Here is a 57671-nt window from a genome sequence, read left to right as displayed (position 1 = left end):
TGGGCGCCTACATGCTCAATGCAGCGCTCGGCAAGGCCGGGCTGCGTTCCGGCGACATCACCGTGGTGCCCCTGCCGCTGGACGAACACCTGGCCGCATGGCGCGAGGGCCATGTCGATGCACTGGTGACCTTCGACCCGGTGCTGCAGGGGCTGCGCGGCCGCGGGGCACAGGTGCTGTTCGACAGCAGCGACATCCCCGGCGAAATCGTGGACGTGCTGGTGGCCCGCCAGGAGGCGCTGGACTGCTGCGCGCCGCGCATCGCGCAGCTGCTGGACGCACACCAGCGCGCGCTGGGTCACCTGCACACCGCACGGGCCGACGCACTGCAGCGCATGGCCCCGCGCCTGGGCCTGACGGCTGCCGAGATGGACGCTGCACTGAACGGCATCGACCTGCCCGACGCTGCGGCCAACCGCGTACTGCTCAGCGGCCCCCAGGCACCGCTGGCGACCTCGGCCCAGCGCATGGCCCACACCATGTTCGACCAGGGCTTGCTGCAACGGCCCGTGGGCGTGGCCACGCTCATTGACGACCGCTTCGTGCGCGGCAACAAGCCATGACGACAGCCCCGCCCCGCCACGCGCGCCCCGTGCGGGTGTTCAGCCTGCGGCTGTGGCTGCCGCTGTCGCTGGTGCTGGCCAGCGGGGTGATGTTCCTGATCGTGCTGGCGGCCCAGCAGCAGCACTACCAGCGCGAACTGCAGCAGTTTGCCGACACCACGGCGCATGCCGAGCTGCTGGAGACGCGGCGCGCGCTGGAAACCGTGCTGCGGCGCGGCGACGGTAGCGGCACCGACAGCGTGGTGTCGCAGCTGGGCCTGGAGCCTGCCATCGCCCATGCAGCGCTCATCGGGCCCGATGGCAAGGTGATTGCCGCCACCCGGTTTGCCTGGCGCGGGCACAGCGCCACCACCAGCATTCCGGGCTTTACTGACGAAGCCGTACAGCAAGTACGCCAGGCACAGCGCGAGTTTTTGCACCTGGACCTGGCGCAGCTGCGGCTGACCGCGCTGGCGCCCGTCACCATGGGCCTGCAGCCTGGGGAGATGCGCGCCACCCGCCAGGGGCTGCTGTGGATTGACTACGACCTGCGCCCCGTGGCAGCGCAGACCTGGGCGCAGCTCAGGCAGTTGGGCCTGATGCTGGCGGCTGCAGTGGCGCTGGCCGTGCTCGGGCTGCTGTTTCTGGCACGCCGGGGCATCCTGCGGCCGGTGGCAGCACTGCGGGCGGGCATGCAACGCATTGGCGCTGGCGACTTCCAGCACCTGCCCCAGTGGCGCGGCAGCGGCGAGTTCCGTGACCTCGGCATCGCGCTGGAACACATGGCCGGGCAGTTGCAGGCGCGCAGCACTGCGCTGGCCGAGAGCGAGGCACGGTTCCGCCAGCTGTCCGACGCGGCTTTTGAAGCCATCCTCCTGCACGAGAACGGGCACGTGACCGACGCCAACGCGGCCGCAGATCGCCTCTTCGGGACACCTCCGGGTGGTCTGGTGGGCACGCCTATCCTGTCGTGGGTAGCGCCTTCGCTGCTGGACAACACGATGCAGCGGATTGCCCACGGCGCGGAAGGCGTCTGGGAGGTCGACATGATCGACACGCACGGGCAGGTCATCCCCTGCGAATGCAGTGTCCGCAAGCGCCAGCTGGGCCACCGCCATGTGCGCGTGGTCGCCCTGCGCGACATCCGCACCCGCCTGGCGGCCGAGGCCGAAATCCGCCAGCTGGCCCACTTCGACGCCCTGACCGGACTGAGCAATCGCCGCTTCCTGCTGGAGCAGGTGACGCAGGAGCTGGCTACGGCCGACGCCCAGCCGCGGCGCGCCGCGCTGGCCACCATCAACATCAACGCCTTCCAGTCGGTCAACGACTCGATGGGCATGGGCGTAGGCGATACGGTGCTGCGCATCATGTCGCGGCGGCTCAGCGCGCTGCAGCAGCAGGGCCAGACGCTGGCGCGGGTAGACGGAGACACGTTTGCATTGCTGATGCCAGACCTGCAGGGCGACCTGGGCGCTGCATCGGCCGCCGCGGCACGCAGCGTGGAGATGCTGCTGGCCGCCATTGCCGAACCGCTGGAGGTGCAGGGCCAGGTGCTGCACCTCTCGGCCGGTGCGGGCCTGGTGATGATCCCCAACGACAGCAACGATGCACCGGAGCTGCTGCGCGAAGCTGAAACCGCCATGCACCGTGCCAAGGACGCAGGCGACGACCACGTGCACTTTTTTGCCCACGCCCTGCAGGAAGCCGCCAGCGAGCGCCTGGCACTGCGCAGCGACCTGCGCCGCGCGTTGCAGACCAGCCCCTGCCCCCTGGTGCTGCACTACCAGCCGCAGATGGGCAGCAACGGCCGCCTGGCGGGCGTGGAAGCGCTGGTGCGCTGGCAGGACCCGCGCCGCGGGCTGGTGTCACCGGCGCAATTCATCCCCGAGGCCGAAGCCAGCGGTCTCATCGTGCCGCTGGGCAACTGGGTGCTGCAGGAGGCCGCCGCCACGCTGCACCGCTGGCAAAGCGACCCGGCCTGCAGCGCCTGGGCCGGGCCGCTGACGATGGCCGTGAACGTGAGCGCGCGCCAGTTCCGCGAGGCAGACTTCACCCACCGTATCGAGGACCTGATCGCCCGGGTGGGCATCCAGGCTTTTGCACTGGAGCTGGAGCTGACCGAGAGCGTACTGGTCGAAGACCTGGAGGCCACGCTGGAGAAGATGGCCCAGCTGCGCCGCCATGGCGTGCGGTTTGCGCTCGACGACTTCGGCACCGGATATTCCAGCCTGGCCTACCTCAAGCGCCTGCCGATTGACGTGCTCAAGATCGACCGGTCCTTCATCATGGACATCGATGCGCCAGGGCACAGCGGCCAGGGCAAGCGCCCGGCCGTTCTGATCGACGCCATCGTGGCCATGGCGCACCAGCTGGATTTGAAGGTGCTGGCCGAAGGCGTGGAGACCGAGGCGCAGCACACCAGCCTGCTGCAATCAGGCTGCGACCTGTTCCAGGGCTACCGCTTCGCGCGGCCGCTGCCCGAGGCCGAGCTGCGCGCCTGGGCTTCGCAGCTTGAGGCAGCGCGTTAGGCCACACGTTAGGCCGCGCGTTATCTAGCGTCTCAGGCAGCGCGTCAGCCGCGCAGTGCCTCGTCCAGTACCTCTACCCAGTGGCGCACCGGCGTGCCGGTACCGCTTTGCAGGTGGGTGATACAGCCGATGTTGGCCGACAGGATCATGTCGGGCGGCTGCTCGCCAAAGGCCTCGGCCAGCACGCCCAGCTTGCGGTCGCGCAGCTGGTAGGAAAGATCGGGGTTAAGCACCGAATACGTGCCTGCTGAGCCGCAGCACAGATGCGCATCGTTGCGCGCGGTGCGCAGCTTGAAGCCCAGCTGGTTCAGGTGCGTCTCGACCCCGCCGCGCAGCTTTTGCCCGTGCTGCAGGGTGCAGGGCGGGTGATAGGCGTACAGGGTGTCGGGCTGGTTCACACGGCCCTGCAGCTTGGCGGCCAGCTCGGGCAGCATGTCGGGCAACAGCTCCGACAGATCGCGTGTGAGCGCGCTGATGCGCTCGGCCCGGGCGGCGTACTGCGCATCGTCCTTCAGGATGTGGCCGTATTCCTTGACGGTGACGCCGCAGCCGGATGCGTTCATCACGATGGCCTCCACCCCGCCGCGTTCCACCAGCGGCCACCAGGCGTCGATGTTGGCGCGCATCTCGGCCTTCCCGCCTTCGTGGTCGTTCAGGTGGAACTTCACCGCGCCGCAGCACCCCGCCTTGGGCGCAATCACCGACTGCACGCCCACCGCGTCGAACACGCGGGCGGTGGCGGTGTTGATGTTGGGCATCATGGCCGGCTGCACGCACCCGGCCAGCATGAGCACCTTGCGCGCGTGCTGGCGCGTGGGCCAGGCACCCGCATCCTGCGGCGCGGGCACCTTGGCTTTGAGCGCTGCGGGCAGCAGGCCGCGCACCATCTGCCCGGCTTTCATGGCGGGGGCAAACAGGGGCGAAGGCAGGCCCTCCTTCAGCGCCCAGCGCAGCGCCTTTTCACCCATGGGGCGGGGTACTTTTTCATCGACGATCTTGCGGCCGATGTCCACCAGGTGCCCGTACTGCACGCCGCTGGGGCAGGTGGTCTCGCAGTTGCGGCAGGTCAGGCAGCGGTCCAGGTGCATCTGCGTGGAGCGCGTGGGGGTTTCGCCCTCCAGTACCTGCTTGATGAGGTAGATGCGGCCACGCGGACCGTCCAACTCGTCGCCCAGCAGCTGGTACGTGGGGCAGGTGGCGGTACAAAAGCCGCAGTGCACGCATTTGCGCAGGATGGCTTCGGCCTCGCGGCCATCGGCGCGGTCTGCGTATTCAGGAGAGAGTTGGGTTTGCATCGTGCATGCCTGGACGGGGAGGGAGAGGATCAGGAAAAGGCTGAAAGGGGGACAGTGCGCAGGCGTCAGGGGCTGGACGTGGCATCTGAAGGTGCGGCACCCGGTGTCACGCGTCGCAGTGGATGGCGCAGTCGGGCGCGGTCCGCCCACAGCGGCGGCAGCGCCAGCACCAGCAGCACCAGCGCCAGCGGCACCACAAAGACGAAGCCCACATGCTTGAACCCGGCCGCGCCTGCGATGCCGCCCACCAGGAACATCGCCAGCAGGCTGGCAAACAGCCGAAGCCGCACCTGGTTGGCCCGCACCTGCGCATCCGGCGCCGTGCCGGTGCGGTTCCAGTACAGCATCTTGCCCAGCTCGATGCCCAGGTCGGTCACCACGCCCGTCATGTGGGTGGTGCGGATCTGCGAGGCTGACATCTTGGTCACCGTGGCGTTCTGCACGCCCATCATGAAAGACAGCAGCAACACCGTGGCGGGCACCGCAAAGGGCGTGCTCCAGTACAGCGTCACGGCGCCCACCAGGCCAAACACCAGCATGAGCACGGCCACCAGCAGCAGTGGCAGCGCATAGCTGCTGTGCAGCCGTCGCTGGCGCGCCCAGTTGACCATGATGGCCGTGGTGGCCGCGCCGCTGGTAAAAGCCAGCAAGGCGCCCAGGGCGCCCAGCACCAGGGCCATGTTCCCCAGCACCAGGCTGTCGGCCAGCATCGACAGGAATCCGGTCATGTGCGAGGTGTACAGGTGCAGCACCAGGAACCCGCCTGCGTTCACCGCCCCCGCATTGAAGGCCAGCAGCTGGCCCAGCACGCGGTTGCTGGCCACCGTGCGGTGGTGACCGGTGAGGTGGCGCAGGCGGCGCATGGGCGGTGCCTACCAGTGCGGCGACAGCCGCCCGCGGTTGAAGATGCCCGCAGGGTCGAAGCTCTGCTTGATGCGGGCGTGGATTTGCTCCAGTGGCTTTGACTCAAGGTCAAACTGGCCGGTAGCGCTTGATTCATCTGCCTGAGGCGCTACGAATAACATAGCAGAACCGCCAGCAGCACGGGCGGCGGCACGCAGCGCGTCCCCGGCCGAGAGCGGCGCCTGCACCCAGCGCAGTGCGCCGTGCCATTCCACCAGCGGCTGCGCTGCAGCGGGCAAGGCAAGCACCGGGGCGGTGGCGGGTACCGACAGGCGCCACAGGCCGTGGTCGGCCGGGCGCGCAGCAAACCAGGGCAAGGTCTGCTCGCGGCAGGCGGCCCAGTCTGCGGCCACCACGGCGTTGTCCATGCGCTCGCCGCCCATCGACTTGCAAGCGGCCTCCACCGCAGCCATGGCGCCCCGCAGGCGCACGTACAGCGTGCCCACGCCAGCATCCTGCACCCAGCAGCTGGCGTTCAGCGGCAGCGGCTGGCCGCCCCAGGCATGCAGCTTGCGCAGCGCGTCGGCCTGGTTGCACTCGAAGCGCAGCGTGGCTTCGCCGGGGGCTACAGGCAGCACCTTCAGGCTCACTTCGGTGAGCAGGCCCAGCGTGCCCCACGAGCCCGCCATCAGGCGCGAAATGTCGTAGCCTGCCACGTTCTTCATCACCTGGCCGCCAAACACCAGCAGTTCGGCTCGGCCGTTGAGAACCTGGGTACCAAGGATGAAATCGCGCACGGCGCCCACGCTGGCGCGGGCCGGGCCCGACAGCCCGGCAGCCACCATGCCGCCCACCGTGGCGCCATCCGCCCCGGTCCGCTGGAAATGCGGGGGCTCGAACGGAAGGTACTGACCCTGCGCCGCCAGCGCAGCCTCCAGCTCTGCCAACGGAGTACCGGCACGGGCCGTCACCACCAGCTCGCTGGGCTCGTAGCTCACGATGCCGTGGAATGCCCGGGTGTCGAGCACGTCCCCCTGCAACGACCGGCCGTGAAAGTCCTTCGTGCCTCCGCCGCGTATCCGCAAGGGAGTGTGTTCGGCGGCAGCGGCGCGAACGCGGTCGGTGATCTGGGCAAGGGCGAGGTCCATGCGGCCAATCGTAGCGGCTGGTGCCTGCGGCAGGGGCACGGTCTGCCGTGAATTTTTTGAACGAAAGGCGTGCAATTGGGCGCGCGCGGGGCGGGCGGTACACGATTTGGCGGCTTCCCTGCCTACCGGTTTGGCCGCTTGCACGGAGCAGTCCCGGCAGGGCCCGGCACGGCTGCCCGTGCCTCTGTCGCTGGATGCGAGGGCCCTGGTGGCGGCCCTCCAGCCAAAAAAAGAGCCCGCCAGTACGGCGGGCTCATCACCAGAAAGTAACTCGCTTTGTTCTTGTTGCCACGCTGCGGTGCCACCAGACACCGCAGCGCGTCGGGGCAGGCGGTCAGCGGCTGTACGCTGTCTCGCCGTGCGAAGTGATGTCCAGGCCTTCGCGTTCGTCTTCTTCCGTGACGCGCAGACCGATGGTCAGGTCCACGATCTTGTAGGCCACGAAGGAAACCACGCCAGACCACACGATGGTGAGCAGCACGGCCTTGGCCTGCGTCCACACCTGGGCAGCGATGGAGTAGTCGGCAGCAGTGACCATGGATGCGGTGACCCAGTCAGCCACATAGCCGGGGCCACCCAGGGCCGGCGAGTTGAAGACACCGGTCAGCAGGGCACCTACGATGCCACCGATACCGTGCACGCCGAACACGTCGAGCGAGTCGTCGGCACCCAGCATCTTCTTGAGACCGTTGACACCCCACAGGCAGGCAAAGCCGGCCACCAGACCGATCACCAGCGCGCCGCCGATGCCGACGTTGCCAGCAGCAGGCGTCACGGCCACCAGGCCGGCCACTGCACCCGACGCTGCACCCAGCATCGAAGCCTTGCCGCGCATCAGCGCTTCACCCATGCACCATGCCAGCACGGCAGCAGCAGTAGCCACCAGCGTGTTGATGAAGGCCAGAGCTGCGAAACCGTTGGCTTCCAGGGCGGAGCCGGCGTTGAAGCCGAACCAGCCCACCCACAGCAGCGAGGCACCCACCATGGTCAGCGTCAGGCTGTGCGGGGCCATGGCTTCGCGGCCATAACCGATGCGCTTGCCCACCATGTAAGCACCCACCAGGCCGGCGACGGCTGCGTTGATGTGCACCACGGTACCGCCGGCGAAGTCCAGCGCGCCCCACTGCCAGATCTGGCCGGCCTTGCTGGTCATGGCGTCGACCACTTCCTTGGACGTGTAGGCGTCAGGACCCATCCAGAACCACACCATGTGGGCGATGGGCAGGTAGCTGAAGGTGAACCACAGCACCATGAACATCATGACGGCGCTGAACTTGATGCGCTCTGCGAATGCACCGACGATCAGGGCACAGGTGATGCCGGCGAACGTGGCCTGGAAGGCGGCAAAGACCACTTCCGGAATCACGACACCCTTGCTGAACGTGGCCGCGTTGGCAAACGTGCCCGCAGCGTTGTCCCAGATGCCCTTCATGAACAGCCGGTCGAACCCGCCGATGAAGGCACTGCCTTCGGTGAAGGCGAGGCTGTAGCCGTAGATGAACCACAGCACGACGATCATCGAGAACGTGACCATCACCTGCATCAGCACCGACAGCATGTTCTTGCTGCGCACGAGGCCGCCGTAGAACAGCGCCAGGCCGGGCAGGACCATCAGGATCACGAGGATGGTGGAGGTCATCATCCAGGCGGTGTCGCCCTTGTTGGGCACGGGGGCAGGTGCCTCGGCAGCGGCAGCCGGTGCAGCTGCTGCTGCTGCTGCGGCTGGTGCAGCTGCAGCCGCAGGGGCAGGGGCAGCTGCGTCGGCGGCAGGGGCTGCAGCAGCGGGCGCGGTGGCCGACGCTTCAGCCGTGGCAGGCGCCTGGGCCAGCGCGAGGTTGCCCATCGTCAGCAGACCGAGCCCCAGGATGAGGGAAGCAAACAGTTTTTTCATGGCGTTTCTCTTGTGTCTGATGCGGCCGGCCCTTACAGGGCTTCCTTGCCGGTTTCGCCGGTGCGGATGCGCACCACCTGCTCCAGGTGGGTCACAAAAATCTTGCCGTCGCCGATCTTGCCGGTGCGGGCTGCGGTCTCGATGGACTCGATCACGCGGTCCACCAGGTCGTCGGCCACAGCCGCTTCGATCTTGACCTTGGGAAGAAAGTCGACCACGTACTCGGCGCCGCGGTACAGCTCGGTGTGGCCCTTCTGGCGCCCGAAGCCCTTGACCTCGGTCACTGTGATGCCCTGCACGCCGATGTCGGAGAGCGCTTCGCGCACTTCGTCGAGCTTGAAGGGCTTGATGATGGCTGTCACCATTTTCATTTTTGGATCCTCAGGTGAAGGGCGCCGGGGCGCCCGCTGCGATTGCTTACAGGGTTTTGGTGAGCGAGACGATCACGCGCGACTTGTTGGCAGGGCCGAAGAAGTCCTTCTTGGTGGCACCGACCACGGCTGCGCCGAGTGACAGGCCGCTACCGAAGTCATACGCACCGCCCAGGCTGTAGTCCATGTAATTGGGGGCAGCGATGTCGCTGGCAAAACGCGTGAAGCCGACCGAAGCCTTCAGCGTGATGCTGGGAGCCACTTCCTGGGCGAACGCCAGATTCAAGTAGCCCGTGTTGCGGCCGCTCTTGCCAGGGCCGGCGTAGGCGAAGTAGTCCTTGGACAGGGTGTGCGAGTACTTGGCGGTGATGGGACCGAAAGTGGCTGCGCCGTACAGCTCGGTGGTGTTGCCGTTGCTGTTGCCGGGGTAGATGTAGGTGAGCGCGCCCACGTCCAGATCCACGCCGCCAGCCTTGAACTTGTAACCGCCGTACAGGTCGGCTTCCAGCGAGTTGCCCGACAGCCAGTCCACGCTGGAGTTCCAGTTGCCGACATACCAGCCGGTTTCGCCGAAGGCGTAGTCAAAGCCGCCTTGCAGCGCGGGCTTGACTGCCTTGTTCTTGCTGAGGTCCTGGTCCTGGCCGCGGAACTTGTAGTTGGTGGTCAGGCTGACATTGGCGGTGAGCTGTGCGCTGGCGAGCACAGGCAGGGTTGCAATCAGGGCAACGCCCAGAGTCTTGAGGATGGCGTGGGTCATGGGTTTCTCCGGTGGGACAAAGTAGGGACAAACCCTTTCAAGCACAGACCGTGCCACGCCAAGGGGATTGCTGTGCGTTAGGGTTGCGATGCGTTACAGCCGGGGCGCCTTACAGTCAGGCGCAGCTTTGGGGCCTGCTGCACGGTATTGGTGCACAAGCGTGCCCAATCCACAAGAACAAGCGCCTCGCGCACCCAACTGGGGAGAAACCGTTTCATGAGTCTTGCATTGGTGCAGAGCCGCGCCCTTCTGGGGCTGCAGGCGCCTGCTGTCACCGTGGAGGTGCACCTGGCCAACGGCCTGCCCAGCTTCACGCTGGTGGGCCTGGCCGAGGTCGAGGTCAAGGAAGCGCGCGAGCGCGTTCGTTCGGCTCTGCAGAACGCCGGGCTGGAGTTCCCGCACAACAAGCGCATTACCGTGAACCTGGCCCCGGCAGACCTGCCCAAGGACTCGGGCCGGTTCGACCTGCCGATTGCCCTGGGCATTCTGGCGGCCAGCGGGCAGGTGGACGCGGCGCGCCTGGCCGGGTTTGAATTTGCGGGCGAGCTGTCGCTGTCGGGCGAGCTGCGGCCCGTGCGCGGCGCGCTGGCCACCAGCCTGGCGCTGCAGACGCAACAGGTCACGTCGTGCCTGGTGCTGCCGCCGGGCAGTGCCGAAGAAGCTGCGCTGGTGCCCGACGCCCGCGTGGTGCGCGCCACGCACCTGCTGGACGTAGTGCGCGCGTTTTTGCCACCGGGCAGCTCCCAGGGCGGCGACGCGGACGTAGCCAACGACGGGTGGACACCGCTGCGTGCAACCCCGATGGCGGCGCATCACGGCGGCCCCGACATGGCGGACGTCAAAGGCCAGGCGTCGGCCAAGCGCGCACTGGAGATCGCCGCCGCGGGAGGCCACAGCGTGCTGATGGCAGGCCCACCGGGTTCGGGCAAGTCGATGCTGGCCCACCGCTTTGCCGGCCTGCTGCCCGCCATGACGGTGCAGGAGGCGCTGGAAAGCGCGGCCATCGCCAGCCTGGCGGGGCGGTTTGACCCCGCTGCCTGGGGCCAGCGCCCCACGGGCTCGCCGCACCACACCGCCAGCGCCGTGGCCCTGGTGGGCGGTGGCTCGCCGCCCCGGCCGGGCGAGATCTCGCTGGCGCACAACGGCGTGCTGTTTCTCGACGAGCTGCCCGAGTTCCCGCGCGCCGCGCTCGAAGCCCTGCGCGAGCCGCTGGAAACAGGCCACATCACCATCGCGCGGGCGGCCCAGCGGGCTGATTACCCGGCCCGTTTTCAGCTGATCGCTGCCATGAACCCGTGCCCCTGCGGTTTTCTGGGCTCGCCCTTGCGGGCCTGCCGCTGCACGCCCGACCAGGTCAGCCGCTACCAGGCCAAGCTCAGCGGGCCGCTGCTGGACCGCATCGACCTGCATTTCGAGGTGCCCGCGCTGCCCGCCGAGCAGCTGGTCAAGGCCCCGGCGGGCGAAGGCTCGGCCAGTATCCGGGCGCGGGTCGAAACCGCGCGGGCGCATGCCGTGGCCCGCCAGGGCAAGCCCAACCAGGCGCTGCAGGGCCAGGAGATCGATGCGCATGTGCTGCTGGCCGACACGGCTGCCGCCTTCCTGGCCACCGCCGCCGCGCGCCTGGGGTGGTCTGCACGCAGCACCCACCGTGCGCTGAAGGTGGCGCGCACGGTGGCCGATCTGGCCGGCAGCGAAGCGACCGAAGTCAGCCATGTGGCCGAGGCCGTGCAGTACCGCCGGGTGCTGCGCGCGCCGGCATGATGCACGGCCAGGCCCTTGGGGGACGGCGCCACACCTGCCCCGTTACATAGAATCACCGGGCTGTTGGCGTTGCCTTGCAAGGCAATGCAACGCCGACGTTCTGCACTGCCCCACCAGCGGCGAGTGCCCGGACCACCCTCGCCCAGCACCGATCCATTTTTCATCTGCCATGGCCCGCCGCACCCGCACCCTGCCCGACCCCTCGCCCGTTGCTCCGGCCGTACCCGACAGTGGCAGCGAGCCCTCTGTGGAGGCGGTGGACACGCGCTTTTTGCGCACCCTGGTGGGCTACAACACGCGGCGTGCCTCGCTGTCCATCATTGGCGTGTTCATGGAACGCATGGCCGTGTACGACCTGAAGGTGGTGGATTTTTCGGTGTTGTCGCTGGTGGCGCACAACCCCGGCATCACCTCGCGCCAGCTGTGCGCCACGCTCAATGTGCTGCCCCCCAACCTGGTGGGCCTGATCGCCGCGCTGGAGCGGCGTGGCCTGATCGAACGGCGCCCGCACCCCAGCGATGGCCGTGCCATGGGGGTGCACCTGACGCCTGCGGGCGTTGAGCTGACCGGGCAGGCCGAGCAGACCGCCGCGCAGCTGGAGCAGGACGCCACCGCGCGCCTGACCGCCGCCGAACGCAAGACGCTCATCCGGCTGCTACAGAAGGTCTACGACTGATCAGCCCGCGATAGCCGCAGGGGCGGGCTTTGGCTTGTCCAGCCCCAGCAACCGCACCGCATTGCCCTTGAGGATGCCGGGCATCACTTCGGGTTTGAAGCCCGCTTCCTGGAAGTCTTTCATCCAGCGCTCGGGCGTGATCAGCGGGTAGTCGCTGCCGAACAGCACGCGGTCCTTCAGCAGCGTGTTGGCGTACTGCACCAGCTGCTTCGGAAAATACTTGGGGCTCCAGCCCGACAGGTCGATCCACACGTTGGGCTTGTGCGTGGCCACGCTCAATGCCTCGTCCTGCCACGGGAAGCTCGGGTGCGCCATCACGATCTGCATGTCGGGGAAGTCGATGGCCACGTCATCGAGGTGCATGGGGTTGCTGTATTCCAGCCGCAGGCCGCCGCCGCAGCGCATGCCGCTGCCAATGCCGCTGTGTCCGGTGTGAAAGATCGCGGGCATGCCGTACTCGGCAATCACCTCGTAGATGGGCCAGGCCATCTTGTCGTAGGGGTGGTAGGCCTGCACCGTAGGGTGGAACTTGAAGCCCCGCACACCCTCCTCTTCGATCAGGCGGCGCGCCTCGCGGGCGCCCATCTTGCCCTTGTGCGGGTCGATGCTTGCAAAGGCAATCATCATGTCGCTGTTGGCCTTGGCCGCCGCGGCGATCTCCTCGTTGGGAATGCGGCGCCGGCCCATCTTGGACTCTGCGTCCACAGTAAACATCACCAGCCCGATCTTCTGCTCGCGGTAGTACGCCACCGTTTCGGCAATGGTGGGGCGCCTGCCGTTCTTGAAGTACTTGTCGGCCGCGCGGTCGTACTCCTCCCCATAGTTATCAAACGGGTTCCAGCAGCTCACTTCGGCGTGCGTGTGGATGTCGATGGCGAGCAGGTTTTCGTGGTCCATGGTTGTCTCCGGTAGGCGTTGTCGTTGTGCCGTGTACGCCCCGGGATTGCAACAGGGGCGTGACACAGATCAAGGGTAAGTACTGATAAAAAACCGGCTTCCCTTGCTTGAATTGATTATTAACTATAACCACAATCCGTTCAACCAGAAAGCCACCATGACCAACCCAGACATCCATTTCGAGCTGCGCGGCGACCAACAGGAAGTGGCCGTGATCCGCCTCGTGCGCGGTGCCAAGCGCAATGCCCTCAACGACGGCCTGATCCTGGCGCTGCGCGACCTGTTCGAGACCATGCCCGCCAGCGTGCGCGCCGCCGTGATCGACGGCGAAGGCCCGCACTTTTGCGCCGGCCTTGATTTGTCGGAACTCAAGGAGCGCGATGCCGGCCAGGGCCTGCACCACTCGCGCATGTGGCACGCTGCGCTGGAGCGCGTGCAGTACGGCCCGGTGCCCGTGATTGCCGCGCTGCATGGCGCGGTGGTGGGCGGCGGGCTGGAGCTGGCCAGCGCCTGCCATATCCGCGTGGCCGACGAATCCACCTTTTACGCGCTGCCCGAGGGCTCTCGCGGCATCTTCGTGGGCGGCGGCGGCGCGGTGCGCATCCCCAAGCTCATCGGCGCGGCCCGCATGACCGACATGATGCTCACGGGCCGCGTGTACAACGCACAAGACGGCGAGCGGGTGGGCTTTGCCCAGTACCTGGTGCCCGAAGGCCAGGCATTTGACAAGGCACTGGAGCTGGCCGTGCGCGTGGCGCAAAACGCGCCACTGACCAACTACGCCCTCATGCACGCTCTGCCCCGCATTGCCGAGCAGCCGGCAGACCAGGGGTTCTTCACCGAAGCCATGATGGCCGCGATTGCCCAGAGCGCCCCCGAAGCCAAGGCCCGCCTCGCCGACTTCCTGGAAGGCCGCGCCGCCAAGGTCCGCAAGGACTGAGCCCGCCCCCCAGTCACCCCTTGCCCCTGCCGGAACCCCAATGAGCGACCTCTCCACCCCCACCGCCACCGCCCGCTACCGCCCCGTGAACTTCGGCGTCACCCGCGTGAGCCTGCGCGAAGGCGCGCCGGGTGTGCGCTACCTGCAGGCCGATCTGCCGCTGGGCGCCTACGCCCGCCGCGTGACGGACTATCTGGTGCACTGGGCCGAGGCCACGCCCGAGCACAGCTTTCTGGCGCGCCGCGAACAGCTCGGCGGTGGCAAGACCGGTGACTGGCAGCACGTGACGTATGCGCAAGCGCTGGACGCCGCGCGCAGCATTGGCCAGGCGCTGCTCGACCGCGGCCTGAGCGCCGAGCGCCCGGTGGTGGTGCTGAGCGAGAACACCGTCGAGCACGCGCTGCTGGCGCTGGGCTGCATCTACGCCGGTGTGCCCTATTGCCCCGTGTCGCCGGCGTATGCCACCGTGAGCCAGGACTACGACAAGCTGCGCCACGTCATCGACACCCTCACGCCCGGTCTCGTGTTCGCTGCCGATGGCGCACGCTACGGCAAGGCCATTGCAGCCACCGTGGCAGGCGATGTGGAAGTGATCCTGGCCCAAGGCGCCATCGAAGGCCGCGGCACCCACCCGTTTGACAGCCTGCGCAGCACCACCGCCACACCCGCCGTGGATGCCGCCATGCACGCCACTGGCCCCGGCACCATCGTGAAGTTTCTGTTCACCAGCGGCTCCACCAAGATGCCCAAGCCGGTCATCAACACGCAGCGCATGTGGTGTGCCAACCTGCAGCAGATCTCGCTGTCGCTGCCGGTGCTGGCCGAGGCGCCCCCCGTGCTGGTCGACTGGCTGCCCTGGAACCACACCTTTGGCAGCAACCACAACTTCGGCCTCACGCTGCAGCACGGCGGCACGCTGTACATCGACGACGGCAAGCCCACTGCAGCACTCATCGGCGAGACCCTGCGCAACCTGCGCGAGATCGCGCCCACGGTGTACTTCAACGTGCCCACCGGCTTTGAAATGATTGCCGAGGCCATGAAGACCGACGCGCAGCTGCGCAGCAACCTGCTGTCGCGCGTGCGCATGTTCTTCTATTCGGGCGCGGGCCTGGCCCAGCCCGTGTGGGACAGCCTGCACGCCACGCAAGAAGCCGCCATTGGCGAGCGCATCGTGATGTGCACGGGCCTCGGCATGACCGAATCCGCCCCGTCGGCCATGTTCTGCAACAGCCCCGACGTGCGCTCGGGCCACATCGGCGCGCCGGTGCCAGGCATGGTGCTCAAGCTGGTGGAGGTGGACGGCAAGACCGAGGTGCGCTACCGCGGCCCCAACGTCACGCCGGGCTACTGGCGCTCTGACGCCGCCACGCGTGATGCGTTTGATGACGAAGGCTACCTGTGCACCGGCGACGCGGTGAAGTGGATCGACGAGCACAACATCCACCGCGGCCTGGCGTTTGACGGACGCATTGCCGAAGACTTCAAGCTCTCGACCGGCACCTTTGTCAGCGTGGGCCCCATGCGCGCCAAGATCATCGTGGCGGGCGCGCCCTACATCCAGGACGTGGTGCTGACCGGCCTGAACATGAAGGAAGTGGGCGCGCTGCTATTCCCGTCGCCCGCCTGCCGCGCCGTGGCAGAAGGCGCGGGCCTGGGCCCCGACGCACCGCTGGCCGACGTGGTGGCCCACCCGGCCGTGCGCCAGCGCATCGAAGCCGTGCTGGACGGGCTGGCCCGCGAATCCACCGGCAGCGCCAGCCGCGTGGCCCGCGCGTTGCTGATGGCCGAGCCACCTTCCATCGACAAGGGCGAGATCACCGACAAGGGCTCGGTCAACCAGCGCGCCGTGCTCAAGCACCGCGATGCGCTGGTGCAGGCCCTGCACGACGGCACCGCGCCGCACATCCTGAAGCCCGGCGCCTGAAGAGCCTGAGAGCCTGAAAGCCCGTTCAAGCGTTACCCCGATTTCACCGGAGACCACACCATGCAGATTCAAGGACAAGCAGCCCTCGTCACCGGCGGCGCATCGGGCCTGGGCGAAGCCACCGCTCGCGAACTGGCGCGCCTGGGCGCCCGGGTGGGGGTGCTCGACCGCAATGCCGAGCTGGCCGACAAAGTGGCCGCCGACATCAACGCCACCCATGGCAGCGGCCGCGCCGTGGCCTGTGCCTGCGACATCACCGATGCCGCCAGCGTGACCGCCGCCATCGACCAGGCCGCAGCCGCCCACGGCCCCGCGCGCATCCTCATGAACGTGGCGGGCATCGGCAGCGCCAAGCGCGTGGTGCAGCGCGACGGCAGCGCAGCGCCGCTGGACGACTTTGTGCGCGTGATCAACATCAACCTGATCGGCACCTACAACGTGAGCCGCCTGTTTGCCGCCGCGTGCAGCAAGCTGCCCGTGCTGGACAACGGCGAGCGCGGCGTGATGATGTTCACCGCATCGGTGGCGGCCTTTGACGGCCAGGTGGGCCAGCAGGCCTACAGCGCATCCAAGGCCGGGCTGGCCGGCATGACGCTTCCCATGGCGCGCGACTTGGCGCAACATGCCATTCGCGTGTGCACCGTGGCACCCGGGCTGTTCGCCACGCCGCTGATGAAAGAGCTGCCCGAGGCCGTGCAGCAGTCGCTGGCAGCCAGCATTCCGTTTCCGCCGCGCCTGGGCAAGCCCGAGGAATTTGCCGAGCTGGCTTGCCACATCGTGACCAACGGGCACCTGAACGGCGAAGTCATTCGCCTCGACGGTGCCCTGCGCATGGCCCCGCGCTGATTGCGCCCGCATCTTGTTTTTCACCCGTCATCGACACCGCAAAACCATCAGGAGACAACCATGACGACACGCCGCCAATTTGTACAAGCTTTCGGGTCTGCCGCCGCGCTCGGTGCGTTCTACCCGCTGTCTGCCTCGGCCCAGCCGATCGAGCAGGTCAAGGTGCTGTTCGGCTTTCCAGCCGGCAGCTCGGGCGACACCGTAGCCCGCCGCGTGGCCGAAAAATTCGGCGGAACGGCCTATTCCAAGAACGCGGGCGTGGTGGAAAACAAGCCCGGCGCCGGCGGCCGCATTGCGCTGGAAACGCTCAAGGGTGCGCCCGCTGATGGCTCGGTGCTGGCCCTGGCGCAGGTGTCGGCCCTGGCCAACTACCCGCACATCTACAGCAAGATGAATTACAGCGACAAGGACTTTGCGCCCGTGTCGATCGGCGCCATCATGCACCACGGCCTGGCCGTGGGGCCCATGGTGCCAGCCAGCGTGAAGACGGTGAAGGACTTCCTGGCCTGGGCCAAGGCCAACCCCAAGGATGCGAGCTACGGCTCCCCCGGCGCAGGCTCCACGCCCCACTTTCTGGGTGCGCTGCTGGGCATCAACAGCGGCGTGGATCTGCGCCATGTGCCCTACCGCGGCTCCATCCCCGGCGTGACCGATGTGGTGGGTGGCCAGGTGGCCGCCATGGTCACGCCGCACGGTGACTTCATTGCTAACTACAAGGCCGGCAAGCTGCGCATCCTGGCCACGTCGGGCCCCAAGCGCTCGCAGTACGTGCCCGATGTGCCGACGTTTGCCGAGCAGGGATTCCCCGAGCTGACCACCGAAGAATGGTTTGGCTTCTACGCCCCTGCCGCTACGCCCAAGCCGGTGATCGCCGCCGCCAACGCAGCCATCAACGCCGCGCTGAAGGAAAAGTCGGTCATCGACAGCCTGGCCATCGTGGGCCTGATGCCCCACGGCACGACGCCTGAAGAACAGGCGCGCTGGCAGAAAGCCGAGTTCGACGCATGGGGCCCGCTGATCAAGAAGATCGGGTTCACGGCAGAGTCCTAGAGAGCACCCCCCGGGGGCGCTTCGCGCCTTCACCCCCTCTCTCACGCTGGCGCGTGGGAGGGGGGACGCCGCCAGCGCCCGGGAGCGAAGCGCCGCTTACGCCGCTTGACGGCCCTTGCGCGGCAGCCCTCGCCTGGGGCATGCCGCCCACCCCCGATCCGTTCGGGCTGAGCTTGTCGAAGCCTCGCGCAGTGCAACTGCTTCGACCAGCCCAGCGTGCGCGGCTCCATGGGGTCGGTTTCGAACGTCTAAATGGCCATTTTCAAGCCAAATCGGCCCCTAGCGCTTGATTCATAAGCACCAATAGCTATCAAAACAAGAGCAAACCATGCCTGCACGCCAGTCCCTTGCCGATATCCAGTTTCTGCTGACCGAGGTGCTGCGCGCCCCGGCGCAGTGGCAGGCACTGGCCCCGTTTGCCGACACCGACGGTGACCTGGCGGCCCAGGTGCTGGACGAAGCCGCCAAGTTTGTCGACACCGCCGTGGCCCCGCTGCAGCGCGTGGGCGACGAGGTGGGCTGCCGGTTCAGCGCAGGCACCGTCACCACACCACCGGGCTTTCGTGATGCGTACCAGGCCTTCTGGCAAGGCGGCTGGCCCGCCCTCGCCTGCGCACCCGAAGACGGCGGCCAGGGCCTGCCGACGGTGCTGGAATGCGTGCTGTACGAATGGCTGGCCGGTGCCAACCACGGCTGGACCATGGCGCCCGGCCTGCTGCACGGCGCGTACGAATGCATCAGGCACCACGCCAGCGATGCGCTGAAGGCGCAGTACCTTGAGAAGGTGGCCACTGGCGAATGGCTGGCCACCATGTGCCTGACTGAAGCCCACGCGGGCAGCGACCTGGGCCTGGTGCGCACCCGCGGCGTGCCGCAGCCCGACGGCAGCGTGCGCGTGAACGGCAGCAAGATCTTTATCTCGGGCGGCGAGCACGACTTGACCGACAACATCGTGCACCTGGTGCTGGCGCGCCTGCCCGATGCACCTGCGGGGCCCAAGGGGCTCTCGCTGTTCCTGGTGCCCAAAGTTCTTCAGGATGGCGCACGCAACACAGTGGTGTGCGAACGCATTGAAGAAAAGATGGGTCTGCACGGCAGCCCCACCTGCGTGATGCGCTTTGACGACGCCACCGGCTGGCTGGTGGGCGAGTCCCACAAGGGCCTGGCCGCCATGTTCGTGATGATGAATGCCGCCCGCCTGCATGTGGGCTTGCAGGGCATCGGCCTGCTGGAGGCCGCGTGGCAAAAGGCCAGCGCCTACGCGGCCGAACGCCGCCAGATGCGCGCCCCGGGCGCCAAGGACACCAGCCTTATTCAAGACCACCCTGCCATCCGCCGCACCCTGCAAACCCAGCGCGCCTGGATCGACGGCGGGCGCGTGCTGGCCTACCACACGGCCCTGCAGCTCGATGTGGCCAAACACAGCACCGACGCGGGCGAGCGCGCCGCTGCCCAGCGGTGGGGCGCGCTGGTCACGCCCGTGCTCAAGGCTGCCCTCACCGACCAGGGCTTTCACGGCGCCAGTGCTTGCCTGCAGGTGTTTGGCGGCCACGGCTACGTGCGCGAATGGGGCATCGAGCAGATCGTGCGCGACGCACGCGTGGCCATGATCTACGAGGGCACCAACGAGATCCAGGCGATTGACCTGCTGGTGCGCAAGGTGCTGGCAGACGGCGGCCAGGGGCTGGCAGCGCTGCTGGCGGCACTGCCCGGCAAGGCACCCGGCGCCGCCACGAGCGCGCGCAGGCATGCGCTGGTCGAGATCACGCAGACGCTGGCCATTGCCGCGCACTCCGACCCCGAGCTGCCCTACTGGGTGGCCGACGACTACCTGCGCGCCGTGGCGCTGGTGCTGCTGGAATGGGCCTGGTGCCAGATCGGTACCGCCAGCCGCCGCGCCCACGGGCGCGCATCCACCGGCTTAGCAGACCGCTGGACGGCACCCGCACAGGCCTTTACCCAGTGGGTGCTGCCCGAGTTTGACCTGCGCGCCGCCATCCTGCGCCAGCGCATTGCCCAGGCGCTCGAATTCAAGCCCAAAGAGAGCTGTAGCGCTTGATTCATATGCCCATACAGCTACATATTTTGTAGCACACCCATTTTCCACCGATCTCATTCCCACAGCGTGTCGAGGCCATGCTGCGGGCCCCCTTGCGCCTCGAAAACCTACCGGAGACAACACCATGCGCCTGATGAGAAGAAACCTGTTGCGTAAGCCGCAGCCCCTGGCGCTTTCGGTGGCAAGCGCCGCCCTCCTCATCGGCTGCAGCACCACGCCACCGCACCCCGCCCCGCCGCAACTGAGCGCCGCCACCCCGGCCACCTTGCAGAGCTGCGCCACGCTGGCCAGCAGCCTCACGCTGCCCGACACGCGCATCACATCGGCCGAGCAGATCGCCGCCGGCCCGCTCACGCTGCAGGGCGTAGTCACCCAGGCACCCGCGCACTGCCTCGTCAAAGGGAAGATGAAAGAGCGCACCAGCCCGGTGGACGGCGCCGCCTACGCCATCGGCTTTGAAATGCGTCTGCCCGTGGACTGGAACGGCCGCTTCCTGCACCAGGCCAACGGCGGGCTGGACGGCAGCGTGGTGACCGCGCTGGGCTCCGTCAGCGGCGCCGCGCCGGTGGCCCCGGGCCTGGTGCAAGGCTTTGCCGTGCTCAGCTCTGACGCTGGCCACGGCGCCCCCACCCCCTTCTTTGGCGTGGACCCGCAGGCCCGGCTGGACTACGGCTACCAGGCCGTGGGCACGCTCACCCCCATGGCCAAGAACCTCATCAAGAGCGCCTACGGCAAGGCGCCCGACCGCTCGTACATCGCAGGCTGCTCCAACGGCGGGCGCCACGCCATGGTGGCGGCATCGCGCTATGCCGAGCAGTACGACGGCGTACTGGCTGGCAACCCGGGCTTCAGCCTGCCCAAGGCCGCCACCACCCAGCTGTGGAAGGCCCAGCAATACGCCAAGGTCGCCACCAAAGACTCCAACGGCCAGCCCGATCTGAACACCGCCGTCACCCCCGCCGAGTTCAAACTCATCAGCAGCCGCATGGTGGCCAAGTGCGACGCGCTCGACGGCGTGGCCGACGGCCAGGTGAACGACGTGGCAGCCTGCCAGGCCGCCTTCAGCCTGCAAAACGACGTGCCCACCTGCACCGGCACGCGCGATGGCTCGTGCATCACCAGCGAGCAAAAGAGTGTGCTGGCCAGCGTATTTGCCGGCCCCAAGAACAGCAAGGGCGAAGCGCTGTACCAGGGCACCTGGTTTGACCCCGGCATTGCGGGGACCAACTTTGCATCGTGGCACTTCGGCGCGCCCGCCACGCGCGACGCCGGTGCGGTGGCCTTCATCTTCACGTCGCCGCCCAGCACCGTGGCGGCCTTTGGCGCCACCACCGGCTTGCAGTACGCGCTGAACTTCAACATGGAAACCGACTACCAGAAGATCTTTGCCACCACATCGGTCTACACCGAATCGCCCTGGTCGTTCATGACGCCGCCCAACCCCAGCGACCTGAACACGCTGAAGAATCGCGGCGCCAAGATGATCGTCTTCCACGGTGTGGCCGACGGCGTGTTCTCGCCCATCGACACCGCCAGCTGGATGGACAAGCTGCAGGCCAGCAACAGCAACAACGCCGACGCGTTTGCCCGCCTGTTTTTCATCCCCGGCATGAACCACTGCTCCGGCGGCCCCGCCACCGACCAGTTCGACATGCTGGCCCCGCTGGTGGCCTGGGTGGAACAAGGCAAGGCGCCCGACAGCGTGACGGCCAAGGCACGCGGCACGGGCGCCAATGTGGTCAACGCCGAGCTGCCTGCCACCTGGTCTGCCAACCGCACGCGGCCGCTGTGCGTGTACCCGAAGGTGGCGCGCTACAACGGGACGGGGGATGTGGAGAGTGCGAGCAGTTTTAGCTGCAAGTGAGGAGGAATTGAAAGCAGGAAGCCCGGCGGATGCCGGGTTTTTTGTTTCTGCTCTGGATTCACTGCGCACCTCGCGGTCCTGGATAGCGCCGTCCCGTATTTTGGGACCGGCGGTCCTGATACGCGAAGCAACCTGACACCATTGAGCGTCTGGTTTGCAGCGGTTGCCGACGATGGCAAAGGGCGTACGAAGGCGTGCTATCGCGTCGGATAGCGTACGCATCGGCAGATTGCGTTTCGTCGAGATCAAGTCGTGGGCTACTCGGAAACCGATGCCGCAAGGCATCCCCAAAGTAGGCGTGGGGGGCCATTTCCCCGCTCTTTTGCCCTAGACGCGATTACTTCCATAACCGCTCGTGCATAGCTAACGCCCGACTGCGAAGCGGATCCAGGGCCGAGGTTCAGACCGATTGAACTGCGGCCTGCCAGAGCGCCTCTGCCGCTCGGCCGAGTTGCGACTGCGCTCTGTAAAGGCGAATTTCCAACTCCACATTCCACCGCGCATCGGCCGCAGGCACCAGCCTGCCACTTGCAAGGTCATCGGAAATCAAGCTGCGAGGAAGCCACGCAATACCCCGGCCCTCAATCGCCATGCTCCTCAAGACCGAAGCCAGGTGCGCAGTGAAAACGGCCTGTGTTTGCAGCTCATCGAGTTCGCTATCGATGGTCCGGTGAAGAATATTGCCCAGTCCAGATTCTGCGCTGTAAACAAGTAACGGTGCGACCTTCGCACGTTGATCCAATCGATGGAGTGGCTGATCGCTGGGACCCATCAATGAGACGGGAAGCAGCACATCCTTGCCCACGCAAATCGACTCGTAGCCCTGCTGTTGAAGCGTACTGGGTGCCTGCGAGTGTGCGTGGCAAAGCATGAATTGAACCTTGTTTTGGGCCAGCAATGCCTCACAGCGGTGAAACATGTCGGACTCAAGATGCAAATTGCCCGCCATGGTGTGGTCTTCAAAGCGGCGGAGCCAGCCAGGCATGAAGGTCAAAGACAAGGCGTGTGTTGCCGCAAGACGCAAGCTCTTCGAATGGTTCTCCGCGACTACCCGTGCTGAGCCTGGAAGTCGGGCGATGTCGGCAAGGAGCTCTGGTGCAACGCCCAGAAACCATTGACCGGCTTCAGTAAGCAGGACCGGTTGAGTGCTTCGGTCAAACAGCTCAACACCCAGCCACTCTTCAAGTGCACGCACCCGGCGGCCAAACGCCGGCTGCGTCATATGCCTATCTTCGGCTGCACGGGAGAAGTTTCCGACCGAGGCCAAGACCAAAAAATCCTCGAGCCAGGAGATGTTCATAGCCGGTGCTCCGAAAGCATTGAAGAGAAGAAAAACGGCATTGGTCAAGCGTTGCGCGGATGCGGATCATATCCATCCCGACATTCGTTTCGAGACATGGAGCACATCATGAAAATCGTTGAAATCAGAGAGAAGACCATCCCCATCAGTTCCCCCATTCGGAACGCCTACATCGACTTCAGCAAGATGACGCTGAGCCTGGTGGCGGTGATCACCGATGTGATCCGCGATGGCAAACCCGTGGTCGGCTACGGCTTCAATTCCAATGGTCGCTACGGCCAGGGCAAGCTGATGCGTGAGCGTTTTATCCCCCGCATCCTTGAAGCCAACCCTGACTCACTGATCGACGAAAGCGGGAAGAATCTGGATCCTCACAAGATCTGGAACGCCATGTTCACCAATGAAAAGCCCGGTGGCCACGGTGAGCGCTCGGTGGCTATTGGCACCATCGACATGGCGGTGTGGGACGCGGTCGCAAAAATCGAGGACAAGCCGCTATTCCAGTTACTGGCCGACCGCTATGGCAACGGCACGCCCAACCGCAAGATCTTCGTCTATGCCGCTGGCGGCTATTACTACCCAGGCCAGGATCACAACAAGCTCAAGGACGAGATGCGCAGCTACATCGATCGTGGCTACACCGTCGTCAAGAAGAAGATCGGTGGCGCGTCGTTGGACGAGGACCTGCGCCGCATCGACTCCATCCTGAGCGTGCTGCAAGACGGGCAGAAGCTCTGCGTGGACGCCAACGGTCGCTTCGATCTTGACACGGCCATTCAGTATGCCAAGGCACTGTCGCAGTACGACCTGTTCTGGTACGAGGAGCCAGGAGACCCACTCGACTTCGAGCTGCAGTCCACGCTGCGCAACTACTACAAGAACCCCATGGCGACCGGCGAGGACCTGTTCTCCATGCAGGACGCACGCAACCTGATCCGCTACGGTGGCATGCGCCCGGACCGCGACTGGCTGCAGTTCGATTGCGCTCTCAGCTATGGCCTGGTCGAGTACCTGCGAACGCTGGACATGCTCAGGGAACACGGCTGGTCTGCCAGCCGCTGCATTCCGCATGGCGGCCACCAGATGTCGTTGAACATTGCTGCCGGTCTGGGCCTGGGAGGCAACGAGTCCTACCCAGATCTGTTCCAGCCATTCGGTGGCTTCCCCGATGGCGTGAAGGTGATCGATGGCCACGTGACGATGCCCGACCTGCCTGGCATTGGCTTCGAAGGCAAAGCGGACCTGTACGCAGAGATGCAGGCCCTGTCCGCCTAACCCCGCAGAACAAAAATTTCAGGAGACAAAAGCCATGGGTATTTTGAAGAACAAGGTTGCAGCTGCAGCCATCGGCTTGATCGCAGCCACCAGCGCGGCATGGGCCGACTATCCCGAGAAACCAGTCGTACTGGTTGTTCCATTCGCTGCGGGAGGCCCCAGCGACAAAATTGCCCGTGACTTGGCCGAAGCCTTGCGCAAGCCACTGGCCCAGACCGTGATCGTCGACAACACGGCGGGCGCAGGGGGCACCATCGGGGCAGCCCGCGTGGCACGCGCCACTCCTGACGGCTACACCCTTCTGGTGCACCACATCGGCATGTCTACCGCGCCCGCGCTCTACAAAAAGCTACCGTACAAAACGCTGGAAGACTTCGAGTACCTTGGGCTCATCAACGAAGCACCTTCCACGCTGATTGGAAAGCCAGGGCTGGCGGCGAACAATTTCGCTGACCTCCGCAAATGGATCAGTGCCAACGAGGGCAAGGTCAACATTGCGAATGCAGGGGTAGGCTCGGCTTCACACCTGTGCGGCCTGATCCTGCAGGCAACCTTGTCATCAAAGATGACATTTGTTCCCTACAAGGGAACAGCGCCTGCGATGACCGACCTCATGGGCGGGCAGGTGGATCTGATGTGCGAGCAAGCGACCAATGCTGTACCCCAGATTGAAGCGAAGAAGGTCAAGGTGTTTGGGGTGACCAGCAAGCAGCGGATGGCATTACCTTCACTCGCGCAGTCGCCCACATTAGCTGAAGCCGGACTTGCCGGTTTTGAGATGTCGGTCTGGCACGGCGTGTATGCGCCCAAGGGCACTCCATCCGCCGTACTGGCCAGACTGAACGGCGCGATCCGTACGGCACTGAAGGATCCCGAACTCATCAAGCGCCAGGAAGTCTTGGGCGTGCGCGTCGTCACAGACTCCCGCCTTGAGCCCGCAGAGCACAAGAAATACGTAGAAGCCGAAATGACCCGCTGGGGAAAGATCATCAAGGACTCCGGTGAAACAGCGGACTGATGCCGAAGGGAACACTTGCTTGCTACGCAGGGGGTTTCTGCCAGCAAAACCGCGAGCGCGTGTCTGAGCTGACCTCCTGCTCTGGCGCATAACTTTGACGGCACATACCGATCCTCCGGCGCCCGCAGGGGCTACTGGATGGATGAGTGCGTTTCACGATTCCCACTGCCTGGACGCGTTGGTCAGGCATGGAGACCGAAGACGAACCACTTCATCCGAGAAGCGCGACTCGTTCACTCTTTCTGCATGCCAGCCTGACGACGCCGGGCTGACATCTGACTACCTAAGACCATAGCCGACCGCACGATGACAATGACCATGACCGACAGCGCATCCCACGACAAGAGACAGGCCGCACTCGACTACCACGCGTTTCCGACGCCTGGAAAGCTTGCTGTAGTTGCCACCAAGCAGGTGATCAATCAACACGATCTTGCCCTGGCCTATTCGCCAGGCGTAGCTGCCCCCTGCGAAGAAATCGTGAAAGATCCGGTCAACGCGTTCAGGTACACCGCACGTGGCAACCTGGTCGCTGTCATCACCAATGGAACAGCTGTGCTTGGTCTTGGCGACATTGGTGCGCTGGCGTCCAAGCCCGTAATGGAGGGCAAGGCGGTTCTGTTCAAGAACTTCGCTGGCGTCAATGTTTTCGACATTGAGATCGATGAGAAAGATCCGCAGAAGCTGGTTGAAGTCATCGCGGCATTGGAGCCGACGTTCGGTGCAATCAATCTTGAAGACATCAAGGCTCCCGACTGCTTCTACGTTGAGCGTGAACTGCGCAAGCGCATGAAGATTCCGGTGTTTCATGACGACCAGCACGGGACCGCTATAACGGTGGCCGCTGCCTTGCTCAACGCACTGAAGGTCGTGAAAAAAGACATTGAGAAAGTGAAGCTGGTCACCTCCGGAGCTGGCGCGGCAGCACTGGCTTGTCTGAACCTACTTCTGAAGGTAGGACTGCAGCGCAAGAATGTCTTCGTCACAGACTTGGCAGGGGTCGTGTACGAGGGGCGCGCCGAGCTGATGGATGATGACAAGCGCGCCTTCGCACAGAACACTTCGGCCCGTACCCTGGGCGATGTCATCCAGAACGCGGATGTGTTCCTCGGGTTATCTGCTGGTGGTGTTCTCCAATCCGCCATGGTCGCCACCATGGCCCAGAGGCCCGTCATTTTTGCCCTGGCGAACCCGACTCTTGCTGCCGTGCAGACATCGACGCCGATGCCACGCTCCTGACACTCCGCTGTCAGCAGCCCCCTCGCAACATCAGGGCTTCTTTCTTCCCCACACAAGGAGCCCCATGAAAAACGCCATCGCTTGGTTTGAAATTCCCACCACCCAGCTGGACCGCGCCCAGGCCTTTTACGAGGCCGTGCTGGGCCAGCCCATGCGCCGTGAGGCCATGGGCCCGAGCGAAGGGGCCGTGTTTGCGTACGACCCCGCAGCCGATGGCACAGGCGGCGCGCTGATGATGGGGCCGACCGCGCCGCAGGTGTCTGGCAACGGCACGCTGGTGTACCTGGACGCATCGCCCTCGCTCGATGCCGCGCTGGAGCGCGCCGTGGCGCACGGCGGTAGCGTGGCCCTGCCGCGGCAGGCGCTGCCGCCGGGCATGGGGTTCTTTGCGCACATCCATGACCTGGATGGCAACCGGGTGGGTCTGCACGCGGCGGCGTGATGCAGGGGCCGCACGTGATGCCAGCCACAGCACTGGCCCAGGCCACGCTCTGGACCACGGCGCCCGCGCCTGTGCGCGCCCCGCGCAACTGGGTTGCCGTGGCCAGCGCGCAGCATGCGCGGCGGGGCTGCGCACAGCCGGGCGCCGGCTACATGCAGGTGTGCCACGGCAAGGCTGCCCCGCTCAGGCGTGTGCAGGCGGGCGACTGCATGGCCTACTACGCCCCCACGGTGACCATGGGTGGGGCAGACCGGTTGCAGGCGTTTGTCTCCATCGGCGTGGTGCTGCCGGGCGAGCCGTATGCCTTTGACATGGGCGGCGGGTTCGTGCCGTTTCGCAAGGATGTGGCGTATGTGCCTGCGCACGAGGCGCCGATTGCGCCGCTGCTGGACGCGTTCGAGTTTGTGGACGACCGCCAGCGCTGGGGCAGCAAGTTCCGCTTTGGGCTTTTTGCCATCAGCGACCATGACATGGGGCTGATTGCCGGGGCCATGGGTGCGCCGCTGGTGGCGCTGGGGCTGGGCTGAGCGGGCCGGGCGCCGTTCCCCTCTCACACCAAGGCGGATCAAGTGCCGCGCGCGGCTTCGACAGGCTCACCCCGAACGGGTGGTGAAGGTGCAAGCCACGAAACCAGCCCTTATGGTTTCCTGCCTCTAAACGCCCAGATAGTTCCTGCGCACTTCGTCGCTGGCCACCACCTCGGCCATGCTGCCGTGGTGGGCGATCTGGCCTTGCTCGATGAGGTAGGCGCGGTCGGCTACGGCCTGGGCGAAGGGCAGGTTTTGCTCGCACAGCAGCACGCTCACGCCCTGCGCCTTGAGCGCGCGGATGGTGCGGGCCATCTGCTGCACGATAAGCGGCGCCACGCCTTCCGACGGCTCATCCAGCAGCACCAGCAGCGGCTGGCCCATGAGGGTGCGGGCCACGGTCAGCATTTGCTGCTCGCCGCCGCTCATGCGGCCGCCGGGGCGCTGGGGCATTTCGCCCAGGTTGGGGAATAGGGCAAACAGCTTCTCGGGCGTCCACTCAGGGGCGGGCGCGCCATCGGGCCAGCGGCGCGGGGGCTGGCGGCCTACCTGCAGGTTTTCTAGCACGGTCAGGTCGGTGAAGATGCGGCGGTCTTCCGGCACGTAGCCCAGGCCCAGGCGGGCGATGTGGTGCGGCTCGCTGCGGGCAATGCTCTGCCCCAGAAATTGCACGCTACCCTGCCGCGCCACCATGCCCATGATGGCCTTGAGCGTGGTGGACTTGCCTGCGCCGTTGCGCCCCATCAGGGCCACGACCTCGCCCCTGCCGACGTGCAGCGACACGTCAAACAGGATTTGCGCTGCGCCGTACCAGGCGTTGAGCGACTGCACCTGCAGGACGGGCGTGGTGGCCGTGACGGGCGTGACGGGCGTGGTGGATGTGGTGGTGGCGGTGTCGCTCATCACAGGGCCTCCCCGGCTGCCTCGAACCCGGTGCCCAGGTAGGCCTGCTGCACGCGCGCATCGGCCTGGATCTGCTCGGGCGTGCCCTCGGCCAGCAGGCGGCCGCGCACCAGCACCAGCACGCGGTCGGCGTGGCCAAACACCACGTCCATGCTGTGCTCGGTAAACAGCACGCCCATGCGGCGCTCGCGTGCGATCTGGCGCGTGAGCGCCATCAGCGCCTGGCGCTCGGCCGGGGCCATGCCGGCGGTGGGCTCGTCCATCAGCAGCAGGCGCGGCGCATGGGCCAGCGCCAGGGCCAGTTCCACGCGCTTGACGTCGCCGTAGGCCAGCGCGCTGCAGGGGCGCTCTGCCTGCGCGGCCATGCCCACCTGGTCCAGCAGGGCCAGGGCATCGGCGCGGCGGTGCAGGCCCGCGCGGCGCCAGAAGCGGTAGATGCGGCGGTCGGCCGACAGCAGCGCCATCTGCACGTTTTCCAGCACGGTCAGCGATGCAAAGGTTTCGGCAATCTGAAACGTGCGGCCCACGCCGTGGCGCCAGATGGTGCGTGGCGGTAGGCCGGTGATGTCCAACCCGCCCAGCAATACCTGCCCGGCATCGGGCCGGAGCTGGCCGCCCACCATGTTGAAGGTGGTGGACTTGCCAGCGCCGTTGGGGCCGATGAGGGCCAGCATCTCGCCGGCGGCCAGCGCAAAGCCCACATCGTCGACCGCCTGCACGCCGCCAAAGGCACGGCACAGGCCCGCTACACGCAACAGTGGTTGCAGCGCTTCAGCCATGTGCACCCCCCGGCCCTGCGCGCCGTGCGTGCCACCACTGCGCCAGCTGCTGACCAGCCCCTGCCAGCCCCTGCGGGAACAACAGCACCAGCAGCAGCATGGTGCCGCCCAGCACGGCGCGCCAGTAGTCGGTGTTGCGGGCCACGGTGTCGTGCAGCCAGGTGAACACGGCTGCGCCCACCAGCGGGCCCGACAGCGTTTGCACGCCGCCCAGCAGCACCATCACCAGCCCGTCGACCGACTTGCCGACCGACAACGCATCGGGCGAGATGCTGCCCTTGGAAAACACATACAGCGCGCCAGCCAGCCCCGCCATCACCCCGGCCACCACAAAGGCGACCCACTGCAGGCGGCGCACGTCCACCCCCAGCGCATCGGCGCGCAGGGCGGAGTCGCGGGCGGCGCGCAGCGCCAGGCCAAAGGGCGCCAGCAGCATGCGGCGCAGCAGCAGCACGGCGGCTGCCACCACCACCAGCGTGAGGCCGTAGTACGTGATCGGGCTGGCCAGCCACGCAGCAGGCCACACGCCCGTGATGCCGTTGCTGCCGCCCGTGACCGCGTCCCACTGGTAGCACAGCGCCCAGGTGATCTGTGCAAACGCCAGCGTGAGCATGGTGAGGTACACGCCCGACAGGCGCACGCACAGCCAGCCGTACAGCAGCGCGCCCAGGCCCGCGGCCAGCGGGGCCAGCAGCAGCACCAGCTCCATCTGCACACCGGCGCTGCGCACCAGCAGGGCCGCCGCGTACGCGCCCAGCCCAAAGTACGCCGCATGCCCAAAAGAATGCAGCCCGCCGGGGCCCATGATGAAGTGCAGGCTGCTGGCAAACAGGGCGGCCACCAGCACATCGACCAGCAGCACAGGCAGGTACGGGAACGCGCCTGCCACCAGCGGCACCAGGGCCAGCAGCGCCAGCACAGCCCAGCCCAGGCGGCGCACACCGGTGCTGGCGGGGCGCAGCGGTGGCTCGGCATGGGCCAGTGCGCGCACCGCCGCCTGCGGGCGGCCCAGCAGGCCCCAGGGGCGCCATACCAGCACCACTGCCATCACCACAAACTCGACCACCAGCGTCATCTTGGACAGCGAAAGGCTCACGCCCGCCACCTCGACGAGCCCGAGCCAGATGCACAGGGCCTTGAGCTCGGCTATCAACAGCGCCGCGAAAAACGCCCCGGTAATCGACCCCATGCCACCCACCACCACCACGACAAACGCGGCGCCGATGGTGAGCAAATCCATCTCCAGGTGGGCGGGCTCACGCGGCAGCTGCAGGGCGCCCGCCAGCCCGGCCAGCAGCGCGCCCAGCGCAAACACTGAAGTGAACAGCCAGGCCTGGTTGACGCCCAGGGCGCCCACCATTTCGCGGTCTTGCGTAGCGGCGCGCACCAGCGTGCCCCAGCGCGTGCGGTGCAGCAGCAGCCACAGCAGGCCCAGCACCACCGGGCCCACAGCCATCAAGAACAGGTCATACACCGGGAACTGCCGGCCCAAAATGGGCACCGCACCTTCCAGCCCCGGCGCACGCGGGCCAAACAGTTCTTCAGGCCCCCAGGCCCACAGCACCGCATCCTTGATGACCAGCACCAGCGCAAACGTGGCCAGCAGCTGAAACAGCTCGGGCGCGCGGTAGATGCGGCGCAGCAGCGCCACCTCGACCACCGCACCCAGCAGGCCGGTGGCCAGCGGCGCCAGCAGCAGCGCGGGCCAGAAGCCCACTGCAGGCGCCAGCCGCTCGACCAGCGTGTACGCCAGGTAGATGCCCAGCATGAAGAACGAGCCATGCGCAAAATTGACGATGCGCATGACGCCAAAAATGAGCGACAGCCCCGCCGCCACCAGGAAGAGCGACGACGCGGACGCCAGCCCGTTGAGCAGTTGAACGACGAGGCCTGAAAAACTCACAGGCAGGGGTTTTGGTGCGTGCCAGCTTCGGAAGCGGCCTCAGTCGGCAGGCCGCAGCTTGCGCACCTCGTCGGCATTGGGCTGAAAGCGCGCGCCGTCGGCATAGCGGAAGTCGACCATCACGCCCTTGCCGCCGTCGTTGCGCGTCTTGCCCACAAAGGCACCCATGGTGGACTGGTTGTCTTCGGGCCGGTAGCGGATGGGGCCAAAGGGCGACATCAGTTCCAGCCCCTTGAAGGCGGCGATGAGCTTTTCGGTATCGGCCCCGCCCGCCTTGCGCATGCCCGCGGCCAGCGACTGCACGGCCGAATAACCTACCACCGAGCCCAGGCGCGGGTGGTCCTTGAACCTGGCCTGGTAGGCCTTGAGGAACGCCTGGTGCTCGGGCGTGTTGATGCCATACCAGGGGTAGCCCGTCACCGTCCAGCCGCTCGGGGCCTCGTTCTTGAGCGGGTCCAGGTATTCGGGCTCCCCCGTCAGCAGGCTCACCACCTCGCGCCCCTGGAACAGGCCGCGGGTGTTGCCCTCGCGCACAAAGCGCGAAAGGTCGGCCGCAAACAGCACGTTGAAGATGGCATCGGGCTTGGCGTCGCCCAGGGCCTGCACCACGCTGCCTGCATCGACCTTGCCCAGCGGCGGGGCCTGCTCGGCCACAAATTCCACATCGGGCTGGGCCTGCTTGAGCAGCCGCTTGAACGTGGCGGCAGCCGACTGGCCGTATTCGTAGTTGGGGTAGACGATGGCCCAGCGCTTTTTCTTCAGCGCCGCGGCCTCTGGCACGAGCATGGCCACTTGCATGTAAGTGGAGGCGCGCAGGCGGTAGGTGTAGCGGTTACCGTTCTCCCACACGATCTTGTCGGTCAACGGCTCGGCGGCCAGGAAGAACACCTTTTTCTGGCGGGCATAGTCCGTCAGCGCCAGGCCAATGTGCGACAGGAAGCTGCCCATCAGCACATCAACCTTCTCGCGGGCGAGCAGCTCGTCGGCCGCGCGCACGGCGTCGCCGGGGCTGGCGTTGTCGTCGCGGATGATGAGTTCGATCTTGCGGCCGGCGATGCCGCCAGCGGCATTGACCTCGTCCACCGCCAGTTCCATGCCCTTGCGGTAGGGCTCCAGAAAGGCCGGCTGCGCCTTGTAGCTGTTGATTTCACCGATGCGGATGGGCGCCTGCGCCAGCGCAGAACCCGCCATCAGCCCCACGCCCCACAGCGGCAAAAGGGTTCGGAGCAAGGCAGTGCATAAGGGCATGACTTTTCTTTCGTTTGAATCCGGGGGTTGAGGATCGACAATGTACCCTCGCGCGCTTTTGACTAACAATAGCGGGCTTTGCCAGCAGCCACGGGCCATTTTGGGCTCTGGGGGGCGCCAGCCGAGTCCGTTGCCAACGCCCCTCGCCAACGCCGCGCGTTGTGCCGCCGGGGCTGCTGCTTTCCGATTTTCATCCTTTCAAGAAACCATGAGTGCCTTTCTCGAAGAACGCGTTCTGACCGTCCACCACTGGACGGACCGGCTGTTCAGCTTCACCACCACGCGCGACCCCGCACTGCGGTTCTCGAACGGCCACTTCACCATGATCGGGCTGAAGGTCGATGGCAAGAACCTGCTGCGTGCCTACTCCATTGCCAGCCCCAACTGGGAAGAGCACCTGGAGTTCCTGTCCATCAAGGTGCCCGACGGCCCGCTGACCTCGCGCCTGCAGAACATCCAGGTGGGCGACACCATCATCGTCGGCAAGAAGCCCACCGGCACGCTGCTCATCGACTACCTGCTGCCCGGCAAGAACCTGTACCTGATCGGCACCGGTACGGGCCTGGCGCCGTGGTTGTCCATCGTGCGAGACCCTGAAACCTACGAGCGCTTTGAAAAAGTGGTGGTGGTCCACGGCGTGCGCGAGGTGAATGAACTGGCCTACCAGGACCTGTTCGAAAAAGAGCTACCCAACCACGAACTGCTGGGCGAAATCGTGCGCGACAAGCTGATCTACTACCCCACCGTGACGCGCGAGCCCTTCCGCAACCAGGGCCGCATCACGGACCTGATCAACAACGGCACCTTCCCCGCCAACATTGGCCTGCCACCGCTGGACCCGCTGACCGACCGCGTGATGCTGTGCGGCAGCCCCGCCATGCTGGCCGACCTGAAGGTCATGCTGGAAAAGCGCGACTTTGAAGAAGGCAACACCAGCACGCCCGGCGACTTCGTGGTGGAGCGTGCCTTCGTCGAGAAGTGACCGGTTCATTCGCCAAGCAACAAAAAAGGGAGCCTCGGCTCCCTTTTTGCTGTCTGCTTGCTGCGTTCACTGGCGCGTAGACACATAGCCCGGCTGCGCCGCCGTGGCGTAGCCGCCCGGGGCTGGCTGCTGCGGTTGCGGCGCGGCGTAGCCCTCGTCGGCCACGCGGAACCCGTTGCCCTGCAGCACCACGGGCGTGCCCACGGCTGGCGGCTGCGCCCGCTGGAAGCGCCGCACCGAGCCATCTTCCATGCGGATCGCGACTTGGTACGTTGTCTGCGTGCGCGTGCGCTCCTCGATCTTGTGGCCCGCATAGCCGCCGCCCACCGCACCCAGCACCGTGGCCGCCGTGCGGCCCGATCCCTTGCCGATCTGGTTGCCCACCACGGCACCCAGCACCCCACCGGCCACAGCGCCCACGCCGGTGGCGGGTGCTGCCTGCTGTACGGCCTGCACCGACTCGACCCGACCACAGGTGGCGCACAGCGGAGCAGCGCGGTTGTCGACAGTGCGCAAGGGTTGGCCGCCGCCATCGCGCAATGCAGGTGCCGCCTGCTCAGGGGCGCCAGCGGCATACTGCGCCCCGGATGGGGCCGCGTACCCGGCCGGGGCTGCTGCGGCACGATTGTTGATGGGGGCCCTTGCGGAAGGCGCTGGCGCACGGCCCTCGGTGATGATTTCGGAATCTGGCGTGCGCTGTGCGGGCGCCAAGGTGGCCGTCGCAGCCGGGGCTGCGGCGGCCACGGGGGCAGCGGTGTCGACACCTGGCCCACGCGCCTGCCATACCAGTGCAGCGCCCAGCGCCACCACGCTCAGGCCCAGGCCGCCGATGGCCGCCCACATCCATTTCAGGGACGGGCCATAGGCTGATGGGGCAGACGATGCCGACGATGCGGTGGTGGCCAGGCCATCGGCCGCGGGTGCAGAGGCGTGTGGAACGATGAGGGGCATGGCGGTTTCTCCAAATACCGGTCGAGCCGGCTGACTGACAGGTGGGCAGGTTAGCGGCCCTGCGCTGGGTCAGCCCTTTCCAGCCTGTAAAGGACGTAAGCAGCTGTGCCAGCCTCCCCCAGCGCCCACGGTCTCAACCAGGTTGCGCCGCCGCGCCCTCCTTTGCCGCCTGCGCGTCGCGCGCCTGCTGGAAGGCTCGCGCGCAGCTTGCAGAGAACAACAGCACCGCCGACGAGAAGTAGATCCACATCAGCAACACCACCAGCGAGCCCGCCGCACCATAGGCCGACACCACAGCGGCCGTGCTGAGGTACCACGCCAGCAGCTGCTTGCCCACGGTGAACAGCGTGGCCCCCACCACAGCCCCGCCCACCAGGCAGCGCATGGGCGGCTTGGTACCTACACCGATGCGCATCAGCCCCACGAACAGCGCCACCGCAAAGCCGAACGCCACCGCCTCGTTGAGCACCTGGATGGCCGGGGCCAGCGGCGCAAACGACAGGTGCACCCCCGCCCAGCCCGCGAACAGGTTGATGAGCGTGGACATGGCCAGCGACACCATGAGCAGGAACCCCAAGGCCAGCACATAGGCGAGCCCGCGCAGCCTCAGCGAAGCCATGCGCCACCACGCCGCGCCCTCCGCGACCGGGCCGTCGCCGCGCCACAGATGCGACAGGGCCGACTGCAGCTCCACAAACACCCCGGTAGCCCCGGAAAGCAGCACCACAAAACCGACGATGGACGCCAGCCGCCCCTCGGCGGGCTCCTGCGCGCTGACCAGCGCCTGCCGGATCACGTCGGCCACCTGCTGGCCCATCACGGCCTGCACCTGCGCGATCAGGCTGGATTCGAGATACGTGCGGTCCATCCACCAGCCCATCACGCCCACCAACAGCAGCAGCAGGGGCGCCAGGCTGAGCATGCCGTAGAACGACATGGCGGCACTCATGCGCAGACCGTCCGCATCCAGCCACATCTGCGCGGCCCGGCCGAAGGGCACAAACGGCTTCCACACCGGCTCCAGCGCATGGGCGATGTGTTGCAGGGCATTGCGGGGCTGGGGCCGGGGTTCCATGGTGGCAGGGCGTGCGGGTGCAGTCATCGCGCGAGCGTAAGCGCTGCGCCGGCGGCGCGCCATCCCATGTTGACCCCTCGCGGGGTAGGCGGCATCCCACAGCCGCATGGCTGCGCACCGGGGTGCGGCGCGTGGCGAGTGTCCAAAGTGACAGCCCGCCGGGCGCTGCCTCGCTAGCATGCCCAGCACGAATGGCAGACCGGCAGACCCGGCCTGGCGCGCTGCCAACACATCACGATACCCCACAACATCCCCAAGGAGACACCCATGAGCGTGCGACAACTTTTTGACCTGACCGGCCAGGTGGCCCTGGTGACCGGCGGCTCGCGCGGGCTGGGCCTGCAGATGGCCGAGGCCTTGGGCGAGATGGGCGCCAAGCTGGCCATCAGCGCGCGCAAGGCCGACGAGCTGGCCGAGGCCAAAGCGCACCTGGAAGGCATGGGCTACGAAGTGCTCACGGTGGTGAACGACCTGCAGAAAACAGAAGGTATACCCGGCCTGGTGGACCAGGTGATCGAGCGCTTTGGCACCATCGACATCCTGGTGAACAACGCCGGCGCCACCTGGGGCGCCAAGGCCGAGGACTACCCCGATGCCGCCTGGCACAAGGTGATGGACCTGAACGTGAGCGCGCCGTTCTTCCTGTCGCGCGAAGTGGGCAAGCGCTGCATGATCCCGCGCGGCAAGGGCAGCATCATCGTCACGGCCTCGGTGGCGGGCCTCAAGGGCACGCCGCCCGGCATGAACACCATTGCCTACAACACCTCCAAGGCCGCGGCCATCCACTTTGCGCGCACGCTGGCGTCTGAATGGGGCCACTACGGCATCCGCGTCAATGCGATCTGCCCCGGCTTTTTCCCCAGCAAGATGGCCAGCGGCCTGATCGAAAAGCTCGGCCCTGCCATGGTCGAGCGCACACCGCTGCGCCGCATTGGCGGCGAAGAGGACCTCAAGGGCGCGGTGGTGTTTCTGGCGTCCAACGCCTCGCGCCACATCACCGGTGAATCCATCGTGGTGGACGGCGGCGCCAGCCTGATCTGACACCCACCGGCCCTGCACTGCAGCCACTGGCGCGCAGGCGCCGACTCAGGGCCGCAGTCGACCGCGCTGCGCCGCGCCAGCCAGCGCATCCATCCCGCAAGCTATTCCCCCAAAGGACTCCCCATGGACTTCACCTACTCACCCAAGGTCATCGACCTGCAGCAGCGCCTGACGGCGTTCATGGAGGAGCACATCTACCCCGCCGAAGCCGTGTACCACCACGAGGTGGCCGAGAACCGAAAGGCCGGCAACCCGTGGCAGCCCACCCGGGTGATGGAAAAGCTCAAGGCTGCTGCGCGCGCCGAAGGGCTGTGGAACCTGTTCCTGCCCGAGTCCGAACTCGGTGCGGGCCTGACCAACCTCGAATACGCACCGCTGTGCGAGATCATGGGCCGCTCGCACATCGCGCCCGAGACCTTCAACTGCGCCGCGCCCGACACCGGCAACATGGAGACGCTGGCCCGCTACGCCACGCCTGCGCAGCAGCAGCGCTGGCTGCTGCCGCTGCTCGACGGCACCATCCGCTCGGCCTTTGCCATGACCGAGCCCGACGTGGCCTCGTCGGACGCCACCAACATCGAGGCGCGCATCACGCGCGACGGCGACCACTACGTGATCAACGGCCGCAAGTGGTGGACATCGGGCGCGCCCGACCCGCGCTGCCAGATCCTCATCGTGATGGGCAAGACGGACCCCGACCACGTGAATCGCCACCAGCAGCAGTCGATGATCCTCGTGCCCATGGACACGCCCGGCGTGACGATGGAGCGCGCGCTGTCGGTGTTTGGCTACGACCATGCGCCACACGGCCATGGCGAGGTGAGCTTTGAGAACGTGCGCGTGCCGGTCGAGAACATTCTGCTGGGCGAAGGCCGCGGCTTCGAGATTGCCCAGGGCCGCCTGGGCCCCGGGCGCATCCACCACTGCATGCGCCTGATCGGCGTGGCTGAGCGCGCGCTGGAGCTGATGTGCCAGCGCGCCCTGTCGCGCACGGCGTTTGGCCGCAAGGTGGCCGACCAGGGCGTGACGCGCGAGCGCATTGCCAACGCCCGCATCCTCATCGACCAGGCACGCTTTCTGGTGCTGAATGCCGCGCAGATGATGGACACCGTGGGTAACAAGGTCGCCCGCAAGGAGATCGCGATGATCAAAGTGGCCGCGCCCGCGATGGCCTGCCAGGTGATCGACTGGGCGATGCAGGTGCACGGTGGCGGCGGCGTGAGCGACGACTTCCCGCTGGCTGCGGCCTACGCGCAGGCCCGCACGCTGCGGTTTGCCGACGGCCCCGATGAAGTGCACCGCAATGCCATCGCCAAGGACGAGCTGGCACGGCACCTCAAGCGCGGCTGAGTGCCCGCAATTACCCAGCGCACCGCATGTCTGACCGCCACCTCGCCCACTGGCCGCCCGGCCTGCCCCGCCACCTCACACTGCCGCAGACCCATCTGTTCCACAACGCGCAGGTGTCTGCCGCGCGCTACCCCGACAAGCCCTACCTGGTGTTCTACGACACGCAGGTGACCTTCCGGCAGTTCGAGCAGCAGGCCGAGCAGATTGCGGGCTACCTGCAGCAACATTGCGGCGTGAAGGCCGGCGACCGCGTGCTGCTGTACATGCAGAACAGCCCGCAGTGGATTCTGGCGTTCTACGGCATCCTGCGCGCCAACGCGGTGGTGGTGCCGGTGAACCCCATGAACCTGACCGACGAACTGCGCCACTACGTGCACGACAGCGGCGCTACGGTGGCCTTCGTCGCCCAGGACCTGCACGCGCAAGTGCAGCCGCTGGTGGGCGAGGAGGGCGGGCTGCAGCAAGTGGTGGTGGCTGCATACAGCGACTATCTGCAGGTGCCCACCGACCTGCCGGTGCCCACCTTTGTGTCCGCCCCGCGCCAGGCCATCGACGCCCCTGGCGTCACGCTGTGGAGCGACATGCTGGCGCGCCAGTGCACGCCGGGCCCGCTGACAGCCGGGCCGGATGACCTGTGCGTGATGCCCTACACATCGGGCACCACCGGTCACCCCAAGGGCTGCATGCACACCCACCGCAGCGCCATGAGCACGCTGGTGGGCGGGGCGCAGTGGTTCTCGCGCACGCAGGATTCGACCTACCTCGCAGTGCTGCCGCTGTTCCACGTCACGGGCATGTCGGGCAGCATGAACGGGCCGCTGTTCATCGGCGCCACCGTGGTGGTGCTGCCCCGGTGGGACCGCGACGCCACGGCGCAGCTCATGCAGCGCTACCGCATCAGCATCTGGCAGGCCATATCGACCATGGTGGTCGACTTTTTGGCCAACCCGCGGCTGGGTGAATACGACATCTCCAGCCTGCAGGCGGTGCGCGGCGGCGGCGCCGCCATGCCCAAGGCCGTGGCGCAGCGCTTGCGTGACCTGACGGGGCTGGAGTACGTGGAGGGATACGGCATGTCTGAAACCATGGCCGCCACGCACATCAACCCGCCGCACCGGCCCAAGCCGCAATGCCTGGGCATACCGGTGTTTGACGTGGATGCGCGCGTGGTGGACCCCGCCACCTTTGCCGAGCTGCCCCCGGGCGGAACCGGCGAGATCGTGGTGCACGGCCCGCAGGTGATGCAGGGCTACTGGAACAACCCGCAGGCCACGGCCGACAGCTTCATCACCCTCGACGGCAAGCGCTTTCTGCGCACGGGCGACCTGGCGCAGGTGGACGAAGACGGCTACTTCTTCATGGTGGACCGGCTCAAGCGCATGATCAATGCGTCGGGCTACAAGGTGTGGCCGGCCGAGGTCGAGGCCATGATGTACGCGCACCCCGCCATCCTCGAGGTCTGCGTGATCGCCGCGCACGATGACAAGCGCGGCGAGACGGTGAAGGCGGTGGTGGTGCTGCGCGATGGCTACACGGGCCAGGTCACCGAACAGGACGTGATCGACTGGAGCCACCAGCACATGGCCGCGTACAAGAGCCCGCGCATCGTGCAGTTTGTGGGCAGCCTGCCCAAGTCGGCCACGGGCAAGGTGCAGTGGCGTGCACTGCAGGAGCAGGAACGCGCGGCCGCCACAGCCCATGCCCCGGGCGGTGCGGGCTGATGGAGGACCGCACAGGCCCGCACCGCCCTGCCCCATACGCTACTACATTGATAGCAATATTGGCATATAGATCATGGGCTCCAGGCCAAAACCACCCAAAAACACCCCAAAAGGCGCCTGGATGGGCCTGGAGCCGGCCCGCAGCGCTGCACCTTATGCCCCCCGCATGCAGCGGCCATGCACAGCGCGGCTGGTTATGCAAAATGCACCGTAACCGGCGCGCACAGCGCCACCCTCCCGTTCGGGCAGGCTGCCGCCAGGCGGCACTTGCGTCTTTTCTTTCTTCACCGCCCATACAGGCTGCCTCCCCATGCACGAACCCTCCCTCGCCCGCCTGGTTCAGGTTCTGCGCAACGATGTCGACAAGGGCCTGCTGCCCGGAGCGGTAGCGCTGGTACACCACCGCGGCGCCACGGTGCTGCACGAGGCCGTGGGCCTGCAGCGGCCCGCTGCCAGCGGCCAGACCCCGGTGCCCATGGCGCCCGACACGATCTTTCGCATCTACTCCATGACCAAGCCCATCGCATCGCTGGTGGCGATGATGCTGATGGAAGAAGGCCGTCTGCTGCTGGGGAATCCGGTAGCACAGTACCTGCCTGCGTTTGCCGGCCAGCGCGTGTACGACGAAGCCACGGGGCAGACCACGCCGGTGGCGCGCGAGGCCACCGTGCACGACCTGCTGCGCCACACCGCGGGCCTGAGCTATGCGTGGGAGGCGGGCACCATCCCGGATGCCTACCGCACTGCGCGCGTCGGCTCGCGCCGCCACACCAACGCCCAGCTGGCGGCCGCCCTGGGCCCGCTGCCGCTGGTGCACCAGCCCGGCAGCCGCTGGGAATACAGCCGCGCCACCGACGTGCTGGGCGCCGTGCTGGAGGTGGTGGAGGGCGAGCCGCTGGCTGCCATCCTGCAGCGCCGGGTGTTCGGCCCGCTGGGCATGGTTGACACGGGCTTTCATATACCCGCCGACCAGCTGCACCGGCTGGCCGAGCCGTTTGCCAAGGACCCGCTGACGGGCGATGCCGTGGCGCTGATCGATGTGTCGGCGCCGCCCGCGTTTGAATCCGCCGGCGGCGGGCTGGTGTCGACCGCTTCCGACTACGCGCGCTTCTTGCAGCTGATGCTGGGGCGCGGCACCGCCACCGGCCTGCCCGGTACGGACGGCCCGGTGCGCCTGGCCAGCCGCGCCACCATCGACTTCATGACCGCCGACCACCTGGGCAGCATCCCCACCGCCGGCGACATCCTGCCCACGGGCTACGGCTTCGGCCTGGGCGTGGCGGTACGCACCGCCACGGGCCTGACCACGCGCCCCGGCACGGCCGGTCACTACAGCTGGAGCGGAATGGGCGGCACGTACTTCTTTGTGGACCCGGCCGAGGACCTGTTTGCCATGGTGCTGGCGCAGGCGCCAGGCCAGCTGCGCTACCTGTGCGAGCTGTACCCGGCGCTTGTATACGCGGCTCTGTGATCAGGACACTCCCCTGAGCGGCCTTGCCGCTTCCCCCGGCTCTCGTGCTATGCGCGGGCAGGGGGACAACGCCCTCGCTGCGGGACGGCCCTTGCTCGGCGTCCCTGGCTGGGGTGGCGCCAGTTGCAAAGGCTACGCCATACATCAGGCGCCGAAGGAGCCAGGCTTACACTCAGCGTCCAGTTACGGCACGCAGCGTCCTCACGCACCGTTGGCACGCCCATCCCCCAGACCTATTTCTTGAACCTATGCAGATTCGCTGCGCACTGGTCGGCATGCCCGGCTCGGGCAAATCCACCGTCGGCCGGCAACTGGCCCACCGCCTGGGGGTTTCTTTCGTCGATCTGGACCACCGGCTGGAGCAGTACTTGGGGACCAGCATCCGCCACTTCTTTGAAACCGAAGGCGAAGCGCGCTTTCGCGATATCGAAGCGCAATTGCTGGCCGAGCTGACCGAGCAGCCGGGCGGCATGGTGCTTTCCACGGGCGGGGGCGCGGTGCTGCGCCCCGAGAACCGCGCGGTGCTCCACCGCTTTGGCAACGTGCTCTACCTGCGTGCAGCGCCCGAAGAAATCTACAAGCGCGTGCGGCATGACCGCAGCCGCCCGCTGCTGCAGGTGGGCAACCCGCTGGAGAAGCTGCGCGAGCTGTACGCCGTGCGCGACCCCCTGTACCGCGAGACGGCCCACTACGTGATCGAGACCGGCCGCCCCACGGTGAGCACGCTGGTCAACATGATCATGATGCAGCTGGAGATGGCGGCCGCGGGCGGGGGCGATGCCGCGGCAGAGGCCCCGGCAGCAGTGCCGGTGGCTGCGCCCGAAACCGCCCCCACAGGCGCGCCGCTAGAGCCGCGCTGACGCGCCCCGCTACCAGGCGCTGGCTTCGCCCCGCAGGGCCCGCAGCGCGAGCAGAAAGGTGGCGGCATTCCAGCTCTGCCCGGCCATCCCCATCGGCGCCAGCGTGCGGCCATGGAACCACTCGGTAAAGCGCCAGTCATCCATGGCATTGGTGCGGGCCAGTTTGGCAAGCTCTGCCCAGCCCTGCGCTGGCAGCCCCACCCGGGCCAGCGCCATCACCCAGAACCCGCCGACAAACGGCCAGATGCCGCCGTTGTGGTACTGGTGCTCCAGGTTCTGCTGGTGCCGGCCCATGTAGGCGCGCCACTGCGGGTGCTGGTCGGACAGCGGGCGCAGCACCACGCGCAGGGGGTACGGATCGCTGGCGCGCGCCGCCGCAATGGCGTTGGTGATGCCATGCGCCATGGCTTCATCAGCCAGGCCGCACTGGATGGCCAGCAGGTTGCCAAACACATCTCCCTCGTCGCCCACCACCGCCAGGTTCACGAAGCTCAGGTACAGCTCCAGATCGCTGCGTCCGCGGCGCGCGTAGTGCTGCAGCAGGCGCGCGCGGTGGTATTCGTGTAGGTCGTTCTGGAACGGGTTGAACAGGTGGTTGAAGTGGTGGTGCGTGTCCTCGGCATGGCACAGGCCAAAGCGCCGCTTCACGTCAAACCACAGGGCGTTGGTGTACAGCACATAGCCCGAGCGCGGCATGATGTCGGCCCAGTCGCTGGCCTCGTTTTGCTGCAGCAGCCGAAAATGCTGGTGCTCCTGCGCCAGCAGCCAGTTCAAGGCCCGCGCCACGCCGTCGGCCCAGCGGTCGGCCGCCACGGCGCCGTGCCGGCGCACATGGTCCACGCCGATCAGCCACCATAGCGTGGCATCGATGCAGCCCAGGTACCAGAAATCGGCATCGCGCCCCTCGGGGTCCACATATTTCGGGATCTGGCCGTTGGCAGCCTGCTGCGCCGCCAGCGCATCGAGGCTGGCCACCGCGCCCTCTTCCAGCGCCGCCACGCCGCTGCCGCACATGGCCATCACGCAGATCGCGGCATCGCGCCCGAAGATGCGCGTGTAGCGCCGCGCCACCGCCGCGGGCGTGCGGCTGGCGGCCAGGATGCCGTGGGGTGTGAGGTTGCGCTCGAGCAACTGCATCGACGCCTGCGCACAGGCATCGATGAGGTCGCGCGCTTCGCTGTCGGCGCGCGGGGCGGTCATGGGGCGCACGCGCGCCACAGGCGGCTGGTGGTATCAAAGTGGGGCACAGGCCGCAGACTAGCGCCAACTCAGCCCCCGCGGCCCGGCCTGCAAAGGCAGTTACTTGCTGTTGCGTAAGCGGCCACCGCGCCGCCGAAGCCGTTGCCGAGGGCCTTTTTGAATCAAAAGTGCTTGTAGCCCCTTCTGAAATTGGCTTGGTTGCTATGTTTTTTGATATCACCGACCTCGACCCAGCGGCACCCCGGTTCGGTACCGTCGCCAGGCGGTCACGGCTGCAAGGGCCAGCGCGATCAGCCACGGCAGGCCGTCTCCCAGCGGCACGGCGGTGAGCGCGCCGGGACCCACCCCCGGCCCGCCCGCATCGATGACCTGGCCATCCGCAGCCAGGTTGTCATCGCCCAGTGCGCCGTCGGTGATGGAGAACGTGACAACGGAACCCGCAATGCCGGCACCCAGCGTGTACCAGTGCGGCGCGGCGTTGGTGGGTGTAGGGCCGTACTTCCAGTACTGCACGTTGCCGGGCAGCCCGGTGGGATACGTGATGGTGAACTGCAGCGTGCTGCCGGGCGTGCAGCCCGTGGTGGCAAAGTCAAACAGGCCGTGCGGGAACTGCACGCCCTGGGGCGCCGAATTCGCGGGCGGGCTGGCCGCATTGCCCGTGAGCGGAATGAACTGCGCACTGGAGAACACGCACCCTGCGCCACCGCCGGTGAACGACGCCGTGATGTTGCCGCCGCCCGTGGGCGACGGGCCGGTGAAGCTCTTGCTCTGGACCACCGAGAGGGTGTAGGCACGGCTACCGGTGTAGGGCGTGGCGCTGCTGTCGCTGGCCGTAACGGTGAAGTTGTACGTGCCTGTGGCCCCCGCCGTGCCACTGAGCACGCCCGCGCTGGTCAGCGTAAGCCCCGGCGGCAGTGCCCCTGCCGTGACGGCGAAGGTGTGCGGCGCAATGCCGCCTGAGGCCGTCAGCGCCTGGCTGTAGGCGGTATAGGCCTGCGCACTGGGCAGCGTGGCCGGGGCCACGGCGATGGTGGGCGCGGCCACGGTCAGCACCACCGTGCCCCCGCCGCTGAACGGGCCGGTGCCCGTGCTGCTGTCGGTGGCCGACAGATTCAGGTTGACCGAACCGGCCGCAGTGGGCGTGCCCGACACGGTAGCCGTGGTGGTGGTGGTCGCGGTCACCGACAGGCCTGCGGGCAGGTTCAGCACCTGGATGCCCGTGTACGGTGCGGCACCGCCGCCCCAGGTGAAGGTCTGCGAATACGCATTGCCCACCGTGGCACCCAATGGCCCGGCCGGGGTGACCGCGATGGTGGGTGGGCTCACGGTCAGCGTGACCGTGGCGGGCGCCGACGTGCCAGAGCCATTGGTGGCCGTGTAGGTAAAGCTGTCAGGGCCCGCATACCCGGCCGTGGGCGTGTACTGGATGGTGGCACCCGTGGCGCTGGTAGTGCCATGGCTGGGCGATGTCACGACGGCCACCGACGTGGCGGCGCCACCGGTGATGTTCAACGGCACGGTGTTGGACGAAGAGCCGTACGCCACCGTGTGGGCCGAGTTGTTGGCCACCGGTACCGCGTCCGCCACGGCAACCGTGTAGGTGCGCAACGCGGTGAAGGGACCGGTACCGGTGCTGCTGTCGGTGGCGGTCACGGTGAAGTTGAAGGAGCCCGTTGCTGTGGGCGTGCCAGACAGCACACCGGCGCCCGTCAGGGTGAGGCCGCCCGGCAGGGCGCCCGCGGTGATGGCATAGGTGTACGGCGCGGTGCCGCCCGATGCGGCGAGGTTGGTCGTCGCATAGGGCACGGTGCGGGTCCCGCCAGGCAAGGTCGCGGGCGTGATCGACAACGTGGGTGCACCTACAGCCAGGGTATAGGCTTGCGCGCCCGCAAACGGGCCCGGGAACGGGCTGCTGTCACTTGCCGTGACCGTGAAGCCGAAGCTGCCAGCCGCGGTAGGCGTGCCTGAAAGCACGCCAGAGGGCGACAGCGAAAGCCCTGCCGGAACAGCGCCTGCAGTGATGGCGAAACTGTAGGGGCCGGTGCCGCCGCTGGCGGTCAGGGTCTGGCTGTAAGCCACGGCCACCGTGCTGCCCGCCAGAGTGGCGGGGCTGACCGTGACAGGCACATCATCGTTGGCGATGGTGCCCACCCCCTGGTTGTCGGTGATCGTGGCATTGGTCGCGCCGCTGAGGTTGACGAAGAAAGTTTCGTTCGCCTCGGGCACGGTCTCGCCGATCACGGGAACGGTGATGGTGCGTGTGGTCTGTCCCGGCGTGAATGTGAGCGTGCCGGAGGCGCTGGTGTAGTCCGCCGGCTGGGTGGCGGTGCCATCGGCCGTGGCGTAGTTCACCGACACCGTCTGGCCGCTGGCCGCGTTCAGCGTGACCGTGAGGACAGCGCTGGCGGTACCTGCGTTGCCTTCCACCACCGAAACGTCGTCAATGGACAGTCCGGGCAGCGGGTCGTCATTCACGATCGTGCCCACACCCTGACCATCCACCACGACGGCATTTGTGACGCCAGTCACGTTAACGAAGAAGGTCTCGCTGGGTTCGTTGAGCGTGTCGCCATTGACCAGCACGGTAAACATGTAGGTGGTGGAGCCCGCCGGGATGGTCTGGCTGGTGAGGCTGTTGGCAACATAGTCGGTACCTGCCGTGGCGGAACCATTGGCGGTGGCGATGTTGAAGTTGACTCCGCCCGGCCCGGCTGGCGCGCTCAGGCTCACCGTGAACGTGAAGTTGGTGATGCCCGCATTGCCTTCATTCAGGCTCACGTCATTGATGGTGAGGTTGGGCAGGTCGTCGTTGAGGATGGTGCCCGTAGCACTGTTGGGCACACCCACGGTATAGCCTGCGCCCGCCGCCAGCGTGAGCGTCACGGTCTCGTCGGCTTCAATGGTGGCGTCGGCAGTCGGGTTGACGGTGATCGTGCCGGTAGTGTTGCCGGCGGGAATGACAAGCGGTGAAGCGACCGTGGCGTAGTCCGTGCCGTTGGTGGCGGTACCTCCGATCGTGAAATTCACCGAAGTGGCACTGAAGGAAGCCTGATTGAGACTGACCGTGAAAACCAGACTCGGAGCGCCGTCCTCGGCCACGGAGGCGGGAGCGACAGAGATCGTGGCACTGGGCACGTCGTCATTGAGGATGGTGCCGGTGGCACTGGAAGGTGCGCCCACCGTGTAACCCGTCCCTGCTGCCACGGTCAGGATGACGGTTTCATCGGGCTCCACCGTACCGTCCACCGCGGGGTCGATCACGATCGTGGCCGTGGTGGCCCCGGCCGGAATGGTCACAGTCGCCACACCACCCGTGAAATCGGTACCGGAAGTGGCCGTGCCGCTGGTGGTGATGTTGACGACCGTGGGAGAGGACAGGTTCAGGCTTCGGGTGACGGTGTAGGTCAGGTTGGCCGCACCGTCTTCCGACACGCTCGCCGGTGATACGGCCATCGACACCGAGGGCGGCGGACTCACCGTAAGCGTGTAGTTTTCGACCTCGAAATACTGTCCAGGGCCCGTGCTGGAGTCCGTCACGCGGAGGGTGACCGGATAGTTGCCGGTTGCTGCCGAGGTGGTGCCACTGACCACGCCAGCGCTGGAAACGGCAATGCCCGCAGGGAAGGTCCCTGTTTCGAGCTGGTACACGTAGGGCGCCACGCCCCCAGTGGTGGACAGCGTCTGCGAAAAAGCCACGCTCTGGATCGCGGTGCCGCTGGGCGTGGCCAGGGTCAAGGTGGGGTTCGCCACGGTGCCTGTGTACCCCTTGTCCACGAACTGGGCCGTGGGGGTGGTGGCATCGGTCGAGCGCACGCTGAAGCTGTAGGCACCGCGCTCGGTGGGCGTGCCGCTGAGGACGCCGCCGCTGGTCAGGCTCAGGCCGGGCGGCAACACGCCGCTTTGCAGAGCGTAGCTGTACGGCGCCAGCCCGCCCGTGGATGTCAGCGTTTGCGAGAACGCCACACCCGCCGTGAGCGCAGGCAGTACGCCGGGCGACACCGTGATGGGCGACGCCGACGCGTTGATGGTGATGGTGAACTGGATGTCACCGATACCGCTCATGGACCCGTCGCTCAGCTCGAAGACATCGGTCGAGCCAATGCCTGTGCTGCCGTTGTGGCTGTAGTCGAGAAACCAGGCACCACTGACGTCACGCCGCGTGGTGGCGACACCATGGTCTTCCATGTTGGCGGTGCCGGAATTTCCGCCATCGATCCGGCCAATTCCGCCGAAGCCGGGCACCTCACAGTCGCTGATGTTGATCGTGACTGTGCCACCGGCCGTGACCGTAGCCGTCTGGGCCGGACATTCGCCCGAGGTGTGCTGGGCCTGGGCCTGCATGGGCGCGCACACCGCCAGTGCCAGCACGGCTGCGGCGCCCAGGCGCACGACTGCGCCACCGAGACGGCGTCTCAAAAGTCCCAATGTGTGCAGCATGGCAATCGCTCTCCCTTGTGGTCACTGGATGCCTGGCTGCGGACAGTGCCAGCGCCAGATGCTCCGTCCAGGCCGCAAGGGGCTGGTCCAGTCGCAGGCGATTACATGCGAGGTGCCGGCTGAAAGCACCCCGACACAAGTGGGGTACCCACCCGGTGAGAAATTCGCTAGGAATGCAGCGTGCCAATGCAAAAGCCCCCGCATGCGGGGGCTTTCAAAGCGGCAAAGCAGTACCGAAGAATCCGTTGATTGCGCTTGTCAATCAAGCACCATTGGCTACTGGATCACAGGAATCAAAGATTCGGCGCCAGCAACCGCTCCAACACCTTCTCGTCCATCCCCCGGCGCTTGGCCATGTCGTGCAGCTGGTCCTCACCGATCTTGCCCACGTTGAAGTACACGGCATCAGGGTGGCCGATGTAGAAGCCGCTCACGCTGGCCGCGGGCGTCATGGCCAGGCTCTCGGTCAGGCCCATGCCGATGTCCTCGCACTGTAGAACGCGGAACAGGTCTGTCTTTGCGCTGTGGTCGGGGCAGGCGGGGTAGCCGGGCGCGGGGCGGATGCCGCGGTACTTCTCGGCAATCATGTCTTCGTTGCTCAAGGCCTCGCCCCCTGCGTAGCCCCACAGGTCGGTGCGCACGCGGTGGTGCAGCGCTTCGGCAAACGCTTCGGCCAGGCGGTCGGCCAGGCTCTTGAACATGATCGCCGAGTAGTCGTCCAGCGCGTCAATGAAAGCCTTTTCCTTCTTCTCCACACCCAGGCCAGCCGTCACGGCAAACATACCGGCGTAGTCGGCAATGCCGCTGCTCTTGGGTGCAATGAAGTCGGCCAGGCAGCGGCTGGGGCGCGTCACCCCGTCGATCACGTGTTTTTCGGCCTGCTGGCGCATGCCGTACCAGGTCATGGCGACCTCGGTGCGGGTGTCGTCGGTGTAGAACTCGATGTCATCGTCGTTCACGGTGTTGGCGGGCAGCAGCGCCATCACGCCGCTGGCCGTGAGCCACCGGCCTTCGATGATCTTCTTGAGCATGGCCTGGCCGTCGGCGAACACGCGCGTGGCTTCCACGCCCACGATTTCGTCGGTGAGGATGGCGGGGTACGGGCCGGCCAGGTCCCAGGTCTGGAAAAACGGCCCCCAGTCGATGTACTTCGCCAGCTCGGCCAGGTCGAAGTTCTTGAACACGCGTCGGCCCAAGGCACGAGGCGCCGTGGGCTGGTAGGCAGACCAGTCCACCGGCGTCTTGTTGGCGCGGATCTTGGCCAGGGGCCACAGGGGCGTGGCCTTCTTGTTGGCGTGTTGCGTGCGCACCTTGTCGTAGTCGGCATTCATCTCGGCCACATAGGTGTCGGCACCGTCGCCCAGCAGGCTCTGGGCCACGCTCACGCTGCGAGAGGCGTCGGGCACGTAGACCACGGGGCCTTCGTAGTGGGGCGCGATCTTGACCGCCGTGTGCACGCGGCTGGTGGTGGCACCACCGATCAGCAGCGGGATCTTTCGCATGCGGAAGTGGTCGTCCTTCTGCATCTCGCCGGCCACATACTGCATTTCTTCCAGGCTGGGGGTGATGAGGCCACTGAGGCCCACGATGTCCGCTCCCTCGACCTTGGCGCGCGCCAAAATTTCGTGGCAGGGCACCATCACGCCCATGTTCACCACCTCGAAGTTATTGCACTGCAAGACCACGGTGACGATGTTCTTGCCGATGTCGTGCACGTCACCCTTGACGGTGGCGATCACGATCTTGCCCTTGCTGCGCACGTCGCGGCCCGCGGCTTCGTCCTGGCGCTTTTCTTCTTCGATGTACGGAATCAGGTGGGCCACGGCCTGCTTCATCACGCGGGCGCTTTTCACCACCTGGGGCAAAAACATCTTGCCCGCGCCGAACAGGTCGCCCACCACGTTCATGCCGTCCATCAGGGGGCCCTCGATGACGTGCAACGGGCGGCCGCCCTTGGCCAGGATCTCGCGGTAGGCCTCTTCGGTGTCTTCGGTGATGAAGTCGGTGATGCCGTGCACCAGCGCGTGGCTCAGGCGCTCGCCCACGGTCTTGGGGTGCTCGGGCGTGCCGCGCCATTCGAGGCGCTTGCTCTCGTCCTTGGCGCCGCTCTTGGCGGTTTCGGCGATCTCGACCAGGCGCTCGCCGGCATCGGGACGGCGGTTGAGCACCACGTCTTCCACACGCTCGCGCAGCACGGGCTCCAGGTCGTCGTACACGCCCACCATGCCCGCGTTGACGATGCCCATGTCCATGCCGGCTGAAATAGCGTGGAACAGGAACACGGTGTGGATGGCCTCGCGCACCGGGTCGTTGCCGCGGAAGGAAAACGACACGTTGGACACCCCGCCCGACACCTTGGCGCCCGGCAGGTTTTGCTTGATCCAGCGCGTGGCTTCGATGAAGTCAACCGCGTAGTTGTTGTGCTCTTCGATGCCGGTGGCCACGGCAAAGATGTTGGGGTCGAAGATGATGTCTTCGGCCGGGAAGCCCACCTCGTCCACCAGGATGCGGTAGGCGCGCTCGCAGATCTCGATCTTGCGTTCGTAGGTATCGGCCTGGCCCTTTTCGTCAAACGCCATCACCACGGCGGCGGCGCCGTAGCGGCGCAGCAGCTTGGCCTGGTGCTTGAAGGGCTCCACGCCCTCTTTCATGCTGATCGAATTGACGATGCCCTTGCCCTGGATGCAGCGCAGCCCGGCCTCGATCACCTCCCACTTGGAGCTGTCGACCATGATGGGCACGCGGGCGATGTCTGGCTCGGAGGCGATGAGCTGCAGGAAACGCACCATGGCGGCCTTGCTGTCGAGCATGGCCTCGTCCATGTTGATGTCGATGATCTGCGCGCCGTTTTCCACCTGCTGGCGCGCCACGGCCAGGGCCTCTTCGTACTGGCCATTCAGGATCATGCGCGCGAACGCCTTGGACCCGGTGACATTGGTACGCTCACCGATGTTGACGAAAAGCGTGCCCTCGCCAATGGACACCGGCTCCAGGCCGGACAGCTTCATGGGGGGCAAAGAAATAGCAGACATGGGGCTCACCTGTGCGAAAACACGGAAAAACAGGTGAGCGTCGTTGCAAAAGATGGCCTGCGACAGTGCCGACTGCCCAAGCCTGACGACAACCGTCCACCGATGGGGGTGGGACCTGGCCTGCCGCTGCAACGCTCCTTGGGCGAAGCGGCGATTTTAGGCGGAAGCGGCACCCCACCACATGCCAGAGGTCAGCCACGCCTGTGTTTTGCTCTTCTGGCGCGCATGCACATGCTGTGTGGCAGCCCGGCCTGGCACGCAAGCCGCCACCTCACCCCCTACCGATCAGTGCGAAATCATCCAGGGCCGCTTGCTCGGAAACGCCTTTGCTCCATTGGGGGCCGTGACCGTCGCCTTGCGGCTGGCCGACGACGAGCAGCACCCGCAACCCGCCGGGTGCTTGAGGCGCGCGTAATCGCCCGAGCGCTGCGGCTCGTGCCGCGCACGCTCGTTGGTCGCAATGGCGCTGCGCGTGGTGGCGCTCATCAGCGCCAGGCGCGGCGCCGTGGCAAACACGCGTGGAGACGCCGCGCCGCAGTCGGGGCACGCAGCAGGCTCGTTGCGGTCGGCCAGCAGGCGAAAGGCGTCGAAGCCGCCGCACTGGGCACAAGCGTAGTCGTAGGTGGGCATGGCGGCTCCTTGCTCGGCAATGGCGTTATGCGGTCAGACCAGATCAGGCGAGAGCGGCATCGCCACTGAGCCGTCGAGGTGCTTGATCGGCCCTGCCGCGCTGGGGTTGATATCGAAGTCAAAAATCTGCGTGGGCAGCCACAGCGTGGCGCAGGCATTCGGTACATCGACCACGCCGCTGATGTGGCCCTGCACCGGGGCGGTGCCCAGGATGGAGTAAGCCTGCGCGCCGGAGTAGCCGAACTTCTTGAGGTACTCGATGGCGTTCAGGCAGGCCTGGCGGTAGGCCACGTTGACGTCCAGGTAGTACTGCTTGCCGGTCTCGTCCACGCTGATGCCTTCAAAGATCAGGTAGTCGTTGTACGTGGGGGTGATGGGGCTGGGCTTGAAGATCGGGTTCTTGATGCCGTACTTGGCCATGCCGCCCTTGATGAGGGTGACCTTCATGTGCACCCAGCCCGCCATCTCGATGGCACCGCAGAAGGTGATTTCACCGTCGCCCTGACTGAAGTGCAGGTCACCCACGCTCAGGCCCGCGCCCTCCACATACACCGGGAAGAACACCTTGGAGCCGCGCGACAGGTCCTTGATGTCGCAGTTGCCACCATGCTCGCGCGGGGGCACGGTGCGCGCACCCTCCGCGGCTGCCTTGGCCTTGGCCTCACCCGTCAGGCGGCCCATGTGGGCCGTACCGGCAGAGGGCGGATTGGCGAGGCCTGCCGTGGGCGCCGTGTCGATCAGCGCCTGTTCGCGCGCATTCCACTGCTCCAGCATCTTGCGGTCGGGCAGGCAGCCGATCAGCCCGGGGTGGATGAGCCCGGCGTACTTCACGCCCGGTACGTGGCGCGAGCTGGTGAACATGCCGTGAAAATCCCAGATCGACTTTTGCGCCTGCGGGAAGTGTTCGGTCAGAAAGCCGCCGCCGTTCTTCTTGCTGAAGAAGCCGTTGAAGCCCCACTGGCTGTCCTGCTTGGCGCCAATGTCCAGCAGGTCCACCACCAGCAGGTCACCCGGCTCGGCCCCCTTCACGCCCACGGGGCCGCTCAGGTAGTGCACCGTGGTCAGGTCGATGTCGCGCACGTCGTCGGCGCTGTCGTTGTTTTGGATGAAGCCGCCCGTCCAGTCAAACGTCTCCAGCACAAACTCGTCGCCCGGGTTGACCCAGCAGGCCATGGGGATGTCGGGGTGCCAGCGGTTGTGGATGTTCTCGTTCTCGGTGGGCGACTTGCTCAGATCGACCTTGATCAGGGTTTCAGCCATGGCGTGCTCCTTGGAAGGGGTGGGTGGAAAAATGAAAACGCGAGATAAAAGCTCCAGGGCCTGCAAGGCAGGCTGCCTGTAAAACGGTCACGGCCAACGCCAGTGCCCCCGCGCAAGGGCCGCCCCGCCGCGCTGGGGGCGTCCCCCTCCCGCAGCGCGCTGCGATGCGAGAGAGGGGGAAGGCGCCGAAGGCGACTCAGGGGGTGTTTCATGTCACACCGAGAGGTACGCCTTGATGCGCTGCTGGTCGGTGTCCGCGCGGGCGGTTTCGTGCACCAGGCGGCCGCCCTCGATGACGAACAGCCGGTCGGCCACATCCATGGCAAACGACAGCACCTGCTCGCTCACCACGATGGTGATCTTGCGCATCTTGCGGATCTCGTTGAGCGCCTTGGCGATGTCCTTGATGATGGAAGGCTGGATGCCTTCAGTGGGCTCATCGAGCAGCAGCACCTTGGGGTCGGTGACCAGCGCGCGGGCAATGGCCAGCTGCTGCTGCTGCCCGCCTGAGAGGTTGCCGCCCTTGCGCCGGCGCATGTCCCACAGCACGGGGAACAGCGCGTAAATCTCATCCGGAATCTGCCGTGTCTTCGAGTTTTCCAGGCCTGTCTCGATGTTTTCCTCGACCGTGAGCGTCGGGAAGATCATGCGGCCCTGCGGCACGTAGGCGATGCCCTTGGCCACACGGCGAAAGCCCTCGTCTTTCGTCACGTCCTGCCCGGCCACGGTGATCTGGCCGCTCTTGGCGGGCATCACGCCCATCAGGCTTTTGAACAGCGTGGTCTTGCCCATGCCATTGCGGCCCATGATGGCCACGGTTTCGTTGGCCCGGCCTTGGAATGAGATGCCGTGCAGCGCCTCGCTCTGACCGTAGGCGACAAACAGATCTTTGACTTCCAGCATGCGGTGCTCCTGTGGGGGTTCGATGGGGTATGGAAGTCAATGGCCCAGGTACACGTCGATGACCTTGGGGTCGGCCTGCACCTTGTCCATGGGGCCTTCGGCGAGGATCTTTCCCTGGTGCATGACGGTGACCTTGTGGGCGATCCGCTTGACGAATTCCATGTCGTGCTCGATCACGATCACCGCGCGGTTCTTGCAGATGCGCTGCAGCAGCTCGGCCGTCAGCTCTCGTTCGCGGGCGCTCATGCCGGCAATGGGCTCGTCCAGCATCAGCAGCTCGGGCTCCTGCATCAGCAGCATGCCGATCTCCAGCCACTGCTTTTGCCCATGGCTGAGCAGGCCTGCTTCGGTGTCGAGCTTGTCACCCAGGCCGATGTCCTCGGCCACCACCTGCACGCGGGCCTTGACCTCGTTGGTGCACCTGAAGGCCAGCGCCCCCAGCACCGAACGGCCCGCGGGGTACGACACCTCCAGGTTCTGAAAAACCGACAGGTTCTCGTAGATGGACGGTGTCTGGAACTTGCGGCCAATGCCCAGCCGCACGCGCTGGTGCTCGGCCATGCGGGTGAGTTCCTCGTTCTTGAACTTGATGCTGCCGCCGGTGGCGCGCGTCTTTCCGCAGATCAGGTCGAGCAGCGTGGTCTTGCCCGCACCATTGGGGCCGATGATCACGCGCAGCTCGTTCTTGTCGATGTACAGCGTCAGGTTGTCGATGGCCTTGAAGCCGTCAAACGACACCGTGAGGTCTTCCACGGCGAGGGCGAAGTCGGTATTGCTCATGGGTGTTCCCGGGTCATTGCGCGTCAGGCGCCCTGGCGGCTCACGCCGTCGCGCAGGGCAGCGGTTGCGGGCGGTGCGCTGACAGGTGCTGCAGAGGTGGCAGCTGCGGCAGGCGTTACGTCGACCGCTGGCCGAGGCTGCACCGAGGCCTGGCGCAGCGCCTCGCGGCGGCCCTTCCACCAGGGCACGACATGGCTCTCCCAAAGGCCCGCCAGCCCCATGGGAAAGGCCATGGTCACGCCGATGAAGAGGCCCGCCATCAGGAACAGCCAGGCCTCGGGGAAGCTCTCCGAGAAAAACGTCTTGCCCGCATTCACCAGCAGCGTGCCGTACACCGCGCCCACCAGGCTCATGCGCCCGCCCACGGCGGCGTAGATCACCATCTCGATGGAGGGCACGATGCCCACGAAGCTGGGCGACATGAAGCCCACCTGCAGCGAGAACAGCGCCCCGCCAATGCCCGACAGCGCAGCCGCCAGGCAGAAGGTGAAGATCTTGAAATCGGCCACGTCGTAGCCCGAAAACCGCACGCGGTCTTCCTTGTCGCGCATGGCCAGCAGCAGCGTGCCCACCTTGCCCGTCTGGATCCAGCGGCACAGCAGGATGGAGCCGATGAGCAGCGCCACGCACACGTAGTACAGGATGTACTTGGCGCTGTCGGTGCGGGTGTCCCAGCCCCACAGGGTCTTCAGGTCGGTCATTCCGTTGACGCCGCCGGTGTAGCCCTGCTGGCCGATGATGAGCACCGTGAGGATGAGCGCCACCGCCTGCGTGATGATCGCAAAGTACACGCCGCCCACGCGGCGCTTGAACATGGCGTAGCTGATGATCCAGGCCAGCAGCGTGGGCACCACGATGACGGCAGCCAGCGAGAACGGCAGGCTCTTGAACGGCACCCACAGGCTGGGCAGCTCGGTGATCTGGTTCCAGTCCATGAAGTCGGGGATGCCCGGGGTGGACTGGATCTTGGTGCTTTCGGGGTCCGACGCTTCGAGCTTGAGGAACATCGCCATGGCGTAGCCGCCCAGGCCGAAGAACACGCCCTGCCCCAGGCTGAGCACGCCGCCGTAGCCCCACACCATCACCAGCCCGATGGCCACGAAGGCATAGGTGAGGTACTTCCCCACCAGATTCAGGCGAAAGATGTCGAGCGCCAGTGGCAGCACCACCGCCAGCAGCACGGTGAGCAGCACCAGGCTGGCAAGCTGGTAGCGCAGGATCCAGGCTTTGAGGGCGTTCATGCAGAGACTCCGTTGAGCGCGTTGGAAATGGTCGGGTGTGCGGATGTCATCGGCGGACCTTTGATGCAAAGAGTCCTTGTGGACGCACCATCAGGATCAGTACGATCAGCGACAGCGTGATCACCTTGGCCATGGACCCCGCCAGGAAAAACTCGGTGATCGACTGCGTCTGCGCAATGCCGAAGGCCGAGACCACAGTGCCCAGCAGGCTGGCGGCACCGCCGAAGGTGACCACCAGGAAGGCGTCGACGATGTACAGCGAGCCGCTGGTGGGCCCGGTGGAGCCGATGGTGGTGAACGCAGCGCCCGCCACACCCGCAATGCCGCAGCCGATGGCGAAGGTGAGCCGGTCGGTCTTCTTCGTGTCGATGCCGATGGCGTTAGCCATGACGCGGTTGCTGACCGTGGCCCGCACGCGCAGCCCCCAGCGGCTCTTGTGCAGCGCCAGCAGCACGCCGCAGGTGACCACCGCCGTGAGCCCCAGCACGAACATGCCGTTGATGGGGATGTCCAGCCCCTCTGCGGGTGCCCACGAGCCCATCAGCCAGTCGGGCAGCGTGGGGCTGACTTCCTTGGGGCCGATGAAGGTGCGAAACGACTGCTGCAGCGCCAGGCTGATGCCCCAGGTGGCCAGCAGCGTGTCGAGCGGGCGCTTGTACAGGTGGCGGATCAGGCCCCACTCCACCAGCCAGCCCGCGGCAAAGGCAATGCCGAAGGCCGCGACGATGGCCAGCGGAAAGTAGTACGGCAGCATCTGCGGGGCCAAGTCGGCCGCCAACGTGGAGCCCAGGTAGATGGTGTAGGCGCCAATGGTCATGAACTCGCCATGCGCCATGTTGATCACGCCCATCTGCCCGAAGATGATGGCCAACCCCAGGCCCATGAGCAGCAGCACTGCAAACAGGCTCAGGCCCGCAAAGCCCTGCATCAGGCCGATGTTCATCATTTCGGAAAAGGTCATGGGCAGCTCCTGAGTGGTGCGGCGATGGAAGATGGACGGCGGCGCCATGGGGCGTGCCTTTGCGAGGGACACCGAGGAAGGGCCGCCCCGCACCGAGGGTGTCGTCCCCCTCCCGCGCAGCGAGAGATGGGGAAGCGGCGCAAGCCGCTCAGGGGGTGCTTACTGATATCCCTTGGGAAACGGATCCGGCTTGATCAGCTGCGGCGACTCCGACACCACCTTGAACGTGGCGTCCGGCATGCCCACGGCAATGCGCGACTTGCTCCACAGGTGGTGGTTGGCGTCCACCTTGACGTAGCCTTCGGGCGCCGTAGTCAGCTCGATGCCGGGCGATGCGGCCACCACCTTGTCCACGTCAAAGCTCTTGGCTTTTTCCACCGCGGCCTTCCACAGCCAGGGGCCCAGGTAGGCCGCCTGCGTCACGTCGCCAATCACGGCATCCTTGCCGTACTTGGCCTTGAAGGCGGCCACAAACTTCTTGTTGTTCTCGTTGTCGAGCGACTGGAAGTACTTCATCGACGAGTAGAAGCCCGCAAAGTTTTCGCCGCCCACGCCGGTCATCTCGTCCTCGGTCACCGACAGCGTGACCAGCAGCTGCTTGTCGCCCGTGATGCCCGCGGCCTTGAGCGCCTTGTAGAACGCCACGTTGGAGCCGCCCACCACCGCCACAAACAGGCAGTCGGGCTTTTGCACCTTGATCTTGTTCATCAGCGAGCCGAAGTTGGTGCTGCCCAGCGGGTAGTACTCCTCGCCCACGACCTTGCCCTTCTGGAAGTTCTCGATGTGCTTGCGGGCGATCTTCATCGAGGTGCGGGGCCAGATGTAGTCCGAGCCGATGAGGAAGAAGCTCTTGGCCTTCTTCTCGGTCTTGGCCCATTCCAGGCTGTACAGGATCTGCTGCGTGGCTTCCTGGCCGGTGTAGATCACGTTCTTGGACTGCTCCAGACCTTCATAGAACGTGGGGTAGTACAGCAGGCCGTTTTCCTTCTCGAAGATGGGCAAAACGGCTTTGCGCGAGGCGCTGGTCCAGCAGCCGAACACGGCGGCGCAGCGGTCGTTGATGAGCAGCTTCTTGGACTTCTCGGCAAACGTGGGCCAGTCGGACGCGCCGTCTTCCTTGATGACCTTGATCTTGCGGCCCAGGATGCCGCCCATGGCGTTGATCTGGTCGATGGCCAGCTGCTCGGCCTGGATGGAGCCCGTCTCCGAGATCGCCATGGTGCCGGTGGCCGAGTGCAACTGCCCCACGGTGACTTCGGTGTCGGTCACGGCCAGCTTGGTGGTGTTGACCTGCGCGGTGGGCTGGCCGAACGACCAGGTGGGCAGGCCCGCCACCGAGGCAGCGCCCAGCGCCTGCAGCAGGCGGCGGCGGCCGGGTTCGGCGTGGACAGGACCGCCGTGGCGGGGATCGGTGGGGTGGCTCATGGTGACGCTCCTTGCGGGATCGGGGTGAATGAAGGGACAGGGGCCAAGCGCTGTGGTGCGCTGTGGGATGAAGGTTAGGGACAACCCGCACAGCCGCCCATACGTCAATTAACGTAGGCCTGCGTACGCGCTGCGGGGCTACGCTGCACACGCGCCGCAAGGCAGCCCACCGCCCCAAGAACGCTTCTTGCTTGAAGCCCCCCATGGCCCCACCGCAACCCGCCCCCGCACCGAGCGCGACGCAGACCATCTTCCGGTTCCGCCGCGAATACAACGCGTGGGTGGCCGACGAGACGATGGAGGACTACGCGCTGCGCTACAC

Annotated in this window: 45 protein-coding genes, 1 pseudogene and 1 riboswitch (2 of these 47 running past the window's edge); of the genes and pseudogenes, 22 read left to right on the top strand and 24 right to left on the bottom strand. The window is 66.4% G+C overall.

Annotated elements, in window-relative coordinates; translation table 11 throughout:
* Nucleotides 1-563 carry the 3' portion of an ABC transporter substrate-binding protein gene (locus tag ACTPOI_RS03380; RefSeq protein WP_440106403.1) on the top strand. Its footprint begins 451 nt before the window's first position, so the window shows 563 of its 1014 coding nt (coding positions 452-1014); its start codon lies off the left edge, out of view; the stop codon is at nt 561-563.
* A complete protein-coding gene (locus ACTPOI_RS03375) occupies nt 560-3070 on the top strand; it encodes a putative bifunctional diguanylate cyclase/phosphodiesterase (protein ID WP_440106401.1) in 2511 nt (836 codons plus the stop codon). Before ACTPOI_RS03380 ends, ACTPOI_RS03375 begins: the two co-directional genes overlap by 4 nt.
* A gap of 44 nt (nt 3071-3114) precedes the next feature.
* On the opposite strand, the gene glcF is transcribed toward ACTPOI_RS03375, so the two are convergent.
* The 6 genes from glcF to ACTPOI_RS03345 form a co-directional block, all read right to left on the bottom strand.
* Nucleotides 3115-4365 carry a glycolate oxidase subunit GlcF gene (glcF, locus tag ACTPOI_RS03370; RefSeq protein WP_440106399.1) on the bottom strand — a complete coding sequence of 417 codons (1251 nt, stop codon included), beginning with the start codon at nt 4363-4365 and terminating at the stop codon, nt 3115-3117.
* Between the two features lie 65 nt (nt 4366-4430).
* Nucleotides 4431-5228: a YoaK family protein gene (locus ACTPOI_RS03365; protein ID WP_440106397.1), complete on the bottom strand. Its 798-nt coding sequence runs from the start codon at nt 5226-5228 to the stop codon at nt 4431-4433.
* A gap of 9 nt (nt 5229-5237) precedes the next feature.
* Complete coding sequence (gene glcE, locus ACTPOI_RS03360; protein WP_440106395.1) at nt 5238-6356, bottom strand: glycolate oxidase subunit GlcE; 1119 nt, start codon at nt 6354-6356, stop codon at nt 5238-5240.
* 334 nt (nt 6357-6690) lie between these two features.
* Nucleotides 6691-8247 carry an ammonium transporter gene (gene amt / locus ACTPOI_RS03355; RefSeq protein WP_440106393.1) on the bottom strand — a complete coding sequence of 519 codons (1557 nt, stop codon included), beginning with the start codon at nt 8245-8247 and terminating at the stop codon, nt 6691-6693.
* 32 nt (nt 8248-8279) lie between these two features.
* Nucleotides 8280-8618: a P-II family nitrogen regulator gene (glnK, locus tag ACTPOI_RS03350; RefSeq protein ID WP_015012094.1), complete on the bottom strand. Its 339-nt coding sequence runs from the start codon at nt 8616-8618 to the stop codon at nt 8280-8282.
* A 46-nt stretch (nt 8619-8664) separates the two neighbouring features.
* On the bottom strand, nt 8665-9375 hold the full coding sequence (locus ACTPOI_RS03345) for a TorF family putative porin (protein ID WP_440106390.1): 711 nt from the start codon (nt 9373-9375) through the stop codon (nt 8665-8667).
* A gap of 216 nt (nt 9376-9591) precedes the next feature.
* Between ACTPOI_RS03345 and ACTPOI_RS03340 the strand changes: the two genes are divergently transcribed.
* Nucleotides 9592-11136 (top strand): YifB family Mg chelatase-like AAA ATPase, encoded by a 1545-nt coding sequence (locus ACTPOI_RS03340; RefSeq protein WP_440106388.1) that lies wholly within the window; start codon nt 9592-9594, stop codon nt 11134-11136.
* Between the two features lie 169 nt (nt 11137-11305).
* Complete coding sequence (locus tag ACTPOI_RS03335) at nt 11306-11812, top strand: MarR family winged helix-turn-helix transcriptional regulator (RefSeq protein WP_440106385.1); 507 nt, start codon at nt 11306-11308, stop codon at nt 11810-11812.
* On the opposite strand, the gene ACTPOI_RS03330 is transcribed toward ACTPOI_RS03335, so the two are convergent.
* On the bottom strand, nt 11813-12709 hold the full coding sequence (locus ACTPOI_RS03330; protein WP_440106383.1) for an amidohydrolase family protein: 897 nt from the start codon (nt 12707-12709) through the stop codon (nt 11813-11815).
* 157 nt (nt 12710-12866) lie between these two features.
* Here ACTPOI_RS03330 and ACTPOI_RS03325 point away from each other — a divergent pair, with 157 nt between their 5' ends.
* From ACTPOI_RS03325 to ACTPOI_RS03300, 6 genes are all read left to right on the top strand, one after another.
* The gene (locus tag ACTPOI_RS03325) at nt 12867-13649 is read left to right on the top strand and encodes a crotonase/enoyl-CoA hydratase family protein (RefSeq protein WP_440106381.1); all 783 of its coding nucleotides are present in this window, start codon (nt 12867-12869) and stop codon (nt 13647-13649) included.
* A 40-nt stretch (nt 13650-13689) separates the two neighbouring features.
* Nucleotides 13690-15576, top strand: coding sequence for a feruloyl-CoA synthase (locus ACTPOI_RS03320; RefSeq protein ID WP_440106379.1), 1887 nt, complete (start codon nt 13690-13692; stop codon nt 15574-15576).
* Between the two features lie 60 nt (nt 15577-15636).
* Complete coding sequence (locus ACTPOI_RS03315; RefSeq protein ID WP_440106377.1) at nt 15637-16422, top strand: SDR family NAD(P)-dependent oxidoreductase; 786 nt, start codon at nt 15637-15639, stop codon at nt 16420-16422.
* 60 nt (nt 16423-16482) lie between these two features.
* A complete protein-coding gene (locus tag ACTPOI_RS03310) occupies nt 16483-17472 on the top strand; it encodes a Bug family tripartite tricarboxylate transporter substrate binding protein (protein ID WP_440106375.1) in 990 nt (329 codons plus the stop codon).
* A gap of 328 nt (nt 17473-17800) precedes the next feature.
* Complete coding sequence (locus tag ACTPOI_RS03305; protein WP_440106373.1) at nt 17801-19531, top strand: acyl-CoA dehydrogenase family protein; 1731 nt, start codon at nt 17801-17803, stop codon at nt 19529-19531.
* A 124-nt stretch (nt 19532-19655) separates the two neighbouring features.
* A complete protein-coding gene (locus ACTPOI_RS03300) occupies nt 19656-21395 on the top strand; it encodes a tannase/feruloyl esterase family alpha/beta hydrolase (protein ID WP_440106371.1) in 1740 nt (579 codons plus the stop codon).
* A gap of 400 nt (nt 21396-21795) precedes the next feature.
* Here ACTPOI_RS03300 and ACTPOI_RS03295 read toward each other — a convergent pair whose 3' ends face one another.
* Nucleotides 21796-22695 (bottom strand): LysR substrate-binding domain-containing protein, encoded by a 900-nt coding sequence (locus ACTPOI_RS03295; RefSeq protein ID WP_440106369.1) that lies wholly within the window; start codon nt 22693-22695, stop codon nt 21796-21798.
* Nucleotides 22696-22803: 108 nt separating this feature from the next.
* Between ACTPOI_RS03295 and ACTPOI_RS03290 the strand changes: the two genes are divergently transcribed.
* From ACTPOI_RS03290 to ACTPOI_RS03270, 5 genes and pseudogenes are all read left to right on the top strand, one after another.
* The gene (locus ACTPOI_RS03290; protein WP_440106367.1) at nt 22804-23970 is read left to right on the top strand and encodes a mandelate racemase/muconate lactonizing enzyme family protein; all 1167 of its coding nucleotides are present in this window, start codon (nt 22804-22806) and stop codon (nt 23968-23970) included.
* A 34-nt stretch (nt 23971-24004) separates the two neighbouring features.
* Nucleotides 24005-24988: a tripartite tricarboxylate transporter substrate-binding protein gene (locus ACTPOI_RS03285; protein ID WP_440106365.1), complete on the top strand. Its 984-nt coding sequence runs from the start codon at nt 24005-24007 to the stop codon at nt 24986-24988.
* Between the two features lie 318 nt (nt 24989-25306).
* A pseudogene (locus tag ACTPOI_RS03280) lies at nt 25307-26182 on the top strand (malic enzyme-like NAD(P)-binding protein); the annotation flags it as partial.
* 109 nt (nt 26183-26291) lie between these two features.
* Entirely contained in the window at nt 26292-26669 is a 378-nt protein-coding gene (locus ACTPOI_RS03275) for a VOC family protein (protein ID WP_440106363.1), read from the top strand.
* A gap of 17 nt (nt 26670-26686) precedes the next feature.
* Nucleotides 26687-27196, top strand: a complete 510-nt coding sequence (locus tag ACTPOI_RS03270) for an EVE domain-containing protein (protein ID WP_440106361.1) — start codon at nt 26687-26689, stop codon at nt 27194-27196.
* Nucleotides 27197-27322: 126 nt separating this feature from the next.
* Here the strand turns inward: ACTPOI_RS03270 and ACTPOI_RS03265 are convergent, their stop codons facing one another.
* From ACTPOI_RS03265 to ACTPOI_RS03250, 4 genes are read right to left on the bottom strand one after another with little or no spacing between them, the layout of a single operon-like run.
* The gene (locus tag ACTPOI_RS03265) at nt 27323-28099 is read right to left on the bottom strand and encodes an ABC transporter ATP-binding protein (RefSeq protein ID WP_440106359.1); all 777 of its coding nucleotides are present in this window, start codon (nt 28097-28099) and stop codon (nt 27323-27325) included.
* Nucleotides 28099-28878 (bottom strand): ABC transporter ATP-binding protein, encoded by a 780-nt coding sequence (locus ACTPOI_RS03260; protein WP_440106357.1) that lies wholly within the window; start codon nt 28876-28878, stop codon nt 28099-28101. Before ACTPOI_RS03260 ends, ACTPOI_RS03265 begins: the two co-directional genes overlap by 1 nt.
* Nucleotides 28871-30781: an ABC transporter permease gene (locus ACTPOI_RS03255; protein WP_440106355.1), complete on the bottom strand. Its 1911-nt coding sequence runs from the start codon at nt 30779-30781 to the stop codon at nt 28871-28873. The genes ACTPOI_RS03260 and ACTPOI_RS03255 overlap by 8 nt, the downstream gene beginning before the upstream one ends.
* Nucleotides 30782-30820: 39 nt before the next feature.
* The gene (locus tag ACTPOI_RS03250; RefSeq protein ID WP_440108254.1) at nt 30821-31972 is read right to left on the bottom strand and encodes an ABC transporter substrate-binding protein; all 1152 of its coding nucleotides are present in this window, start codon (nt 31970-31972) and stop codon (nt 30821-30823) included.
* Between the two features lie 265 nt (nt 31973-32237).
* Between ACTPOI_RS03250 and ACTPOI_RS03245 the strand changes: the two genes are divergently transcribed.
* Nucleotides 32238-33011 (top strand): ferredoxin--NADP reductase, encoded by a 774-nt coding sequence (locus ACTPOI_RS03245; protein WP_440106353.1) that lies wholly within the window; start codon nt 32238-32240, stop codon nt 33009-33011.
* Between the two features lie 66 nt (nt 33012-33077).
* Here ACTPOI_RS03245 and ACTPOI_RS03240 read toward each other — a convergent pair whose 3' ends face one another.
* Nucleotides 33078-33962, bottom strand: coding sequence for a glycine zipper 2TM domain-containing protein (locus tag ACTPOI_RS03240; RefSeq protein WP_440106351.1), 885 nt, complete (start codon nt 33960-33962; stop codon nt 33078-33080).
* 133 nt (nt 33963-34095) lie between these two features.
* Nucleotides 34096-35037 carry a YihY/virulence factor BrkB family protein gene (locus ACTPOI_RS03235; protein ID WP_440108253.1) on the bottom strand — a complete coding sequence of 314 codons (942 nt, stop codon included), beginning with the start codon at nt 35035-35037 and terminating at the stop codon, nt 34096-34098.
* Nucleotides 35038-35304: 267 nt separating this feature from the next.
* Here ACTPOI_RS03235 and ACTPOI_RS03230 point away from each other — a divergent pair, with 267 nt between their 5' ends.
* The 5 genes from ACTPOI_RS03230 (at nt 35305) to ACTPOI_RS03210 (ending at nt 41480) form a co-directional block, all read left to right on the top strand.
* Nucleotides 35305-36078, top strand: a complete 774-nt coding sequence (locus tag ACTPOI_RS03230; protein ID WP_069104378.1) for an SDR family oxidoreductase — start codon at nt 35305-35307, stop codon at nt 36076-36078.
* 123 nt (nt 36079-36201) lie between these two features.
* A complete protein-coding gene (locus tag ACTPOI_RS03225) occupies nt 36202-37428 on the top strand; it encodes an acyl-CoA dehydrogenase family protein (protein ID WP_440106348.1) in 1227 nt (408 codons plus the stop codon).
* Nucleotides 37429-37454: 26 nt separating this feature from the next.
* Nucleotides 37455-39149: a long-chain fatty acid--CoA ligase gene (locus ACTPOI_RS03220; RefSeq protein WP_440106346.1), complete on the top strand. Its 1695-nt coding sequence runs from the start codon at nt 37455-37457 to the stop codon at nt 39147-39149.
* A gap of 310 nt (nt 39150-39459) precedes the next feature.
* Nucleotides 39460-40620, top strand: coding sequence for a serine hydrolase domain-containing protein (locus ACTPOI_RS03215; protein WP_440106344.1), 1161 nt, complete (start codon nt 39460-39462; stop codon nt 40618-40620).
* Nucleotides 40621-40868: 248 nt separating this feature from the next.
* On the top strand, nt 40869-41480 hold the full coding sequence (locus ACTPOI_RS03210; protein ID WP_440106342.1) for a shikimate kinase: 612 nt from the start codon (nt 40869-40871) through the stop codon (nt 41478-41480).
* 9 nt (nt 41481-41489) lie between these two features.
* On the opposite strand, the gene ACTPOI_RS03205 is transcribed toward ACTPOI_RS03210, so the two are convergent.
* The 10 genes from ACTPOI_RS03205 to urtA form a co-directional block, all read right to left on the bottom strand.
* Nucleotides 41490-42680: a glycoside hydrolase 100 family protein gene (locus ACTPOI_RS03205; protein ID WP_440106340.1), complete on the bottom strand. Its 1191-nt coding sequence runs from the start codon at nt 42678-42680 to the stop codon at nt 41490-41492.
* 216 nt (nt 42681-42896) lie between these two features.
* Complete coding sequence (locus tag ACTPOI_RS03200) at nt 42897-47117, bottom strand: beta strand repeat-containing protein (protein WP_440106338.1); 4221 nt, start codon at nt 47115-47117, stop codon at nt 42897-42899.
* Nucleotides 47118-47410: 293 nt separating this feature from the next.
* Nucleotides 47411-50149 (bottom strand): methionine synthase, encoded by a 2739-nt coding sequence (gene metH / locus ACTPOI_RS03195; RefSeq protein ID WP_440106336.1) that lies wholly within the window; start codon nt 50147-50149, stop codon nt 47411-47413.
* A gap of 28 nt (nt 50150-50177) precedes the next feature.
* Nucleotides 50178-50295: riboswitch (S-adenosyl-L-homocysteine riboswitch) on the bottom strand.
* A gap of 139 nt (nt 50296-50434) precedes the next feature.
* Nucleotides 50435-50779, bottom strand: a complete 345-nt coding sequence (locus ACTPOI_RS03190) for an FmdB family zinc ribbon protein (RefSeq protein WP_440106334.1) — start codon at nt 50777-50779, stop codon at nt 50435-50437.
* Nucleotides 50780-50812: 33 nt separating this feature from the next.
* Entirely contained in the window at nt 50813-52039 is a 1227-nt protein-coding gene (fmdA, locus tag ACTPOI_RS03185) for a formamidase (RefSeq protein WP_440106332.1), read from the bottom strand.
* 213 nt (nt 52040-52252) lie between these two features.
* The gene (gene urtE / locus ACTPOI_RS03180) at nt 52253-52942 is read right to left on the bottom strand and encodes an urea ABC transporter ATP-binding subunit UrtE (protein WP_440106330.1); all 690 of its coding nucleotides are present in this window, start codon (nt 52940-52942) and stop codon (nt 52253-52255) included.
* A gap of 36 nt (nt 52943-52978) precedes the next feature.
* Nucleotides 52979-53722, bottom strand: a complete 744-nt coding sequence (urtD, locus tag ACTPOI_RS03175) for an urea ABC transporter ATP-binding protein UrtD (RefSeq protein ID WP_440106328.1) — start codon at nt 53720-53722, stop codon at nt 52979-52981.
* Between the two features lie 23 nt (nt 53723-53745).
* Nucleotides 53746-54963 carry an urea ABC transporter permease subunit UrtC gene (gene urtC, locus ACTPOI_RS03170; RefSeq protein WP_440106326.1) on the bottom strand — a complete coding sequence of 406 codons (1218 nt, stop codon included), beginning with the start codon at nt 54961-54963 and terminating at the stop codon, nt 53746-53748.
* A 46-nt stretch (nt 54964-55009) separates the two neighbouring features.
* Nucleotides 55010-55924, bottom strand: coding sequence for an urea ABC transporter permease subunit UrtB (gene urtB, locus ACTPOI_RS03165; RefSeq protein ID WP_440106324.1), 915 nt, complete (start codon nt 55922-55924; stop codon nt 55010-55012).
* A gap of 159 nt (nt 55925-56083) precedes the next feature.
* Nucleotides 56084-57349 carry an urea ABC transporter substrate-binding protein gene (gene urtA / locus ACTPOI_RS03160; RefSeq protein ID WP_440106322.1) on the bottom strand — a complete coding sequence of 422 codons (1266 nt, stop codon included), beginning with the start codon at nt 57347-57349 and terminating at the stop codon, nt 56084-56086.
* Between the two features lie 203 nt (nt 57350-57552).
* Here urtA and ACTPOI_RS03155 point away from each other — a divergent pair, with 203 nt between their 5' ends.
* A protein-coding gene (locus ACTPOI_RS03155) for a hybrid sensor histidine kinase/response regulator (protein ID WP_440106320.1) crosses the window boundary here: on the top strand, nt 57553-57671 show its 5' end (the start). 3316 nt of this gene lie beyond the right edge of the window; 119 of the gene's 3435 nt are visible here — the first part of the coding sequence; it begins with the start codon at nt 57553-57555; the stop codon falls past the right edge of the window.

The sequence above is a fragment of the Acidovorax sp. BL-A-41-H1 genome (genome assembly GCF_051942715.1).
The sequence above is the reverse complement of the archived record's forward strand: the minus strand, read 5'-3'. Positions and strand labels throughout refer to the sequence as shown.

Excerpts from the sequence above, each read along its gene's own strand:
- ACTPOI_RS03320 (WP_440106379.1), top strand. The coding sequence starts at position 13,690 with ATGAGCGACCTCTCCACCCCCACCGCCACCGCCCGCTACCGCCCCGTG.
- ACTPOI_RS03205 (WP_440106340.1), bottom strand. The coding sequence starts at position 42,680 with ATGACCGCCCCGCGCGCCGACAGCGAAGCGCGCGACCTCATCGATGCC.
- ACTPOI_RS03310 (WP_440106375.1), top strand. The coding sequence starts at position 16,483 with ATGACGACACGCCGCCAATTTGTACAAGCTTTCGGGTCTGCCGCCGCG.
- ACTPOI_RS03260 (WP_440106357.1), bottom strand. The coding sequence starts at position 28,878 with ATGGCTGAAGCGCTGCAACCACTGTTGCGTGTAGCGGGCCTGTGCCGT.
- ACTPOI_RS03225 (WP_440106348.1), top strand. The coding sequence starts at position 36,202 with ATGGACTTCACCTACTCACCCAAGGTCATCGACCTGCAGCAGCGCCTG.
- ACTPOI_RS03245 (WP_440106353.1), top strand. The coding sequence starts at position 32,238 with ATGAGTGCCTTTCTCGAAGAACGCGTTCTGACCGTCCACCACTGGACG.
- ACTPOI_RS03340 (WP_440106388.1), top strand. The coding sequence starts at position 9,592 with ATGAGTCTTGCATTGGTGCAGAGCCGCGCCCTTCTGGGGCTGCAGGCG.
- urtE (WP_440106330.1), bottom strand. The coding sequence starts at position 52,942 with ATGCTGGAAGTCAAAGATCTGTTTGTCGCCTACGGTCAGAGCGAGGCG.
- metH (WP_440106336.1), bottom strand. The coding sequence starts at position 50,149 with ATGTCTGCTATTTCTTTGCCCCCCATGAAGCTGTCCGGCCTGGAGCCG.
- ACTPOI_RS03265 (WP_440106359.1), bottom strand. The coding sequence starts at position 28,099 with ATGAGCGACACCGCCACCACCACATCCACCACGCCCGTCACGCCCGTC.
- ACTPOI_RS03275 (WP_440106363.1), top strand. The coding sequence starts at position 26,292 with ATGAAAAACGCCATCGCTTGGTTTGAAATTCCCACCACCCAGCTGGAC.
- urtB (WP_440106324.1), bottom strand. The coding sequence starts at position 55,924 with ATGACCTTTTCCGAAATGATGAACATCGGCCTGATGCAGGGCTTTGCG.
- urtA (WP_440106322.1), bottom strand. The coding sequence starts at position 57,349 with ATGAGCCACCCCACCGATCCCCGCCACGGCGGTCCTGTCCACGCCGAA.
- amt (WP_440106393.1), bottom strand. The coding sequence starts at position 8,247 with ATGAAAAAACTGTTTGCTTCCCTCATCCTGGGGCTCGGTCTGCTGACG.
- ACTPOI_RS03305 (WP_440106373.1), top strand. The coding sequence starts at position 17,801 with ATGCCTGCACGCCAGTCCCTTGCCGATATCCAGTTTCTGCTGACCGAG.
- ACTPOI_RS03200 (WP_440106338.1), bottom strand. The coding sequence starts at position 47,117 with ATGCTGCACACATTGGGACTTTTGAGACGCCGTCTCGGTGGCGCAGTC.
- ACTPOI_RS03365 (WP_440106397.1), bottom strand. The coding sequence starts at position 5,228 with ATGCGCCGCCTGCGCCACCTCACCGGTCACCACCGCACGGTGGCCAGC.
- ACTPOI_RS03285 (WP_440106365.1), top strand. The coding sequence starts at position 24,005 with ATGGGTATTTTGAAGAACAAGGTTGCAGCTGCAGCCATCGGCTTGATC.
- ACTPOI_RS03220 (WP_440106346.1), top strand. The coding sequence starts at position 37,455 with ATGTCTGACCGCCACCTCGCCCACTGGCCGCCCGGCCTGCCCCGCCAC.
- ACTPOI_RS03190 (WP_440106334.1), bottom strand. The coding sequence starts at position 50,779 with ATGCCCACCTACGACTACGCTTGTGCCCAGTGCGGCGGCTTCGACGCC.
- ACTPOI_RS03330 (WP_440106383.1), bottom strand. The coding sequence starts at position 12,709 with ATGGACCACGAAAACCTGCTCGCCATCGACATCCACACGCACGCCGAA.
- ACTPOI_RS03270 (WP_440106361.1), top strand. The coding sequence starts at position 26,687 with ATGCCAGCCACAGCACTGGCCCAGGCCACGCTCTGGACCACGGCGCCC.
- glcF (WP_440106399.1), bottom strand. The coding sequence starts at position 4,365 with ATGCAAACCCAACTCTCTCCTGAATACGCAGACCGCGCCGATGGCCGC.
- ACTPOI_RS03375 (WP_440106401.1), top strand. The coding sequence starts at position 560 with ATGACGACAGCCCCGCCCCGCCACGCGCGCCCCGTGCGGGTGTTCAGC.
- ACTPOI_RS03295 (WP_440106369.1), bottom strand. The coding sequence starts at position 22,695 with ATGAACATCTCCTGGCTCGAGGATTTTTTGGTCTTGGCCTCGGTCGGA.
- ACTPOI_RS03325 (WP_440106381.1), top strand. The coding sequence starts at position 12,867 with ATGACCAACCCAGACATCCATTTCGAGCTGCGCGGCGACCAACAGGAA.
- ACTPOI_RS03315 (WP_440106377.1), top strand. The coding sequence starts at position 15,637 with ATGCAGATTCAAGGACAAGCAGCCCTCGTCACCGGCGGCGCATCGGGC.
- urtC (WP_440106326.1), bottom strand. The coding sequence starts at position 54,963 with ATGAACGCCCTCAAAGCCTGGATCCTGCGCTACCAGCTTGCCAGCCTG.
- ACTPOI_RS03335 (WP_440106385.1), top strand. The coding sequence starts at position 11,306 with ATGGCCCGCCGCACCCGCACCCTGCCCGACCCCTCGCCCGTTGCTCCG.
- ACTPOI_RS03345 (WP_440106390.1), bottom strand. The coding sequence starts at position 9,375 with ATGACCCACGCCATCCTCAAGACTCTGGGCGTTGCCCTGATTGCAACC.
- ACTPOI_RS03300 (WP_440106371.1), top strand. The coding sequence starts at position 19,656 with ATGCGCCTGATGAGAAGAAACCTGTTGCGTAAGCCGCAGCCCCTGGCG.
- ACTPOI_RS03290 (WP_440106367.1), top strand. The coding sequence starts at position 22,804 with ATGAAAATCGTTGAAATCAGAGAGAAGACCATCCCCATCAGTTCCCCC.
- urtD (WP_440106328.1), bottom strand. The coding sequence starts at position 53,722 with ATGAGCAATACCGACTTCGCCCTCGCCGTGGAAGACCTCACGGTGTCG.
- ACTPOI_RS03230 (WP_069104378.1), top strand. The coding sequence starts at position 35,305 with ATGAGCGTGCGACAACTTTTTGACCTGACCGGCCAGGTGGCCCTGGTG.
- glnK (WP_015012094.1), bottom strand. The coding sequence starts at position 8,618 with ATGAAAATGGTGACAGCCATCATCAAGCCCTTCAAGCTCGACGAAGTG.
- ACTPOI_RS03240 (WP_440106351.1), bottom strand. The coding sequence starts at position 33,962 with ATGCCCCTCATCGTTCCACACGCCTCTGCACCCGCGGCCGATGGCCTG.
- ACTPOI_RS03215 (WP_440106344.1), top strand. The coding sequence starts at position 39,460 with ATGCACGAACCCTCCCTCGCCCGCCTGGTTCAGGTTCTGCGCAACGAT.
- ACTPOI_RS03250 (WP_440108254.1), bottom strand. The coding sequence starts at position 31,972 with ATGGCGGGTTCTGCGCTGGCGCAGGCGCCCATCCGCATCGGTGAAATC.
- ACTPOI_RS03210 (WP_440106342.1), top strand. The coding sequence starts at position 40,869 with ATGCAGATTCGCTGCGCACTGGTCGGCATGCCCGGCTCGGGCAAATCC.
- fmdA (WP_440106332.1), bottom strand. The coding sequence starts at position 52,039 with ATGGCTGAAACCCTGATCAAGGTCGATCTGAGCAAGTCGCCCACCGAG.
- glcE (WP_440106395.1), bottom strand. The coding sequence starts at position 6,356 with ATGGACCTCGCCCTTGCCCAGATCACCGACCGCGTTCGCGCCGCTGCC.
- ACTPOI_RS03235 (WP_440108253.1), bottom strand. The coding sequence starts at position 35,037 with ATGGAACCCCGGCCCCAGCCCCGCAATGCCCTGCAACACATCGCCCAT.